This window comes from Amycolatopsis echigonensis, assembly GCF_014174495.1.
Lineage (GTDB): Bacteria > Actinomycetota > Actinomycetes > Mycobacteriales > Pseudonocardiaceae > Amycolatopsis > Amycolatopsis echigonensis.
In genome coordinates, this window is record NZ_JACJHR010000074.1 from 1 (window position 1) to 45964 (window position 45964).

Here is a 45964-nt window from a genome sequence, read left to right on the forward strand (position 1 = left end):
CCCCCCGCACCCCGATACGAAGCCCCCCTGCGGTTCGGGGGTGCTTGTCAAGGCATCTTTCCCGCCTTGACAAGCACCCCCGAACCGTCAGCACACTCGGCTTCGGGGTGCCCCACGCAACCACCCACCTGCAATGTCGCCCCCAGGCGACGAGCCGCCCACCAACCCCACCCGAGCTACAGTCACCCCGTGCCCGAGATTTCGACCGCCGAGCGAGCCGGTGTCGGTTCCGACGGCCACCCCCGCCCCACCGAAGACCACATCGCCCTCCTGGACCAAGCCATCCTGGTCCTCGACGGCGCCACCTCCCCCAGCCCCGACCTCCCACCCGGCGGCTGGTACGCCGCCCTGCTCCGCGACCAGCTCGCCAACGAACTGCGAGCCGATCCACAGGAGGACCTCGGCGCCGCACTGGCCAACGCGATCACCGCGGTAGCCAAAGCCCACGACCTGCGACCAGGGCATTCCCCCTCCAGCACGGTCTCCGTCCTCCGCTGGAACGACTCCGAAGTAGAAGCCCTGGTCCTGGCCGACAGCCCGATCGTCGCTTTTGGACAGTTCGGCACCGACGTAGTCTCCGACGACCGCCTGATCTCCCTGCGCAACAACCGTCTCCTGCAAACCGGCACAGACGTCCGCCGCAGACGCAACGCAGCGGACGGCTTTTGGGTAGCCGAAGCCGACCCGTCCGCAGCACACAGAGCAGTACGCCGCAGCTGGCCGCGCGCAGACGTCGACGCCGTCCTCATCGCCACCGACGGCGTCGCGATCGGAGTGGACGAGTACCGCCTCTTCGACTGGCCGGAAGTCCTGCGGCTGGCCAAAAACAAAGGCCCCGAAGCAGTACTGGACGCAGTCCGCGCCGCGGAAAACGGCGATCCGCACGCCGTCCGCTGGCCGCGCGCCAAACGCCACGACGATCAGGTGCTCGTCGTCGCCGACTTCGCGAGGTAGGGGCTGAATCAGGGGTTTTCCCTGATCACGAAACGCCGCTGAGCCGCCAATCTGGCTACATGGGGAACTCACGAGGCGTCCGGGGATGGCGCCTGACCGCACTCGCGGCGATCGCCTGGGGGCTGTTCACGATCACCGTGCTGCACATCATCAGCTCGCATGATCCGATCTACGACACGCTTTCGAGCTACACGATCACCGACCGCGGGGAGGGCATGCTCGGAGCGAGCGTGCTGTCGGTGGCCGTCGGATCTCTCGCGGTGCTCGGCGCGCTGATCGCCGGCGGCGTGCCGATGACGTTCAGCACCAAGGCTTTGCTCATGCTGTGGGCGCTCGGGCTGGCGGTCGCCGCGGTGTTCCCCGCCAGTTACCCGCCAAGCCCGAATCCGCTCAGCGGCGACATCCACCTGTACTCGTGCCTGATCGCGTTCGCGAGCCTGCCCGGCGCGGCGATCACGATGCTGGAACCGTTGCGCGGCACGGCGGAACGCGTGTTCGTGGTGCGCTGGCTGAAGTTCGGGCTCGCCGCGGTCGGGCTGTTCGCGTTGAGCTTCCTGTTCGTCCGCCTCGACGAAGCCGGGGTGCAGCCGTTCCACGTACTCACCGAGGTGCTGCCGGTGGGCGCGACGCAGCGGCTCACCCTGATCGCGAACGTCGCCCTGCTGCTGGTCCTGCTGCGCATCGCGGTACGGACCGAAACCGCGCGCGCCGCAGTGCTCGTTACTTCTGCGCCTCAGCCATGAATTCGGGCGCGTAACCGAACAATCCGGGAAGCCCGCCGGTGTGCACGAACACCACGGTCTCCTCGGGCGAGTACCTTCCCGCCGCCGCCCATTCCACCAGGGCGGCGGCGGCTTTTCCGGTGTAGACCGGGTCGAGCACCACGCCTTCGGTGCGGCCGAACAACCGGATCGCTTCCCAGGTCCCCGACGCCGGAATGCCGTACCCCTCGCCGATCGTCGTGTCGTTCATCCACACGTGCTCCAGCTTCGGCGGGTCGATCCCCAGCAACTGCGCGGCCCCGGCGGTGAGGTGGGCCAAGTTGTCCACGGCCTCGTTGAGCGGGTGGCTGACGCAGGCGATGTCCAGCTCCAGCGCACCGAGCACCTCCGCACCGATCGCGAGCCCGGCCGCCGTGGCCCCGCTGGCATGCGGACCGACGACGCGAGCGCGGTCCAGGCCAAGGTCGGCCAACTGGGCCGCCAGCTCGCGAGTGGCATCCACATAGCCGAGAACGCCGAGTGGGTCGGACCCACCGACGGGGACCGTCCGCACTTTCCGGCCCTCGTCCGCTGCTTCGGCGAGCAGCCGTTCGTACGTCGCGGCCGATTCCTCCCCAGACGCGCAGATGTGCACGCGCGCGCCAAAAAGCAGGTCAAGCGGAACGTTGCCGGATCGCTCGTACGCGTCGCCGGAGCGCGGCACCTCGGCGGTCAGCACCAATTCGCAACGCAGTCCCAGCTTCGCGCAGGCGGCGGCGGCCTGGCGGCCGTGGTTGGTCTGGACCGCGCCGAAGGTGATCACGGTGTCGGCTCCCTCGGCGAGCGCCGCGCCGAGGTGGAAGTCGAGTTTGCGCAGCTTGTTGCCGCCGACGCCGAGCGGGTGGACGTCGTCGCGCTTGAGCAGCAGCCGGGGGATGCCGAGAGCTTCGCCCAGCCGCGGTGCCGGGACCAGCGGTGTCGGCCCGTGGTGCAGACCGGCGCGCGGAAAGGCGTCGAAGGAGGGGAACCGGGCGAAGTCGAACGTCATCGATCCTCCGTGCGCTGGCCGGGCAGACGGCGTGCAGTTTAGGCGGATTTTCCCGCTGTGGCTTGGTCCGCGGCTTTGGCTGCCCGCTCGATTTCGGCCCGCCGGGCTTCCCAGAAGGCCGCGTCCTGGCCGCGCTTGGCCATGGCTTCCGCGTCCATTTCGACCACGCCGTCCAGTTGCTCGCGCAGGATGTCGGCGTGCCCCGCGTGCCTGCTGGTCTCAGTCAGCAGGTGGACAAGGACGTTGAACAGCAACACGTCCGGCCGCGGCCACCAAGGCACGTAGCCGGGCGAGTCGATGGCGAGAGCGGCGATCGTCGCGTCGGAGTGCGCGCACGCGCGTTGGTAGCGATTGGTGATTTCCTCGCGGGTTTCGTGCTCGGTCGCCCACAGGTCGGTCCCGCGCTGTTCGAGGTCGTCCCACCGCGGGACCGGCTCGGGAAACGGCCGGCCGAAGACCTCGCCGAAGTACCGGGCCTCAGCCACGGTCAGATGCTTGACGAGGCCGAGGAGGTTGGTCCCGGTCGAGGTCAGCGGGCGGCGAACGGCGTACTCGGACAGTCCGTCGAGCTTCCGGAGCATCGTCTGCCGGATGTCTCTCAGGTCGCTGTGCAGGTATTCCTTCGCGAAGTCGCCGTTCACGGCTACGAGCATGCCCGAACCGCTCGGTCAGGGGTGCTTTCCCGGCCGGCGCCGTGATACGTTCGTTCGAGCGAACGAGAGAACGGGGAGCCGCCGATGCCTTCCGCGACGACGGAGTTCCAGACCCTTGCCGACCAGAGCGCCGCGCTCGAATCCGGCGACGTCACGGCCGTGCGGCTGACCGAAATCGCGCTCAAGCGGGCGCATGCGAGCCAGCCGGTGCTCAACGCGTTCCGCGTGCTGCGCGACGAAGCCGCACTCGCCGAGGCCGCCGAGGCTGACCAGCGTCGCGCCGACGGTGATCGCGCGCCGTTGCTCGGGGTGCCGGTGGCGATCAAGGACGACGTCGACCTCATCGGCCTGCCCACCGCGTTCGGCTGCCCGGGCGAGTTCCCGGCGGCGACCGCGGACGCGCCCGCGGTGGCGAAGCTCAAGCAGGCCGGCGCGGTCATCATCGGCAAGACGAACACCCCTGAGCTGGGCCAATGGCCGTTCACCGAGGGAAGCGCCTTCGGCGCGACGCGCAATCCGTGGCAGCCCGCGCACACGCCGGGCGGGTCGTCCGGCGGATCGGCCGCGGCGGTGGCGGCCGGGATCGTGGCCGCCGCGCTCGGGTCGGACGGGGCGGGTTCGGTGCGCATCCCGGCGGCGTGGACCGGGCTCGTCGGGATCAAAACCCAGCGCGGCCGGATCCCGACCGGCGGCGAACTGTTCCACGGCCTCACCGTGCTCGGCCCGCTCGCCCGGACAGTCGCCGACGCGGCCACTCTGCTCGACGTCACCGCGGGCACCGGCACGTCGTTCCAGACCGCCGCGCGACGCGAACCCGGACGGCTGCGAATCGGCATTTCCACGCGCATTCCCTTCACCGCAACCAAAACGAGGCTCGACCCCGTGGTCGAAGCAGCGGTGCGGCAGACCGCCGACTCGCTCGCCGGGCTGGGGCACGAGATCGTGCCGGTCGAACCCGGGTACGGCCTCATCGGCCTCACCTTCCTGCCGCGGTCGCTCACCGGCGTGCGCGATTGGGCCCAGCGCGTGCCGGAGCCGGCCGCGCTCGACCCGCGCACTCGCAGCAACGCCCAGCAAGGCGGCCTGCTCGCCGGGCCCGCCCTGAGACTCGCCCGCGCGCTCGAACCCGCGCTGCGCCGCCGGATCGGCGGGATGTTCGGGGACATCGACGTCCTGCTCACGCCGACCACCGCCACCCCGCCGCCCGCGATCGGGTCCTTCGACGGGCTTTCCGGCTGGCAGACCGACCAGACGATGATCGCCGCGTGCCCGTACGCTTGGCCGTGGAACGTGCTGGGCTGGCCCGGGGTGAACGTGCCTGCCGGACTGACCGCGGACGGGTTGCCGCTCGGCGCCCAGCTGCTCGGCCCGTCGCATTCCGAGGAGCGGCTGATTTCCGTTGCCGCGCAACTGGAAGAGGAGCTGCGATGGCCGGACCGACGTCCCGAGCCGGGGTGGTGACCACGCGCGACGCGATCCTTCGCGCCACCTTGAAGGTGGTCGGCGAGCAGGGCGTCGGCGGGCTCACCAACCGGCGGATCGTCGCCGCGGCCGGGGTTTCGCTCGGCACGCTGACGTATCACTTCCCGAGCCAGACCGAGCTGTTGCGCGAGGCGATGCTGCTGTTCGCCGAGGAGGAAACGGCGAAGCTGGCCGGGATTGTCGAGGGGTACCGGGCGCAGGGGCTGAGCCTCGAACAAGCGGCGACCGTCGTGGAGCACGTGATCAAGCAGCTGCCGTTCGGCACGGACGAACTCGCGCCCCACGAGCTGTACCTGCAAGCCGCGCGCGACCCCGGGCTGCACGAGGCCTCCGCGAAATGCTTTGCGGCGTATGACGAATTGGCCATCACGATCCTCACCGCACTCGGCCTGCCCGATCCGCAGCGGGTGGCCGGGCCGGTAGTCGCGTTGATCGCCGGGCTGCAGTTGCGCCGGCTCGCCACCGGCACGGACGTTCCGGCCGCGGAGCCGTTGATGATGCTGTTGCACGGTGCGCGAGGCTGACGTGGCCCCGCCGATTGTCCGCGGTACCGCGGCTTGGCGTTACCTCGGCGACTTCCGCGATCTGCTGCTCGCGGGGCAGGTGCTCGTGCTGCAGGTCGCGCATCCGGTCGTGGCGGCCGGAGTGCGGGATCATTCGGACTACCGCGAGGATCCGTGGACGCGGTTGATGCGCACCGGGGCTTCGCTGTCGATCTATGTGTACGGCGGGACAAAGGGCGCGCAAGCCGAGGCCGAGCGATTGCGGAAACTGCACCGCTCATTCACCGGCAGCGCGAACGGCCGCCGCTACAGCGCGCTCGACCCTGGCGCGTACGCATGGGTGCATGCGACTTTGGTGATGGCACCCGTTGACGCGCAACGGTTTTTCGGCCGTCCGATGTCCGCTTCGGAGCTTGACGAGTACTACGCGCAAATGTGCGGCATCGGCCGGATCCTCGGCGTGCGCGAGCGAGATCTGCCGCCGACCTGGCCGGAATTCGAACGCTACTACCGGGCGATGATCGCCGGGTTCGGTCCGAACGAGACGATCAGCACGTTGTTCGAGACCATCGACACGGTGCGGAAACCCTTCTCCCGCATGTCGGACCAATGGTGGTCGAAACTCCAAAAGGGACACTCACGCGCGCAGATGTTCCTTATCCGCGCGACATTGCCGCCCGAACTTCGGGACCGCCTTGGTCTGCGATGGACCGATGAGGACGCACGCAAGTTCGGCCGCTTCTGCCGCGCGACCAGAATGCTCGGCACCGTGCTCCCGCCGTCGGCGCGCACCGTCCACATGCGAGCGATCGGCAAACTGAACGTGTGGCTGCGCGCGCACCCGTGGGCTTACCGGTTCTTCGTCCGCTCGTAATGCGCGCGCGCCTTCGCGCGGTTCCCGCAGCGGGACATCGAGCACCATTGCCGAGTCCGACGAGGCGAGGTATCGACAAACCGCAAGCCGCAGTCGTCCGCTGCACAGATTCGGATGTCCTCCACGCCAGTAGCGAGGTCGACAGCGTCAGCGGCCAGTACGGCAAACGCGGTCGCCACCGGATCTACCGGAGCGGACGTTTCCCGCTGCAGCACACCGTCCTTCAACAGCAGCCGGTCGGGTTTCGGAGCGGCGGCGAGCGCGTCGTTGACCAGCCGGACATCGGCGGCCAGCGGCTTGGCGGTCAGCAGCCGGTTCACCGCCTCGCGCAGGTCCTTCGCCGCCGCCACCTGGGCAGCGGTCACCGGCAGGCGGCCGAACCCGGCCAGCTCAAGCCACTCCGCGAGTGCGTCCGGGCCGGTGAGCAACTCGATGCCCTCCGGGAGATGCCGGGAGCGCAGCGTGTTCACCAGGTGCAGACACGGCCGTCCGGCGTCGAACACCCAATCCATATCGCTCATTCTAACCGTTGAAACCGGTGAGAACCCGCGCTACCGTCTAACCCCATGAGCCGGTTAGAAGCAGCGATGGCCCAAGTAGACGACCTGCGCATGCACTACCTCCGCGGCGGCGACGGCCCGCCGCTCTTCCTCCTGCACGGCTGGCCACAGACGTCGCACTGCTGGCACCGCGTCGCCGGGCCGCTGACCGAAACGCACACCGTGATCGCCCCAGACCTGCGCGGATATGGGCGCACTGACAAGCCCCGCACCGGTTACGACAAGCGCACGATGGCCGCCGACGTCGCCAAGCTGGCCGAGCAGCTCGGATTCGACCGGGTCGCGGTGGCAGGACACGATCGCGGCGGACGAGTGGCACACCGGTGGGCGCTCGACCGTCCGGACCAGGTCGAACGCCTGGCCGTGCTGGACATCGCGCCGACGCGCGAGATGTGGCGCCGCCTCGACCGCGACCTCGGGAAGGCGTACTGGCACTGGCTTTTCCATCTCCAGCCGGACCTGCCGGAGCTGCTGGCCGGCCAGAACATCGCCGCCTACCTCGGGTACTTCTTCGAGCGCTGGACCTTCCAGCGGCAGGGACTGCCCGCCGAGGACGTCGCCGAGTACGTGCGCGCCTTCGAAGCACCCGGCGCGCTCCGAGCCGGTTTCGACGACTACCGCGCCTCCTTCCCGGACGACGCCGACCTGGACGACGCGGATTACGCCGCCGAGAAACGCCTCACCCAGCCGGTGCTGGCGATGTGGGGCAAGTCCGGCTTGCTGGGCAGCCTGCCCACGCACGAGATCTGGCGCGACTACGCACGCGACGTGACCGGCATCGGCCTCGACGACTGCGGACACTTCCTCCCCGAGGAACAGCCCTCACAGGTCGTGGCGCATCTGCGGGAATTCCTGGCCCGTTGAGGAAATCCGCGCGAAACCCGCGCCCACGGTCTGCTCGATCGCCGCACCCACCCGGAACGTCGTGCCGTCGCCATACTTGCCCGCGACCACCTGGACACCTGCCGGCACGCCGCCGACGTTGAACGCCGGGGTGAGCGAAGCGTCCGAAAAGTGTTCCAGCGCAGCACCATTGACCACGACCTGCGCAGAAAGGCAATCCTCGCCGGCGCCGAAAGCCGTGGCACCGAGGGCCGGCACGATGAGTGCGTCGAAGCGCGTGAACACCGCGTCGAGGCGTTCACGGATCGCCGCTTCGACTGCGCGGCCAGTTTCAGTGTCCACAATGTTCTCGACGCCCTTGCGCGCGAAAGCCCGGCAGTACGAGGTGATAACGCCCGGGTTCTGCCGGTCCAATTCCAGGACCTCCGCGGCCAAACCGGTCCCGAAATGCGCCCACAGGGCCTGCTTGACCAGGTCGAGCGTCCAGTCGAGCTCGACCTCGGTCACCACCGCACCGGCGGACGCCAGTGCGTGCGCGACGGCGCGGGTGCTGGCGGCGACCTCCGAGTCCACCGGGAAGTCGCCGGGCACCGCGCAACACGCGATACGGAGCCCGCGGACCTCGCCCACGTCGATCCGAGCCGGGGGAAGCCGCGAGCGCGGGTCCCGGGGGGCCTCTCCGGCCATGACGTTCTGCAGGAGCGCGCAATCGGCGACGGTCCGGGCCATCGGGCCGTGGTGGTAGCAGGTGTCCAGTCCGGCGGGCAGGAGGACCGGGTTGCGGCCGTGCGGCGGTTTGAACCCCACGACGCCGGTGAAGGAGGCGGGCGCGCCGGGCGAACCCCCGATGTCCGATCCGGTGGCGAGGAAGGCGGTCCGGCCGCCAGCGCCGCGCCCGAACCGCCGGACGAGCCGCCCGCCGCGGTCTGCAGGTTCCACGGGTTGCGCGTGGTTCCCCCGCGTCGCGTTTGGGACAGCGGCATGCAGCAGAACTCGGACGTCGTCGTGCGAGCGTGCAGAATCCCGCCTGCCGCCCGGATCCGGCTGAGCCCGATCGCGGTTTCCCGCGCTGACCGTAGGCGGGCGCAGGAGGGTGGCGTCGGTGACCGGGTGCCCGGCCAGGGGCTGTTCTTCCTTCGCCGCGATCGGCAGTCCTTCGAGCGGCCTCGGCCGGCCGCCGGGCGCGTACTGCTTCTCCGCGAAGACCGCCGCCCGCAGCGCCTGCTCGAACAGCTGCTCGGCGAACGCGTTGACGTCCGGCTCGACCCGCTCCGCCCGTTCCACGACCGCCCGCATCAGCTCCACCGGAGACAGCTGCCGGGTCCGGAAAAGGCGCAGCGCTTCCTCGGCGGAGAGGTAGTGGAGTGGGGTCATGACGCGCTCCGCGCGGCCGGGCCGCTCAACCTGCTCGGCTGGCGACCCTTGCCAACCCGGCATTAAGCCCACAACCACCGCCACCCACGGTAACCAGGGTCCTTCGTGGTCCACCCGATCGAGTGACTGTTTGCGAATCGCCCTCCGCTGAGACCTCGCCGTGGTGGACTACTCGCTCGGCGGCAGGTCGAACTGACCAGCCTTGACCGCGACGAGGAAGGCGTCCCACTCGCCACGGTCGAAGACCAGAACCGGGCTCGCCGCGAGCTTCGTGTCGCGCACCCCGATCAGGCCGGGACGGGAGAGGTTGACTTCGACACAGTTTCCGCCATTGGGCTCGCTGGCGAACGACTTCGCCCAGGCCGCGGCCGCGAACAGCGACTCCGCCGTGTCCGGGTCGTAATCCTGGAGCGACGGATAATCCGTCATGGGTCGTCCACCTCCGAGCCTTGTGCTGGGGCGCGCGTCGTCGCGCACGTCCCCGGCTTCTTTGCGTCACTACGGAGCAAACCGCAGGGCCAAGCGGGTGATCAACTCGACCCGATCTCGACATGAAGATTATTCCAGGAGTAGGATTAATCGCAGCGATCGGGGCGTCAGTGGTGGGTGAATGGCTTGCGTCATTCCGTCCAACACCGACGGCACCGGCCCGGGCACCCGGCCCGGGCGGCGGAACAGCCGCGAGACATCGGGAGGAGTGCGGATGCGAGCCGACCCGTTCGGCCTGGCGAGCCAATCCGCCGGCCTCCCCGGAATCGATGCTGGTCCAGGTGCCGCGACGACCCTGCGGAGACGCCGCAACGAAGCGGTTTCCCCGGCGCCCGGCGTTGACCCGCCGAGCGCGAACCACCCCGATCCGGCCGACGCCGACCCGCGCCGGTTCCCGTTATCCGAACTGGGGGTGTGATCCCATGGCCGTCCGGCTCACCACGCTTTTCCGCCGTGAGGACGAACACACTCGCGGCCGAGGTGGGATCAATCACGAATTGCGCAACCGGTTCGGGTTCAGCCTGATCCAGGCCCCGCTGCGCAGCCCGATGGTGGTGGACACCGAGATCGAAGTACCGGCTCCGCGCCAAGCGGACACCGTCCACGCCACCCGCCACTGTCGCGAGACACGAGTACCGCTGCTCCACGGGCTCGGCTGACCCGCCGCCCGCTTCGTCCACGCTCCCCGGAACTCCTTGCCCCGGGGAGCGTTTTCGTGTCCGGCATCGGGTCCTGTGTAGGTCTAGACCACCATGCCGGTCTAGACCATTCCCCTCGCCCGGCCGCGACCGCAGTGCCCTCGGCTGAAAGCGGCGAAGCGTAGGCGCGAGCTAACCGCCCCAACGCCACCTCGGGTGCGTCAGATGCGCCCAAGGCCACGTTGGGGCAACAGTGATCGGGCGTCAGGGCTTGCGGCCCAGAGCGCAAATCCCGCCGCTGAACGAGGGGTCGTCCGCCATCCGGTCGCCCGCGCTCGATTCGCCTGCCTCCGGGTGCCAGGCCGACACCCACGAGATGCCCGGCTCCACCAGTTCCAGTCCGGAGAAGAACTCCGCGAACTCCGCCCGCGTGCGGAAGTGGAACGGCGTGCTCGACTGCTGGTACTGCTTGTGGATCGCGTCGCGGCGTTCGCCGTCGTCGGTCGGGACGCCGTCGTCGGTGAGGTGCGAGGACAGGAAGTACGAGCCGGACGGAAGCAGCGACAGGTATTTCCGCACGATCTCCAGCGCCGGTTCGTCACGGCCGATGAAGTACAGCACTCCGACCATGATCAGGCCGATCGGGCGCTGCGGGTCGAGTACGCCGGTGTCGAGCGCGCGCGGCCAGACGTCGGCCGGGTTGCGCAGGTCGCCCTGCAGCACCGCGTGCCGGTCGGCGACGCCCTCGCGTTCCAGCAGGATCTGCGAATGCGCGACGGCCACCGGTTCGTTGTCGACATAGACACAGCGCGCGTTCGGGTTCACCGACGTGGCGATCTCGTGCACGTTGCCGACCGTGGGCACGCCGGAGCCGATGTCGAGGAACTGGTCGATGCCCTGTTCGGCCATGTACCGCACGCCGCGGCCGAGGAACTCCCGGCCGGCCCTGGCGATGGTCTTGATCATCGGAAAGGTCTGGACCGCCCGTTCGCCGAACTCGCGGTCGATCGCCCAGTTCGCGGTGCCGCCGAGGAACCAGTCGTAAATCCGCGCCGCGTTCGGCCGATCGAGGTCGACGCCCTCCGGGGCTTCCGGATCCGGTGCCTGAGTCATCAGCTTCCCCTTCCGTGCGGGTACCAGTGTGCCCACTCGCCGCCGTCGCGCGCCGCCGACCCCGGCGACCGCCCGAAAATGCCACGACTCCGGTGTCTCCGGGCCACTAGGTTGCGGTGGATGCGCATCCTGTTCTCGTTCGTCGGCGGTCGCGGCCACTTCGACCCGATGGCTCCGGTCGCGCGAGCGCTCGCCGCGCGCGGCCACACCGTAGCGGTCGCCGGCGGCGGTTCGCACGTACCCGCGCTCGCCAAAGCCGGGTTCACGACCTTCGCAACGAGCGCGCCGCGCGAGGTCGAGGCGGCACGGCAGCCGATGCCGCCGGTCGATCCGGCGCGCGACGACTGGGAAATCCGGGAACTGTTCGCCCGCCGCGCGACCCAGGAGCGCGTGCCGGTGCTGCTGGACCTGGCCCGCGATTGGCGTCCGGACCTGATCGTCCGGGACGAAGTGGACTTCTCCGCCGCGATCGCCGCCGAGGTGCTGGGCCTGCCGTGCGCCACCGTCCTGGTGCTCGCCGCCGGAACGTTGCTGCGCAAGGAACTCATCGCCGAACCGCTCGCCGAAGCCCGCGCCGCGCACGGCCTGCCGGACGACCCGCGGCTCGAAATGCTGACCCGGGGCCAGGTGCTTTCGCCGCTCCCACCGTCCTTTCGGGACCCCAGCTCGCCGCTGCCGCCCGGCACTTTCTCGTTCCGCCAGGGAGATCCGGTGGCGCCCCGCCAGCCCGCCGGGAAACCGCACGTGTATTTCACCCTCGGCACCAACTTCAACCTGGAGTCCGGAGACCTCATCGAGCGCGCACTCGCCGGGCTTGGCCAGTTGGACGCCGACGTGACCGCGACCGTCGGCACCCAGATCGACCCCGCCGAGTTCGGACCGCAGCCGGCGCACGTCCGCGTGGAGCGGTTCGTGCCGCAGGCGGAACTGTTGCCGCGCACCGATTTGATGGTGTCGCACGCCGGGTCCGGCAGCGTGATCGGCGCGCTCTCGCACGGTCTGCCGTCGCTGCTCTTCCCGATGGGGGCCGACCAGCCCGGCAACGCCCGGCGCTGCGCCGCGCTGAACGTCGGCCGCGCACTCGATCCGGAAACGTCCACTCCGGACGAAATCTGCCAAGCCGCCGCGAAAATGCTCGCCGACGCCGCCTATCGCGAAGCAGCGCAACGCGTGCAAGCGGAGATCAACGCGCTGCCCGCCGCCGAGGAAACCGTGCCGGTGCTGGAAGCACTGGTCACGACATTTGCGCGCGGTAGTGTTCCGCCAGCTCCTTGAGGAACTGCCGCGTCTCGGCCCGCTCCAAGGCGGCGCCGCGCAGCCGGTCCCACGAGTCCACGAAGATGTTGAAGTCCTTCACGTCGTCGAGGTACAGCCCGCCCGCGGAGTGTTCGATGTAGACGAAATCGCGCGTGCGGTCCGGGAACCGCATGATCGTGAAGTCGTTGGGCACCGCGGCGAGCTTCGCGCTGAACGGCAGCACGTGCACGTAGACGCGCGGGTGCCGGTCGAGCGCGAGCAGGTGCTCGACCTGGTCCAGCATCACCGCGGGCGCGGACCCGCCGGGCGCGCGGCGCAGCGCGCCCTCGCTGATGATGAACCGGTAGTACGGCGGCTGCTGCTGGTCGAACACCGCCTTGCGGTCGAGCCGGTTGCGCACCAGCGACGTGACGTCGGTGGCTCCGGCCTCGGTGAACTGCTTGAGCATGTAGTGCTCGGACTGCAGCGGCCCCGGCACGCGCTCGCCGTGCCAGGTGAGGATCTCCGCGGCGGCCGGCTCGAGGTCGGTGAAGGTGCGGAACCAGTGCGGCACCACCGACCGGTAGCCGGACCAATGGCCGCGCTGCCCGGCCGCGGCGCGGGCCAGGTTCATCAGAGTGTCGGCCTCTTCGCCGTTGATCCCGAACGCGTTCAGCATGGTCCGCACATCTCCGAGCTTGACCCCCACCGCACCGGACTCGATCTTGTTGACCTTGCCCTGGGTGCAGCCGAGGACCTCGGCGACTTGCTGCTGCGTCATCTTCGCGGCGTTTCGAGCATGCCGGAGCTCATTGCCGAGCTGCTTGCGGCGCGAGGTGACGGTGCTCGCCATCTCCCCTTGCTCTCCTGGACCACTACTGCCGACGGGCTCTCCGCCGGACCGCGAACTACGAACCACCCAGGCCACTGCGACCCAACGGAGTTCGATGATGACACCCGGCAGCGTTTCAGGAAATGCGCGAGAACGCCAGTCACCCGGCATGTCACCCTGCCGGAGCAGTGGATTCCGGGCGCCGCGGACATCCCGGCTACTCCATTCGGACTAACAGGAGACTTCCGGGCACAGCTGAGCCACCGATGGCCCCACGCCGGCGGTCCGGGCGGCATAGTGTCGTCGTGATCGATCGATCCCCTGGCGCGGCGAGCGTCAAACAGCTGGCAGACGGCGCGTTCGGCTACGTCCAGCCCGACGGTTCCTGGTTCATCAACAACTGCGGCTTCGTCGATGCCGACGGGCACGCTGTGCTTATCGACACGTGTGCGACCGAACGACGGACGCGCGCTCTGCTCTCGGCCGTCGGCGACGCCGTCGGCCCGGTCACGACGCTCGTCAACACGCATCACCACGGCGACCACACCAACGGCAACTACCTGGTCGGCGGCGCCACCGTCGTCGGCCACCGCAAGACTCGCGATGCGCTGCTGGCCGACGGAATCCAGCGATACGAGGGCGTCTTCACCGACAGCGACTGGGGCAAGCTCGAACTCCGCGTGCCCGACCTGGTCTTCGACGACACGGTCACCCTCTACGCCGGACACACCCGGATCGACCTCGTCCACCCCGGGCACGCCGCGCACACCACCAACGACGTCCTGGTCTGGCTGCCCGACCAGCGCGTGCTCTACGCGGGCGACCTGGTGTTCAACGGCGGGAGCCCGTTCGCGCTGATGGGTTCGGTCGCGGGCTGGCGGGCGGCGCTGAACGTGATCCGCGAACTCGACCCGGCGGTCATCCTGCCCGGCCACGGCCCGGCGTGCGGGCTCGAAGCGGTGGACGCGGTCGACGACTACCTGGAGTTCGTCCAGCGCGCGGCGGAAACCGGGAAGGCGGCCGGACGCTCGCCGCTGGAGCAGGCGAAGGCGACCGACCTCGGCGGGTTCGCGAAGCTGACCGAACAGGAGCGGCTGGCCGGGAACCTGCACCGGGCGTATGCCGAACTCGACGGCGCGCAGTGGGGTGCGCCACTCGATCTGGTGGCTCCGCTGAAGGACATGCTGGCCTGGAACGGGGGCCCGATCCGCTGCTTCTCGTGAGCACCGGCGGGGTGACTAGGCTCGGAATCCGGCAGAGGTTTTCGGAAAGGTTTCGGATGAGCAAGAAGGCGAGCATCGGGGTCACCGGCCTCGCGGTCATGGGCCGCAACCTGGCGCGGAACCTGGCCCGGCACGGCCATACGGTCGCCCTGCACAACCGCTCCGAGGAGCGGACCCGCTCGCTCGTCGAGCAGTTCGGCGACGAAGGCGACTTCATCCCGGCGTACTCCGCGCAGGAGTTCGTCGACGCGCTGGAGCGGCCGCGGCAGATCGTGATCATGGTAAAGGCGGGCGGCCCGACCGACGCGGTCATCGAGGAGTTCGCGCCGCTGCTCGAGCCCGGCGACGTGATCGTGGACGCGGGCAACGCGCACTTCGCGGACACCCGCCGCCGGGAGCAGGCGCTGCGCGAACGCGGCCTGCACTTCGTCGGCACCGGCGTGTCCGGCGGCGAGGAAGGCGCGCTGCACGGGCCGAGCATCATGCCCGGCGGGTCGAAGGAGTCGTACGAGTCGCTCGGCCCGTTGTTCGAGGACATCTCGGCGAAGGTCGACGGTGAACCGTGCTGCACGCACGTCGGCGCGGACGGTGCCGGGCACTTCGTCAAGATGGTGCACAACGGCATCGAGTACGCCGACATGCAGCTGATCGCCGAGTCGTTCGACCTGCTGCGCGGTGCGGCGGGTTACTCCCCGGCCGAGATCGCCGACGTGTTCGGCACCTGGAACACCGGACGGCTCGACTCGTACTTGATCGAGATCACCGCCCAGGTGCTCAAGCACGTCGACGGCGCGTCCGGCAAGCCGTTCGTCGACGTCGTCGAGGACGCGGCGGAGCAGAAGGGCACCGGCCGCTGGACCGTGCAGATCGGGCTCGACCTCGGCGTGCCGATCAGCGGCATCGCGGAAGCCGTGTTCGCGCGGTCGCTGTCCGGCTCGACGGGGTTGCGTTCGGCGGCCCGCGGACTGGGCGGGCCGACGCGCACGCCGCTCACCGGTGCCGCGCTGGAGACCTTCGCGGACGACGTCGAGCAGGCGCTTTACGCGTCGAAGGTGGTCGCGTACGCGCAGGGCTTCAACCAGATCCAGGCCGGTGCCGCGGAGTACGGCTGGGACATCGACCTGGGCCGCGTTGCTTCGATCTGGCGCGGCGGCTGCATCATCCGGGCGAAGTTCCTGAACGACATCACGTCCGCCTACGCCGCGGAGCCGGGTCTCCCGACACTGCTCACCTCCGGCGGCTTCCGGGCGGCGGTCGAAAACGCGCAGGATTCGTGGCGTTCGGTGATCTCGACGGCAGTCCGCCTGGGCATCCCGACGCCCGGCTTCTCGACCGCCCTGGCGTACTACGACGGCCTGCGCGCGGACCGGCTGCCGGCCGCGCTGGTGCAGGGACAGCGCGACTTCTTCGGCGCGCACACCTACCGGCGGGTCGACCGTCCGGGCTCGTTCCACACCCTGTGGGCCGGGGATCTGTCGGAGGTCGAAGCCTGATTTTGGTGCCGCGGAAGGGCTCTCCCCTCGTGCCGGGGAGAGCCCTTCTCGTCATTTTTGCACCGTGCTGAGAATTTCCGCGAGGAATTCCTTGATCTTCGTTTCGGCCTTTTCCTTGTCGACCCCCAGTGCGGCAAGGACTTCGTAGCCCGCGCCCTCGCCCTGTTCCAGCAGCGCGAGGAGGATGTGCTCGGTGCCGATGTAGTTGTGCCCGAGCCGCAGGCCCTCGCGCAGGGTCAGTTCCAGGGTTTTCTTGCCCGCAGGCGCGAACGGCACCGGATCCGGCGCGTCGTCGACCGGTTCCGGCAACCGCGCCTCGGCGGCTTCCCGCACTGCCTCCAGCGTCACCCCCTGGGCGACAATCGCGCCCGCCGCTAGCGCATCCGGCTCGGAGAGCAGGCCGAGAAGCAGGTGCACGGTGTCGATTCCGGGGCTTTTGCCTTCGACGGCCGCCTTCTGAGCCGCGACGATAACGTGCCGCGCCCGGTCGGTGTAGCGGCCGAACATCCGCTGGATTCCGCCGGAGGAATCGTCGCTCTTCGGAACGAATCTCTTCTGGGCGGCTTGTTTGGACACGCCCATACTGGCCCCGATGTCGGTCCAGGAAGCCCCGCTGCGCCGTGCCTGGTCGACAAAGTGGCCGATCAGGTGGTCAGCGACGTCGCCAAGATGCTGGCCGACGTACACGGCGTCAGTGAGCTGGGCGAGGGCGTCTTTTTCGTTGTTGGCCTTGATGGCGCTGATGAGGTCGTCGAGTTTCACTGAGTCGGTCATGTCGTCAACTGTAGGTTGACGATCAGGTTCCGTCAACCTTGGGTTGACCAGGTACTCCTGTTATTCGCCGAGCATGACCTTGCCGGTACGCCGGTAACGAGCGTTCGGACTGCGCGGCGACTCGCCGATCAGCTCGACCAGCCCCTCGTCTCGGAGGATCCGCAACCACCGGGACACGGTCTTGTCCGGCATGTCCAGCAGCGCCGCCATTTCAGCCCGGGTCAACTCCGAAGCGCCGAGGGCGTCCAACACCTCGCGTCGTCGGTCCCGCCTGCCTGTCGACCGGAGACCCGCGCTGACTGAAGCGACGAGTTCGTATCGCGCCCACCGACGGCTTCCGGTCTGTCGCAACAAGCCCCGGGCCACCAGGTCGCCGAGTTCGGCAGTCGCACGCCGCGAGTCCACCCCGGTCGCACTGCGGTAGGAATGGTTGTCCAGGACGTCTCCGGCTTTGCTCATGGCCAACCCTAGACACTGACTGTCGGTGAGGCCGTACTCGCCGAGCCCCCGGATCCAGGCGACCACCTCGTCACTGATCAATGCGTGGTTGGGAAATTCGACCCGGAACAAGGAAATCTTGTCGACGAACCGTGGCGGGCTCAACGAGGCATCGCGCAACGCCCTCAGCATCGTGCGGATGCCCGAACCCCGGTTTTCGCACACAGTGCGCGCCGTTCCTGGCAATGGCACATCCTCGAGCAGTTTGAGCAACGTAGCGTTCCGCGCCGAGGAAACGCCTTCCTCCCCCAGGATGTCTTCGGTGACCGGCCCATAGAGCCCGCCGGGATTGCGGATGACGAGCCGATCCGGGTACATCTCGATCTGCACCTGAGTGCCACGAGACTCTGGCGAGTAATCGCGATGAGCCAACGCGTTGACCACAGCCTCGCGTAACGCTGGTTCCGGGTACTCCCAGCTGTCGATACGTCCAGCGCCGCGCACTGTCGCCCGGCGCGACATGTTCGCCCGGAGCACAGTCAGCGCGTCGCGGACCATCGCGGGTATCGACCCTTCCAGAACCCGGTTGTCGAGGAATCTGTCTCCGGTACGGAGGTCTGCTCCCTCTGGAGTCGGGTAGTGCACGAAGGAAATCATCAGCTGCGGGAAGAAGTGCTGCGGATATCGCCCGAGCGCCAGCAATCCGGCGACCGTTACCCGATCCTCGACAAGAACTTTGACCCTGCGCAGAACATCCTCGCGCGAAAGATCCGCGAACGCGTATGGCCGCTGCTGCCGAAGTCGCCCGACGAACGTAGCAACGAGCTCGGGATCCAGGTCGGCAAGGCTCGCTTCAGGAACGGCTTCCTCGTCGTCTCGCGGCTGCCCCCGGTTGGCCACCATGAGGTGAACCTCGTAACCGCTGAGCCGCCGATCCCCATCGCCGACCCGGACGTAGCTGCCTTGCGCCATTCCGAGCCGCTTGGCAAAACAGGGTCTGCTGCGACTGTCGAGGGCGGGGATCTCAGCGACGACGAGGTCGGCCCCTTCGAAACGATGCGTCCTGATCAATGGCCGCAGCGGCGGCTCCATCTCATCCGCGCAGACCGCGGCAAGACCGGCAGTCATTTTCGCCGGGTCGCGCACCCCGTTCGCGCTGAACCCCGCGGTCTCGTCCAGCCCGAGAACCAGCACTCCACCACGCGTATTCGCGAAGGCGGAGACAGTGTCCCGCACCGATTTAGGCAGGCGATCCTCAGCGCGCTTGGCTTCGACGTCGGCGTCGTCGCCGCCAAGTCGACGAAGATTCCCGACGATCTCCGCCAGTTCGTCGTCCAGCATCCTGCCCTCACAGACCTCTGCATGCTCACTTACATGCTCACTTTAACTTAAGTGAGCATGTAAGTGAGCATGCAGTCGCCCGCACACTCAGACGAACGGCAACCCCACGTAGTTCTCCGCCAAGCTCGTCGCCGCTGCCCTCGACGAGGCCGTGTACCGCAGTTGCGACAGTTGCAACCGCTGGGCAAAAGCGTCCGCACCCGGGTCCACGTGCAGCATCGTCGTCATGAACCACGAGAAGTGCTCCGCTCGCCACACCCGGCGCAGGCAAGTGTCCGAATAGGACTCCGCCAGCGCCGAATCTCCCCGCAGCAAAGCGACCAAGGCCCGCGAAAGCACCACCACGTCCGCGACGGCCAGGTTCATTCCCTTGGCTCCCGTCGGCGGCACGATGTGCGCCGCGTCGCCAGCCAGGAACAGGCGGCCGTGGCGCATTGGTTCTGCCACGAAGCTCCGCATCGGCGTGATGCCCTTGTCCAGGATCGGCCCCTCCCGCAGGGTGAACTCCCCGTCGACCGCCAAGCGCGTCGACAGCTCCGTCCAGATCCGGTCGTCCGACCAGGCCGCCAGGTTCTCCGCCGGATCGACCTGCAGGTACAGCCGCGTGACGTCCGGGGAACGCATGCTGTGCAAGGCAAATCCCCGCGGATGATGGGTGTAGATCAGCTCCTCGTGCGACGGTGGCGTCCGCGCGAGCACGCCCAGCCAGGCGAAGGGGTACTCCCGTTCGAAGATCGTCAGCACACCGTCCGGAATGGACGGACGCGAGACGCCGTGGAAACCGTCGCAGCCTGCCACCGCGTCGCATTCCAGGGTTTGCACCACCCCAGAAGAATCCCGATAACGCACAACCGGACGCGAACTGTCCAATGCAGACAGTGAAACGTCCGAAACCTCGAAGTGCAGCGGAAGATCCGCGGCCTCGTGCGCGTCCACGAGGTCCTTCACGATCTCCTGCTGCCCGTACACCGTGATTGCCTTGCCGGTCAGCTCGGTGAGCGCGATGCGGTGGTCGGTACCGTCGAACCGAAGCGAGAAACCTTCGTGCGGCAAGCCTTCCGCGGCCAATCGATCGCCGAGGCCGATCTCGGTGAGCAGGTCGACTGTCGGTTGTTCGCAGACCCCGGCGCGCACGCGTTGCCGTACGTACTCGCGGTCGCGTGCTTCGAGCACCACCGCCTCGACGCCCGCCTGGCGCAGCAAATACGACAGCAGCAAGCCGGCCGGGCCGGCACCGATCACGGCGACCTGCGTGCGCAAGGGAGCCTCCGATCAAGCCGCGGTGCGCGACTTCAGGTGTGCTTTCAGGTCGAACGAACTGGCTTCCAGATCCGCGTACGCCGGGCGCGGGTCAGCGGCGAACAACCGGCGCGCGGCGATGTGGTCCGGCGCGCGGTTGACCGATTCGACGGCGATCAGCACGTCGTCGCGGAAGGACAGCACCGAGAACTTCCCGGCGTCCCGGTCGCCGGTCACCACGGTCCGGTCCGCGGCGTCGAGAATGCCCGCGATCTGCAGTTTCGCGCCCGTCTGATCGGTCCAGAACCACGGCAGGCTGTCGTACCGCGCCGGTTCCCCGGTGATCGCGGCGGCCGCCGAACGAGCCTGGTCGACGGCGTTCTGCACGGACTCCAGCCGGGTCGCGGCCCCGGCCTGCACGCACGGGAAGCACGCGCAGTCGCCGATCGCGAAGATCTTCGGGTCGGCGGTGCGCAGGTGTTCGTCCACGACGACCCCGTTGCGCACCTCAAGCCCGGCAGCCTCGGCCAGCGCCGTCTCCGGCAGCACGCCGACCGCGACGACCACGAGGTCCGCTGGCAGCCGCCGTCCGTCGGAGAGTTCGACAGACTCCACGTGTCCGGTCCCGTGCAGCGCGGTAACCCCGACGCCCAGCAACAGCGTGTGTCCAGCCGCCCGGTGATGTCCGGCGAAAAACTCCGAGATCTCCGGCGACGCGACCCGCGCGAGCAGCCGGTCCTGCGCCTCCACCACGGTGACCGGACGGCCGGCGTGCGAGGCGAACTCCAGCCCGATGAACCCGCCGCCGATCACCACGACGTCACTCGCCGCGTCGAGCGAAGCCCGCAGCCGGTCGGCGTCCGCGCGGGTGCGCAGCGTCAGGACGCCTTCGAGGTCGGCACCGGGCACCGGCAGCGCACGGTTGCGCGCGCCGGTGGCCAGCACCAAATGGTCGTAACCCAGCTCGGTACCGTCCTCGAGCCGGACTTTCGCCGCATCACGCTCGATCGCGGCGACCCGGCCGCGGACCAGCTCGATGTCCTTCTCGGCGAAGTAGTCCTCCGGCCGCAGCACCAGCTGCTCGACGCCCGCACTGCCCGTCAGGTACGCCTTCGACAGCGGCGGCCGCTGATAAGGCACCCCCGGCTCGTCGCCGATCAAAACCACACGCCCGGCGAATCCTTTGTCCCGCAAGGACGCGGCGGCCTGGAAGCCGCTTTGCCCGCTGCCGACGACGAGAACGGTCTCGGTGCTCATCTCGCTCCTCCCGACATCTCGGGCTCCATCTGAGCACACCTCGGCCAAGATCGTCGAGGAGCAGCCGTCACACCCGATGCAGGAACGCGATCGCGTCCGCCGCTTCGACCGCGTCGAACGGCAGATACCCGCGACCGTCGCCGGCCCGCGCGGGCAATCTGGGGTCGATTCCAGCGGTTTCGACCAGTTCACGGTCCTGAACCGTCGCGGCGAGGTACGCCTGCAGCGTCCCGGGCGCGGGGTCCTCTACCCCATCGGACGAGCCGAAATCGGTGGCAATGAACACATACCGGTCACCAAGGCGGTGCGCGACCTGCGCGCCCGCGCTCCACCACTGCGCACCCATCATCGACGCCGCGCGCCGCTGCAAATGCTGGTTGTGCGCGGAGACGAAGGTGCCCGGCAGCGCGAGCAGGTTGTCCGCCATCATCGCGTCGCGTTGCGCCCCGAGCCGACCCAGCCGTTCCGATGACGTGTCGGCCATCAGCGAGTGGTAGCGGCAGAGCCCGACCGCGGTCCGGGCGAGCAGGTCGCCGCCTTCGGGCAATGCCGGACGAGCCCGTTCGAATTGGCTGGCGAGATCGTCGGCGACCAACCGCAGCTCCCGCGCCTCCGGACTGTCCCCTTTGGACTTCGCCCCGTCCCACATCGCCGCCTCGTCCGCCCAGGCCGCGTCGTCGCCGGCCAGCCGCTCGATGGTCGCGACGTCATGCGGCACGTCGTCAAGATGCTTGGCCAGGAAGCCGTGCAGTTCGGTGAGCACTGCGCGCGGGCTGGGCGCGCTGGCCATCTCCAGCGGGGCGTCGAAGCCATGGAAGTGGACCTGGTCTTCAGACTTGCGGCCAGCGTTGTGGTCACGCAGCCACTCGACCAGCGCACGGTTCGAGGGGAACGCTCCGAAGCCGTGGCTGAACCCGGTGGCGAGCACCTTGTCGAGGTCGCCTTCGCCGGTGGTCACGTACCGGTCGACCAGGCGTCCGGCCAGGCAGTCGCTCTCCAGCGCGATCGAGCGGTAGCCGTGCTCGAGGACGAGGTGCCGGAAGACTTCGTTGCGGAACAACGGGAAACCCTCGGTCCAGTGCGTGGGTTCACCCAAAGCGAGCAGGGTCGGCGAACGGCGGGCGAGGAAGTCGTCAAAGGTCTTCATTGCTTCGACCGTATCGTTGAACTCTCCGTTGGCACTTCCTCGCGGAGCACCTGGTTGAATGGCTGAAAACCCTCAAATCGGAGGTGACATGCGGCCGAAGGACCTCGCTCGCGAGCACGGCTTGTCGACCCAGGCCGTTCGCAACTACGAGGAGGACGGCATCCTCCCGCCCGCCGAGCGCGGACCGCAGGGCTATCGGACGTACACCGAACACCACGCGCAGGCGTTGCGCGCCTTCCTCGCCCTGCGCCCCGGCTTCGGCCACGCCCGCGCGGCAGCGATCCTCCGCGCGGTCAACGAGCATTCGGAAGACACCGCGTTCCAGCTGATCGACGAGGGCCACGCCGAGCTGTCGCGCGACCGCGGCACCCTCACCGAGGTCGAGCACGCGCTGCGCAACTTGACTCAGGAACCGGCCGTACGCCAGACCGTGCCGTCGATTGGCGCTCTCGCGCACCAGCTGGACGTGCACCCCGCCACGCTGCGCAAATGGGAGGCCGCCGGGATCCTCCAACCGGAGCGGGATCGAGCCGGGAACCGCCGCTACCCACCGGCCGCGGTACGCGACGCCCGCCTCGCCCATCAACTGCGCCGCGGCGGCTACCCACTTGCCCGCATCGCGGCGGTGCTGGACCAGGTCCGGAGTGCGGGCGGGATCGCGCCACTGGAGGAAGCCTTGCGTACCTGGCGTTTCCGGCTCAACGCCCGGGCACGCGCGATGCTGGACGGGGCTGCCCAGCTGTCGCGCTACCTCGCATGATCACTCCGGCAGCAACGGCCGCATGAACGTCCGCCGGTACCGGATCACACATCCGCTCTCGTCCCGGATCCGGTCCGCCGCGACGAACTCCGGGTCCACTCCGAACAGCGTCCGGTACCGCTCGTACGCGGCCAGGCTTTCGAAGCTGAACAACGCCCGAGCCTCGTCGCTGGCCCCTTCCGCGGGCAGGAAATACCCGTGGTGCACCCCGCCCTCGCGCCGCACCAGCCGCATCCACTCGGCGGCGAACCGTTCGAAGTCCGCGATCTTCTCCGGGTCGATCACGTAGTCGACGACGCAGGTGATCACGAACGGCCCCAGACCCGCTCCGCCGTCGAAACGATCAGCTCCAGCTTCCGCAGCTGGTCACTGGCGGTCAGGTCGTTTCCCTCCTCGGTGGAGGAAAATCCGCACTGCGGCGACAAGCACAGCTGGTCGATGTCCACGTAGCGCGACGCTTCCTCGATCCGCCGCACCAGCGCGTCCGGGTCTTCCAGCTCCGGCCGTTTGCTGGTCACGAGCCCGAGCACGACCCGCTTTCCCTTCGGCACGAACCGCAACGGCTCGAAGCCGCCGGAGCGTTCGTCGTCGTACTCCAGGAAGAAGCCGTCCACGGCCAGGTCGCCGAACAGCGCTTCGGCGACGAACTCGTAGCTCCCGGACGCCACCCACGACGAGCGGAAATTGCCGCGGCACAGGTGCGTCGTCACGGTCAGGTCGTCTGGTTTCCCGGCCAGCGCGGCGTTGATCGTCGAGATGTTGCGCAGGTGCATGGTGTCCGGGTCGCCGCCCATGCGCGCGACGAGTTCGCGCTGTTTCGGGTCGTTGAGGTACGCCAGGCTGGTGTCGTCCAGCTGCAGGTACGTGCAGCCCAGCGCACTCATCGCACGCAACTGCTCCGCGTACGCCGCGCTGAGGTCGGTGAAGAACTCGTCCAGCTCCGGGTACACGGTCTCGCTCACCGCCGCGCGGCCGCCGCGGTAATAGACCATGCTCGGCGACGGGATGGTCAGCTTCGGCGTGATGCCCGGGTCGGTGTGCGCCTTGAGGAACTCGAAATGGTCGGCGAAGATCGGCTCGTCGAGGCGCACCTTGCCGTCGACCTGCAGGCCTGGCGGGCTGAACTCCAGGTCACCGGCCAGGTTGTGGAATTTCACGTGCAGCCGCTCGTCGCTGCGCGAGACGCCGCCGAGCTGGTAGATGAAGTCCATGTGCCAGGAGGACCGGCGGAACTCGCCGTCGGTCGCCGATTCCAGGCCGGCCGCCTTCTGCATCTTCACGACGTCGCGGATCGCGTCGTCCTCGACGGCTCGCAGCTGTTCGGCGGTGATCTTCCCCACCGCGTGGTCGCGCCGTGCTTCGCGCAGCACCGCCGGCCGCAGCAGGCTCCCGACATGATCGGCACGGAACGGAGGTCGTGCAGTCATGTCTGGCATCGTCACACACAAACCGGCGGTATGTGCAGCCATAATCCGGCGGGACCACACAGAAGGAGCCGCTCATGACCAACGCCGCCCACCCGGTCGACCGGGGCCTCCCCGCCGGACGGCTGCTCCTGCTCGGACTGCAGCACATGGCGATCATGTACACCGGCTGCATCGCCGTGCCGCTGGTCATCGGCAGCGCGTTGCACCTGGACAACGCGTCGATCGCGCTGCTGGTGAACGCGGATCTGTTCGTCGCCGGACTGGCCACTTTGGTCCAGTCGGTCGGCATCGGGAAGGTGTTCGGGGTCCGGCTGCCGGTCGTCGCGGGCGCGACGTTCACCGTGGTCAACCCGATGATCCTGATCGCCGCGCAGTACGGCCTCACCGCGGTGTACGGCGCGATGATCGCCTCCGGCGTCTTCGGACTGCTGATCGCCCGGCCGTTCGCCGCGCTGATCCGGTTTTTCCCGCCGCTGGTGTCCGGGACGCTGCTGCTGGTCATCGGCATCTCGCTGCTCGGCCCCGGCACGGCGATGATCGGCGGCCACGACACCGGCGACCCGTCGTACGGCGCTCCCGCGAACCTCGGGCTGGCGTTCGGCGTGATCGCGCTGGTAGTGCTGTTCACCCGGGTGCTGCGCGGGTTCCTCGGCCAGATCGGGCCGCTGGTCGCGCTCATCGCCGGAGTCCTGATCGCGATCCCGCTCGGCCGCACGCACTTCTCCGCCGTCGGCGACGCGAGCTGGTTCGGACTGGCCTCGCCGTTCCACTTCGGAGCACCGACGTTCCCGGTCGCCGCAGTGGTGTCGATGTGCGTGGTGATGCTGGTGTCGTTCACCGAGACCACCGCCGACCTGATCGCGGTAGGCGAAATCACCGGCCGCCCAGTCACCCCGGCTGACCTGTCTCGCGGCCTGGCGACCGACGGCCTGTCAGCAATCTTCGGCGGCTTCATGAACTCCTTCCCGGACACGGCGTTCGCGCAGAACGTCGGACTGGTGCAAATGACCGGCGTACGCAGCCGCTGGGTAGTCGCGACGACCGGCGCCATGCTGGTCGTGATGGGCCTCGTGCCCAAGATCGGCGCGTTCATCGCCGCAATCCCGGAACCGGTCGTCGGCGGCGTCGCGGTAGTGATGTTCGCGATGGTCGGCGTAGTCGGTGTGCAAACCCTCAAGAAGGTCGACTTTTCCGGCAACCACAACGCTTTCATCGTTTCAGTAGCCCTCGGAGTCGGCTTGCTTCCCGCCTTCGGCCTAGACCGCTTCGGCAACTCCGTGTTCTTCCAACACTTCCCCGTCTGGCTACGAACGATCTGCGGCAGCCCCATCACCGTCGCCGCAGTACTGGCCTTCGCACTGAACCTGCTCTTCAACCACCTAGGCCGACGCCGCGAAGAAGACCTACTGCCCTAACCAACCACCAACCGCAGCAGACGCACCCAACCATCGAGGCACCCAGCCCCTCCCCCGCACCCCGATACGAAGCCCCCCTGCGGTTCGGGGGTGCTTGTCAAGGCATCTTTCCCGCCTTGACAAGCACCCCCGAACCGTCAGCACACTTGGGCTTCGGGGTGCCCCACGCCCCCCAAACGCAATGTCGCCGCCAGGCGACGAGCCGAGACCCGAACAGCCTCAACCCACATGCACCAACGGCCTCCGATGAGGATCCGGCTCCGCCCTCCGCAACACCTCCCGGGTAACCGGAGGCACATCCCCATCCCCAAAAAACAAATACCGAACCAAGAACTTGAACGGATTCCCCTCCGTCCAAGCAAAGTAGATATGCGGCTGCATCCCCGTCTCATCCCGCAAATGCAGCAACACCGCCGCAATGGCATTGGCGATAGACGGACTCTTCATCCGCAAAATCCGGTACCCGGCCCGCTTCTCCCCGTGCACCCGCAACGTCGTCTCGAAATCCGAAGCATCCGAGATCGTCACCTCGAGAAAGAACAACGCACTGTCCCGAGGAATATGGTTGTCCTCCCGGGCCTCCCGCTCCTTCTCCCGGTACTCCGCCTCGTCCCGGGCATCCGGCTCATTGGCGATGATCCGGACCGCTCCCGACCGCACCGCCTTGTCCACGATCCGCTGCGCAGCCGCGTCGAACTCGACCTTCTCGACCCGCAACTCCAACGACCGCGTAGCCCGAGAGACCAACGACGTCGCCACGATCGCCCCGATGAAGAACGCCGCGATCTTCACCCCCTCCGGCTTCTCCACGATATTCGCGATCGTCGTGTACAAGAACACTAGCGTGATCACCAGATAAGCCCAGAACACGCGCTGCTTGTGCCGTCGAGCAGACAACGTCACCGCGACCGACGCCGACGAGATCAACACCAGCACCCCAGTCGCGTACGCTCCGCCCTGCGCTTCCACGTCGGCATCGAAAATCCACGTGATCACGAACGCGATCGCCGAAACCACGATCACCAACGGCCGCGTAGCACGAGCCCAGTCCGGAGCCATCCCGTACCGCGGCAAATACCGGGGCACGATATTCAACAGCCCGGCCATCGCCGACGCCCCGGCGAACCACAGGATCGCGATAGTGCTGACGTCATACACCGTGCCGAAGCCATCACCGAGATAGCTATGCGCCAGATAAGCCAGCGCACGCCCGTTGGCCTTGCCCCCAGCCTGAAACTCCCGCTGCGGAATCAACACGGCGGTAGCGAAACTCGACGTGATCAAGAACGCGCTCATGATCAACGCCGCGGTCAGCAGCAACCGCCGCGTGTTCCGGATCCGCCCGACCGGGTCCGCCTCCGTGTCCCCGCTGGCTCCCCGGACCAGCGGCATCACCGAAACTCCGGTCTCAAACCCGGACAGCCCCAGCGCGAGCTTGGGGAACACCACCAGCGCCACCCCGACCATCAGCCACGGATTGGGATGCTCGCTGATCAACAGGTTCTGCCAGTCGACAATCAGCTGTGGCGCACCAAAAACATGAACCAACGCGGTAACGACGACCACGACGTTCAGCGCGAGGTAAACCCCGACCAGCACCACCGCGACCCCGATGGCCTCGGCGAATCCTTTGAGGAACACCGCGCCCAGCAACGCGATGAGCACCAACGTGATCCAGACCTGCCCGCCATGCAGCGCAGCCGGAACGAACGGATTCTCGATCACGTGCGCGGTCGCGTCGGCCGCCGACAACGTCATGGTGATGACGAAGTCCGTCGCGGCGAAGCCCAGCAGGGCAAGCACCAGCAGCTTGCCGCCCCACCGGGACAGCAGCTTCTCCAGCATCGCGATCGACCCCTGGCCATGCGGGCTTTCCCGCGCGACCCGGCGGTAAATGGGCAGTGCGCCAGCGAGCGTGAGCACCACGAGCACCACGGTGGCCAACGGCGACAGCACACCGGCCGCGAGCGCGGCGATGCCCGGCTGGTATCCCAGTGTGGAGAAGTAGTCGACGCCGGTGAGGCACATGACCTTCCACCACGGCTGCTCGTCCTTTTTGGTCTCGCGCTTGCCACCGGTCAGCTGCTGGGCGCGCTTGTGCTCGCCTTCGAGGAGCCAGGCGCGCAACTTCGTATTCGGCACGCGGCCGATCATGCCGGGTTCCGCCGAGGCGCGTGGACCGCGCTCAGCCGCCGCTCAGGGTTCTAGAGGCAAATAATGCTCAGGACGCACGGCGGCGCGTGGCTGCTCGACGTCGACGGCTGGCTCGAACTCGACGGAGTCGACGCGCTCGACGACGGCTCCTCCGTCGGCCGGGTCGGACCGGTGGTTTCCGGCCGCTCGCTCGACGACGGATGCGCCGGAGCGGAATCAGCCGGATGAGCCGGGCTGCTGGTCTCGCCGAACGGGTTGACGTTCGCCTGGGTCGAAGGGGCGTCCCCGACGCCCACGGTGCCCTCTTGGGTCTCCTCGCCGGTGGGCGTGGGCGGGTTGGTCTCGTCGACGCCGCCAGCGCCGCCGGTGCGGTCCGGCATCTCGATCACGCGCATCTCGGTGATCCGGGCGGCCCCGTCGTTCGCCGTGGTCCCGTACGAGACGAGCATGGCCGCCGCCCCGCAGCCGACGATCACCGCGAGCATCACCGCGACCATGCGCCACCGGGACCGGGACGGCGGCGGGATCCGTCGTTCGTGTCCTTCGCGCACCAACAGCTCGGCGACCGAAACCTCGTCGTTCACCAGCGAGACCTTTCACCAGGAGTGGCCTATTCCTACCGGATGAGCCCACCGAACGGGTGACGAAGGGCGAAACAGTTCTACCCTGGGTGCTCACTCTAGCGGGTGTGAATCACAGCGCATTCACAGCTGCTCTTGGCCAAAATCCCAGCATGCCCAGCCACTCTGGACGCATGACGCTGCGCGAACCGACCCCGGCACCCCGCCCGGCGCGCAGTGCTGCCACCACGGGAACTCCCCGGAAGCGGCGGTCTTTGACGTGGCTGCGCAGGCAGGCTCACGTCCAGCCGGGCCCCATCCCGCCGCCGGGGACCACCGACGTCCTCGAACCGGCCCCGACCGTGGCCCCGCCCCAATCCGGCGGAACCCTTTTGGAGGACGTCCTCGGATCACCGACAGCGACGGCCGTGCTGGCGGAGAACGCTCTGGTCCAGCCGGCTCCCCGGCCCTCCTTCCTGGCCGCCGTCCCCGCTGGCTGGCGGCCGAAGCGAGCCTGGCTGAGCCTCATCCCCAGCCCGCGGTCGACGCCGTTCACCTTCGGCTACCTCGTCCTGCTCCTCGGCACCTCGCTGCTCATCCGGTTCGGCAGCTCCAAGCTGACCGGCAAACTCCTCGCCGTCTCCAGCACCGACGCGCACAACATGGCGCGCCACCCCCTCACCGCCCTCCTGACCAGCGCGTTCTGGATCGCCGACGGCGGCTGGCTGCCGTACGCGGTGATCTTCGCGATCGCCGTCGCCCCGTTCGAACGGCGGTTCGGCGGCCTCCGGACGGCTCTGGTCTTCTTCAGCGGGCACGTGCTCGCCACGATCGCCACCGAACTGCCGGTCATGGCCCTGATCCACAGCGACGTCCTGCCGCATTCCGCGGGCCGCTGGCTCGACATCGGCGTCAGCTACGGCTTCCTCACCACCGCCGGCGTGCTCGTCGCGCTGCTGAGCGGGCGGGCCAGGATCGCCGGGATCGTAGCCCTCGAGCTCTTCGTCATCAGCGTCTACGTGACCGACGATCCGGCCAGTCTCGCCTCCGTCGTAACCGCCCTCGGACATGCCTGTGCGGCCCACTTCGGCCTGCTCATTTGGGGTCCGCGACTGCGCAGCGTGGCCCGCATCGCCCGATAGCACCCCCTGTCGGGGGCCAGACGAGTGATGCAAGCAGCTCCCCGTGTGGATATACACGGGCTTCACTCGGTGGTGTAATCGACGGGCCATACGCCGACAAGGGGGATCGGAAGCACCATGGAGGCTGACGCCCTGGCCGGCGAACCGGGTGGGATCGCCCGGCGCGCCCAGCTCGCGGGCCTGCGTGCGGACGCCGGCGCGGGGGTCCTGTTCTCCCTGCACGCCTCCGAACCGGCGACCCTCACCTGGCTGCCCGGCCTCGACGCGGTGCTCGGCCTCCCCGGCGCGACCGGCAAGGAGCTGTGCGACCGGCTCACCGAGCTTCTCCGCCCGCTCACCGCGAACCTCCGCCGCACCCCGCCCGGCCGCGATTTCGAACTCGAACAGCCGCAGGACGGCCCCGACGGCACCCCGCGCCGCATCCGGTTGCGCGCGCGGACCGTCGGCGAAGGGGACCACACGACCGGCCTGCTCGGCGTCGCCTCCGCGGTCGCGGAAGCCGCGCCGGAGAAGTCCGCCCTCGCGGAGCTGTCCGACCGCTACCAGCTGCTGATGGAACAGAGCCCGGACGCGATCTGCGTGTACTCGGGCGGCGTCGTCACCTACGCCAACCAGGCCGCGCTCGACCTGTTCGCGGCACGGGCGGCGCACGAGGTCGTCAGCCGCGAGTTCGCGGACTTCGTGGCCGCGGAATCCGCCCACCTGCTGGAGGATCACAGCGCAGAACCCCGTGAAGCGGTGCTGAAACGGTTGGACGGGAGCAAATTCGTGGCGGAAACCGTTTCGGTCCGCACCAGCGACTCGAATCCGCCGTCGTTCCAGGTGGTGATCCGCGACAGCACCGTCAAACACGCCGCCGCGGCCGCCGTCCGCGCGCAGGAAGCGCTGGTCACGCACGTCAGCGACGCCATCGTCACGATCACCGCCGAGGGCATCGTCACCGGCTGGAACCCGGCCGCCGAGACCGTCTACGGCTGGCCGGCCCCGGAAGCACTCGGCAGACGGGTGCACGAGGTGCTCGGCATCGACCCGGACGCGGCCTCGATCCGCGACGGCATCGCCGAGCAAACCCACCGCGGCCGGGACGGCTCGCCGCGTCGGGTCCGGGTGTCGGCGACCGAAACCGTCGACGGTTTCCTGCTGGTCTGCACTGACGAAACCGCACGTCGCCGCGTCGAACAGCACTACGCGACGGTCGTCGCCGCGCTCGACGAGGGCGTGCTGGTGATCGGCCCGACCGGGCTGATCCAGTCGGCGAACCCGTCCGCCTGCCGCATCCTCGGCGTCCCCGAGGCGGAACTGCTCGGCGTGTCGTGCACGACACTCGTGCTGTTCGACGAGGACGGCAACCGGATCCCGGACGACGAGCTGCCGTCCATGCACACGCGCCGCACCGGGATCACGCACAACGGCCTGGTCGTGCGCCTGCGCCGCCCCGACGGCCGCGACGTGTGGGTGTCGCTGACCTCGCGGTTGCTCGATCCGGACGACCCGAAGGGCGCCACGGTGGTCACGTCCTTCACCGACATCACCGAACGGCGCGCGATCAGCGCCCGGCTGGCCCACGAGGCGACCCACGACCCGCTGACCCGGCTCGCCAACCGCACCCTGGTCCTGGACCGGCTCGACCGCCGCGACGGCGCCGAGGCGGCCGCCGTGCTGTTCCTCGACCTGGACAAGTTCAAGCTGATCAACGATTCCCTCGGCCACCCGGTCGGCGACCAGGTCCTGCGCATCGCCGGCGAACGCCTGCGGCGGGCCACCGGACCCGACGACGTCGTGGGCAGGCTGGGCGGCGACGAGTTCGTGATCGTCACGTCCGCGACGACCGGCCAGGCGCAGGTCGGCGTGTTCGCCGCACACCTGCGTTCGGTGCTCGCGGAGCCGGTTTCCGTCCACGGCAGGCAACTGCACCTGGACGCGAGCATGGGCATCGTGCTCGTGGAGCCGGACGACCGCCGCAGCGCGGAGGATCTGCTGCGCGACGCGGATGTCGCGATGTACCAAGCGAAATCCCGCGGCGGGGGCCGGTTCGAGTTCTTCGACGTCGCTCTGCGCGAACGCATGCAGCGCCGGCTGCGGCTGGAACAGGACCTTCGCGACGCTGTCCACAGTGGACAGTTATGGCCCGCTTATCAGCCGGTGGTCGACCTGCGCACCGGCGAAATGGTCGGCGTCGAGGCGTTGCTGCGCTGGACCCACCCGAAACACGGCGCGATCTCGCCCGCGGAATTCATCCCCCTGGCCGAGGAAAGCGACCTGATCAACGTGCTGGGCAAGTACGTCCTGCGCGACACCACACGCGAACTGGCCGCCCTGCGCACCGGCCGGGGCCTCGACCTGAGCTTGAAGGTCAACCTCTCGGTGCGGCAGCTGGACGACCCGCACCTGGTGCCCGCGGTCCGCGACGCACTGGCCACCACCGGCCTGCCGCCCGGCTCGCTGACGCTGGAGGTCACCGAAAGCGCGCTCATGCGCGATACGTCGGCGGCGGCGGAAGTGTTGTCCGCCTTGCGTTCTCTCGGTGTTTTGCTGGCGATCGACGACTTCGGCACTGGCTATTCTTCGCTGGCCCAGCTGCGCCGCCTGACGCTGGACACGCTCAAGATCGACCGATCGTTCATCACCGGAATCGCCGACTCCCGCGACGCGGCCGCGATCGTCACGAGCATCATCGCGATGGCGCACGCGGTGGATCTGACCGTGGTGGCGGAGGGTGTCGAGACCGCGGAGGAACTGGCGTTGCTGCGGGAACTGGGCTGCGACCAGGCGCAGGGATACCACCTGGGGCGGCCGTTGGCTGCCGCGGAGTTGTTCCAGTAGGCGGCCCGCTGCCGCAGCGTTCAGTAAGTCTCGAGCAGCGCCGCCAGCTCGTCCTCGGTCAGGACGACGTCGAGATCCTCCAGCGTCTTGCCGAGATCGACCGGTTCGATCGTGCGCGCCTCGACCGTGCCGTCCGGGCGGCTTTCCTGGTATTCGCGGCCGAGCAGCCGACGGAACCGTCCGGGTTCGAGCCGCATCACCACGATCCGCCCGGTGAACGGGGACTTCGGATGCGTGGACGTGTAGTGGTGGAACACCTGGTAGTCGAGCGGCCGGCTGTGCACCAGCGGCAGCAGTTCGTGGAGGTCTTCCCAGCCGTCGCCGTCCTGTTTCTGCAGCACCCACCAGCCGTCGCGCAGGGTCATCCGGTGGAGCCACCCGGCCTGGTCCATCTCGGCGCCGTCGATCAACGGCATCGGCACCAGAACCCCGGCGCCGAACCCGACGTCCACGAGGAACTGTTGCCCCTCAACGGTGATCACCAGCGTCATATGGGTGTACGGCCCGCTCTTCCGCGGCTGCACCCGCGCGACCGTGCGCTGCACCTGGTAACCCAACTGCTCGGCGACGGCCGCGAACAGCCCGGCCTGTTCGTAGCAGTAGCCGCCCCGCCGCCGTCCGACCAGCTTCTCGCTGACGACGTCCAACTCGATCCCGCGATGCCGGCCGATCACCACGTCGACGTTCTCGAACGGGATCGCCTCGACGTGTGCCCGCGCCAACCGCCCCAGCGCCGCTACGGACGGTTCCTCCCGCCGCTGGCCTATGCGCGCAAGGTAGGCGTCGACGTCTACGGCCTCGATGTTCCATTCCCCAGTCATGCGCTCAGTCTGCAACCTCCAGCTAGCTCTAGGTCAATAGTCACCCAGCGTCACAACGGTTGTGACTGGCACCACTCTCTGGTGTGATGTAGCCCCGATGCCTACCAGTCAGTAGCACACGTCCGAGTGAGTGCTGGCCTTTCGAAGGGAGCCCGATGAAGACCCCTCGACCACTGGCGCGGGCCAGTGCGGTGACTGCACTGGCGACTGCCGCCGCACTGCTGCCCGCGACCGCCTGGGCAGCGTCCCCGACCTGGGCCCCGGCGGACACCGCCGCCGTGCACCCCGGGGTGCAGACGCACACCAACGGGGCGCAATGCACCTCGAACTTCGTGTACAGCAACGGAACCGACGTGTTCCTCGGGCAGGCCGCGCACTGCTCCGGCACCGGCGGTTCGACCGAAACGAACGGCTGCTCGGCCGGTTCGCTCCCGCTCGGCACCCCGGTCTCGATCGCCGGGGCGAGCAAGCCGGGAACGCTCGTCTACAACTCGTGGCTGACCATGCAGACCCGCCACGAAACGGACGCGAACACCTGCCAGTACAACGACCTCGCGCTGATCAAGATCGACCCCGCGGACGTGTCGAACGTCAACCCGAGCCTGCCGTTCTGGGGCGGGCCGACCGGCGTGAACACCACCGGCACGACGCAACTCGCCACCGTGCTCAGCTACGGCAACTCCGAGCTGCGCGGCGGAATCACCCAACTGTCCCCCAAACAGGGCACCAGTCTGGGCGACACCGGCGGCGGCTGGAGCCACACGGTATTCACCGTGACGCCCGGCATCCCCGGCGACTCCGGCAGCGGCTTCCTCGACCGCGACGGCAACGCACTCGGCGTGCTGAGCACGCTGAACCTGGCACCGCAACCAGGCACGAACGGCGTCGGCGACCTTTCGCGTGAGCTGGCGTACGCGACCGCGCACGGCGGACTCGGCACGGTCCAGCTTGTTCCGGGTACGACCAAGTTCCGCGGCCCGTTGATCTAGTTTGCGGACCCGGCGTGCCCGGCACGATTCAGTTCGTGCCGGGCACGTCTAGGTTCGGCACCCCGCTGACTCAGTTTTCGCGAGCGCCCACGACAAAACAGGACCGGCCCGCTGAACCAGCGCCGCGGCACATCAGGCACGACGCGACTCGCGCCGCGTAGACCGCCGCGCCTCAGCTCCGAACGAAGTCATCGCGCCCACCGCTCCCGCGGACAAAGCCGCTGCCTGGCGGTGACCCTGGCAGATCCGGCGCGGTCAGCGGATAAGAGGTGCGGCAGGGAAGCCGCAGCCATCCATGGCACGGTCGCGGGACCGGCGGCCCACTGGCGTCCTCGGCAACGAAAAAGCCCCCATCGCTGGGATGGGGGCTGCTTCCTTGACAATTCGCTGTGGCCAGGGCCGGGGTCGAACCGGCGACCTTCCGCTTTTCAGGCGGACGCTCGTACCAACTGAGCTACCTGGCCGGGAACGCCGGCAAGGAGCCGAACGATCTTGCGACCCTGACGGGACTCGAACCCGCGACCTTCGCCGTGACAGGGCGACGCGCTAACCAACTGCGCCACAGGGCCTTACTGGTACTGCGTACTCCCAACGGGATTCGAACCCGCGTTGCCGCCTTGAAAGGGCGGAGTCCTAGGCCGCTGAACGATGGGAGCCCGACCGGTTTCGGTGTACCGACCGACCGCGCTCTCAGGTGTTCCCCTGGGAGCGATTACAAGCATAGGGCACGTTCCGGGGGCCGTGCACCGGGGGTTCCTTAAGCGATCAGCAAGCCTCCGACCTGCGGCAACGTCCGAGTCGGCGACCTGACCGCACCGCTTCACGCCGATCGACCGCTTCGAAGCCAGGTGGGGCAATCGGTGTGCGCCACGCCACTCTACGCCGGAGACGCTTCCGCACGCCGTGGATCTGAACCTGCCCAGCCCGCGCTTCCCCGCCATGGAGCCACGAGTTCAGGTCAGTTCCCGGCGTCCTGCCAGAGAACTCAGCGCTGCACGGGCGCCTGGCCGTCGTCACCTGGGCTCAGCCCGAGCATCTCCAGCAACTGCGCGCAGTCCTCCACATCAAGCGCACCGGCCGCGACGGCGAGGCGGGCTCGGCGGACCTGATCGTCGGAGACCCGTTGCCCTTCCGACGACCCGCGCTGCGCCGGCACGCCGCCGGACAGTGACGTGCTTCCCCCGTCGGCACCTTCGTACCGAAGGAGGAACTGACGAACTTCGACCGATCCGCTCATAGCCCCTCCACGCGGTTCGCAACAACTGGCCGCGAGGCTAACCAGCGGCGCGCAGCACCGGCAGCCCCCCGGAGAGTGAACCTGTGAACACTCTCCGAAGCATCCCTGGTAAAGCATTCCAAGATCGCGAGGAACGATTTCTCCGGCTTCCCCTCGCCGATCCCCGGAACTCGTGCAACAATCGGTGTTGCTGACACACCCCCGGTCAGCGCCTGTGGAGATCCCCTCCGACCCCCGCGTTCCTCCCCCTGGCGCGGGGGTCTCTCCATTCCTGACCACGGCGCTGACCTGCGGATCTACTCTCCGTACCGCCGATCAACAGACAGTCGCGAAATGCGTTTGCCGGCTGCTCTGAACAGGTGATCGAATTAGGCTCGCCGAGTACCGAAATGCGTGTGTCGTGGCTCACAGTGGTTTCTTTGCCGAGACCCAACCGTTATCGTGTGCGCGTGCCTCTTCCCTCCCTCGGCCGCCTCAGCAGCCGCACGAATCTCAAAGCCGTCTCGAGCGGGCGGCATCGCAATGCCGCCAAGGCCGCCGGCGACGAAGTCGTCGAGGACAAGGAGCTCACCAGCTACCTCGCCGCGCTCGCCCCGGACTCCGACCCGGAGAGCACCGGAACCGGCAGCCGCTTCGGCGACGCGCAGGTCTACCAGCTGCGCATGAACCTCATCGCCAGCCAGCAGCTCAAGGAGATCGCGGTCGCCCGGAACCTGACCCCGCAGGCCCTGGCGCAGGAATGGATCCTGGAGCGCCTCTCGTGGGAGGGCCAGGCCGCCTCCGCCCAGGAGCGCCGCCACTCCGACGCGATGACCGACGAGTTCCACATCCCGGCGGGAACGTTCGACCAGCAGCCCCTCGTCGGACGCTGATCCCCGCCCCCTGAACGAAAACCCCCGGCTTCCCCCGACGGCCGGGGGTTTTCCCTTTTCCGGGGGGGTCGCGATCGAGGTCCCGGCGAGCGGGACGCTCCGGGATCCGCCCGACAGTTCGCCGGAGGCGCACGCGGGCAGAGTGCGGCGAGAGCGCCGCACGCCGGACACCAGCTGAGACGCGACGAGCCAGGCAGCTGTCACGCGGTGGCGACTAGGTCGCAGCGTGCAGTGCGCGGCGGTGCGATGGCACAGTGCAACGCGCCTCGCGCCGGTACGCCGAAGCAGTCGCACGCCAGGTCGCAGCAGGACACGACCCCGCCAGCACCACCCGATCGGGTCGGATGACCCGCACCCACTCACAGTCGGGCAACCAACCGATCCGGCGTCGCCCGTACGTGCCCGACCCCCCGCGTCACGCCCCGGACCCAGGCCCCAGCGACAGCCCCGAACCCGGCAACCCCAGCCACCCGCCCGGCCCGCCCAAGCTGTGGCAAACCCGCCAGCCCGACTCCACGGCCGCAAGCACCCGCGACAGCCGACCCACCACGGGGGACCCACCGCGGTAACCGTCGCTCCAAACATTCCCCACGACGGAACCCGCAATGAAAAAAGGCCCCGACGGGAAATCCCGTCGGGGCCCTTCATTCAGGCCTGAGAAAACGCGCGGGCCTGACTCAGATCGCGCGGACCTTCTGGGCCTGCGGACCCTTCTGGCCCTGGCCGACCTCGAACTCCACTCGCTGGTTCTCCTCGAGGGTGCGGAAGCCGCGTCCCTCGATCTCCGAGTAGTGCACGAAAACGTCGCCTTCGCCGCCGTCCTGCGCGATGAAGCCGAAGCCCTTCTCCGCGTTGAACCACTTCACAGTGCCTTGCGCCACCGCTGTACTCCTCGTAACAGATCCGCTTCGAATGCCACCGAAGCGGCACCCAGGCCGTCCCGGGCGGTTCCAACGAGACGAGCGAAGAGCTTTCGGGCCCCACGGCTCGCGTCAGAAGTTCCGCGAGTGTGAAGCCACGAACACGCAAAACGACGGCCTGGTCAGCAGCCTACCGGGATCTCACCAAATCTGAACCCCGTTGATCGCAAGGATCGGTTCCATCGTGCGCGCATCACCGGAACGTCGTATCGCCGCCTACGCAGCGCGGTCGGACCCCGAAGCTAGGCTGATCCAGTACACCCAGCGCACTTCGATGATGCACAGTGCGCGGTCGATCGAGCCGCTTCCGTAATGGTCACTCGGTGCAGTGTGATGCTGGTCACCCCGTATTCGGTGAACGTGAAGGGTGCTCGGGACGTCTGGGTGTTCGGGGTACCAAGGGGAGATTGGGGATCGGTGTGACAATCCGACACTTCGCACGCCGCCGAGCCGGCGTCGCGGTGCTGGGCTTGATCGCCGCGCTCACGCTCGGGGCGTGCAGCAGCGGCGGGTCGAGCGTCAACGCGGGCGGGACCGCGGGCGGTGGGCCTACTGAGGCGCCGTCCACGCCTGCGAAACCGGCGGCCGTGGCGTACACGCCGGCTTCCGGGGCGGGCGACGTGTCGCCCGGCGAACCGGCGAAGGTGACCGTCGCCAACGGCACCATCGGGGCCGTCACGCTCACCAACGCCGAAGGCAAGCAGGTGCAGGGGCAGCAGTCCCCGGACAAGAAGAGCTGGAGCAGCACCGAAGACCTCGGCTACGGCAAGACCTACACCTGGTCTGGACAGGCCGTCGGCGAGGACGGCAAGCAGGTCCCGATCAACGGCTCGTTCACGACGGTCAAACCGCGCCGGCAGATGCAGGGCAGCCTGAACGTCGGCGACGGGCAGACCTACGGCATCGCGATACCGATCGCACTCACGTTCCCGAGCGCGGTCAAGGACAAGGCTTCCGTCGAGCGCGCGCTGTCGGTGGAGACCACGCCGAAGACCGAGGGCGCGTGGGCGTGGCTCGACGGCGACACCTCGGTGCACTGGCGGCCGAAGGAGTACTTCAAGCCGAACACGAAGGTCGTCGTCTCGGCCAACATCTACGGCGTTTCGATGGGCGACGGCGTCTACGGCAAGCAGGACGTCTCCGCGAGCTTCACCATCGGCCGCTCGCAGATCGTCAAGGGCAACACCCAGGACCACACCATGCAGGTCATCCGCGACGGCCAGCAGGTCATGGACTTCCCGGTGAGCTACGGCCTCGACTCCGACCCGGGCCGCGTCACGCACAGCGGCACGCACGTGGTGATGTCGAAGCACGAGACCTACTCGATGAGCAACCCGCGCTACGGCTACACCGACGTCAACGTGCCGTGGGCGGTCCGGATCTCCAACAACGGCGAGTTCATCCACGGTCTCGCGGCGTCGATCTGGGCGCAGGGCAAGAAGAACATCTCGCACGGCTGTCTCAACCTGTCCCCGAAGAACGCGAAGACCTACTACGACAGCGTCCTTCCCGGAGACCCGGTGGAGATCTCCGGCAGCACCCAGCAGCTGAGCGCGAAGGACGGCGACTACAGCGACTGGACCTACGACTGGGCGTCGTGGACCAAGCTGTCGGCGCTCGCCGCCTGAAAACCGTGCACCGCCGAACGGCCGGGAGACCTCCAAGGCTCCCGGCCGTTCGCCTGTCCAGGGCCAAAAAATCCGATGCAACCCCGGTGAGGCCCGACCGCATGACTAGAGCAGAGAAGCGCCATCCGGCGCTCGTGGAACCAGGAGGAAACTCGTGCGTGTTCGCTTCGCTCTCGCCATCGGCTCCCTGCTGCTCGCCGGAGGAGCGGTGACCGGCGGCGCGGTCGCTTTCGCCGCGGACGCCCCGCCGTCGGTCTCGCAGCCGGCTCCGCAGACGACCGCCGCTCCGGCCGTCAGCCCCGGTGCCCCGACCGCCGCCCCCGCGCCCGCGGAGCGGCAGACGGCCGCCCCGGGCGCGCCGAAGGTGGTCGCTCCGGGCCAGCCGGCGAAGGCGGGCAAGCGCGTCCCGACCGCGGTGCCCGCGGGCCCGACCGGCGACCTGAACCTGCCCTCGGTCTGGGGCTGATCACCCGGTGCCCTCCCGCTCCAGTCCGGCGTCCGGGCCGAGCTCGCCGTGGGACGGCGAGTTCGCCCGGTACTTCGGCGAGCGCGCGCACAGCCTGCGGTCCACCGCCTACCTGCTTTGCGGGGACTGGCACCGGGCCGAAGATCTCGCCCAGGCGGCGCTGCTCAAGCTGTACCTCGCCTGGCCGCGGCTGGCCCGGCACGACGCGCTCGACGCCTACGCGCGCAAAATCGTGCTGCGCACTTTCCTCGCGGAGAACCGCCGCAGCCGCTGGAAACGGGAGCGGCTCACCGACGCGCCGCCCGACGTCCCGGCTCCTGCCGCCGAGACTGAGCACGACCAGCTGATCCAGCAGGCACTCGCCGCGTTGGCCCCGCGCCAGCGCGCGGTGCTGGTGCTGCGGTACTTCGAGGACCTGTCCGTCGAGGAGACCGCCGCGGCGCTCGGCTGCCGGACCGGCACGGTGAAAAGCCAGGCCGCGCGCGGTCTGGCCACCCTGCGGGCCCGGCTGGGTCCGCATTTCGAAGCACTGCCCGTTCCGGGAGGGAGGTGAACGAGATGGTCCCTGATGACGCCGAAGACACCGAGGCCGTGCGCGCCTTCTTCGCGCGGACGCCGGACGGCCCGCCCATGCGGGTCGACGCCGCGGACGTGATCGTGCGCGGTGCCGCCGTCCGCCGCAAGCGCAAACGCTGGGCGGTCGCGGGCAGCTCCGCCGCGACGGTCGCGGTGCTCGTGGCAGTCGGTCTCGCGGTAGGCAGCCGTGGGACCGAGCAGCCGCCGGTCATGCCCGCGGGTCCGGGACTCGCCACCGTCTCGCCCGCCCCGTCCAGCCCGCCAGGACCGGTGCAGGTCCCGTCGGGTCCGGTACTGGCCCCTACGCCAGGCCCGGAGGTGAGCCCTGGCTCGCCGGACAAGGTGCCCCCGTCGGAGCGGCAGACCGTTCCGCGCCCGGGCACCTCCCGTCCGGGGATGCCGCCGCGGGCGTATCCGACCACGAACGAACAGGCCCCCGTGTCTCCGGGCTCACCTGCGGGAAGCACGGCGTTACCCAGCACGACCTCCCGCTGAAACGCATTCGCGGCAAGAGTGGCGGAGGTCACCGGATCAAGTGGGTTTTCGACGAAATATCCCGGGCTTTCGGGGCGATGTTCTCAGTGGCGGCCGGAGCGGCCGTCGAACCCGTCGCTCAGCCGGCACACCATTGGCCGGCCCGAGAACCCGAGGAGGAAGCACCATGGTGCTCGTCGCACTGATGATCGAAACCGTAGTCGCCGTCGTGGTCGCCGGTGGCCTGGCAGCGTGGGCACGCAAGCGCTTCGCTCCGCAGGTCGAGGCGACGCAGAACAGCTGACTTCATACGAAAAACCGCCCTCTGTCCTTAGTGGACGGAGGGCGGTTTTCGCGTCGGCTCAGATAGTCACTTGCTGGCTCCGGCGAGTTTGCCGCCGGTGTCCGTGGTGTCGATCTGTTCGATCGGCACCCGTGCCGTTTCCGGGATCTTGATGATCGGGATCAGCGCGATGAGCGCCGCGATCATCAAGTAGTACGCCGGCCAGTCCGCGTTGCCGGTGCCGCCGATCAACGCCGTGACGATCACGCCGCAGGTGCCGCCGAACAGCGACGTCGAGATGTTGTAACCGATGGCGAACGAGCCGTACCGCACGCGCGTCGGGAACATCGCCGGGAACGTCGAGCCGATGACCGCCAGCATCAGCGCCAGCAGGATCGCCACGACCAGGAAACCGACGATCAGCCACAGCAGGCTGCCGCTCTGCATCAGCTTGATGCTCGGCCAGCTCAGCACGATGAACCCGATGGCCGCGGTGAGCAGCAAGGGTTTCCGGCCGATCCGGTCGGACAGCGCGCCCAGCGGGATCAACAGCGCGAACTGCACGATCTCCACCCCGATGATGATCAGGCTGGACTCGGTGTCGCCGATGTGCAGAGTGTCCGTGAAATACGTCGGCATCGTCGTGAGCAGCATGTAGTCGGCGATGTTCAGGAGCAGCACGATCCCGATCAGGTTCAGGATCATCCGCCAGTTGTGCTGGATGGTCTCCTTCAGCGGAGCCTTCTCCGACTTCTCGCCCGCCGCCTCGAGCCTGCGGAACTCCGGCGTGTCCTCGAGCTTCGACCGCAGGTAGAGCCCGATCGCACCGATCGGAAGCGCGATGAAGAACGGGATCCGCCAGCCCCACGAGTCGAACTGTGCGGTCGACAGCGACAGGTAGGTGATCAGCACGACCGCGTTGCCGAGCACGTAGCCGGCCAGCGTGCCCATCTCCAGGAACGAACCGAAGAAACCACGCCGTTTGGTGGGCGCGTATTCGGCGATGAACGTCGCCGCGCCGCCGTACTCGCCGCCGGTCGAGAAGCCCTGGACGAGGCGCAGCAGCAAGATCGCGATCGGAGCCGCGATGCCCATGCTGTAGGCACCCGAGTACGTCGGCAGCACGCCGACCAGGAAGGTGCAGCCGGACATCAGCAGAATGGTCAGGGCGAGCACCTTCTGCCTGCCCAGCTTGTCGCCCAGCGGACCGAAGAACGCTCCGCCGAACGGACGAACGATGAAGCCGACTGCCAGCAGGGCGAGCGATTTCAGCACCGCGTTGCCCTCGCCGGGGAAGAACAGTGTTCCGATACTTGTCGCGATCGCACCTGAGGTGAAAACGCCGTAGTCGTACCACTCGGTCGCATTACCCATCGCGGACGCGATCACCGCGCGCTTGACTGTTCTCTGATCGACCTCGGGTTTCCCCGTCTTTGGCTCACTCATCCCGGCGGCGACCTCCTCCTGCACACGTCCCGGCCCATCCGTTGGAGCACATTTCCCCAGTCTTGACCGGATGACACGTGCTGGCAGGATGAGTCGCGAAATTTCTACCGTGCGGAATTTTCCGACTACCCTGCGCTGAGGAAACGCGGCCGCGCCGGTCAGGGCGGGTGCCCGCGGGTCCTTCCGCCGGGTTAACGTCGTCCCATGAGTCCTGTTTCCGGTCCGTGGCCGCCCGTGCCGGTGGAGCCGCCGGAGATCCACCCGAAAGCCCCCGCGCCCGGCACCGAACTCGGCGCACACTTCGCCGAGTGCTTCGGCTGCGGCGACGAGGTAGACGACGGCCTGCACCTGCGCTCAGCCATCGGCGACGGCTACACGGTGCACTCGAAGTTCACCGTGACCGCCGCACACCAAGGCGCCCCCGGCCTAGCCCACGGCGGCCTGCTGGCCTGCGCCTTCGACGAAGCACTCGGCTCGACGGTAGGCAACCTGCTGCACCGCCCCGCGGTAACCGGCAAGCTCGAGACCGACTTCCGCCGCCCAGTACCGGTCGGGTCCACGCTGTACATCGAGGCCAGGCTGGACGGAGTCGCCGGCCGCAAGATCTACGTAAGCGCAGACGGACACCTAGACGCCACAGACGGCCCAGTAGCAGTGAACGCCCGAGCAGTATTCATCGCAGTCGGCTTCGAACACTTCAGCACCCACGGCGACCCGCAAGCGCTGGAGAAACTCGCCGAACAACACCGCCGCAACAAACGCGACTGGGACATCAACCCCTAACCCCCCCAGCCCGCTCGCCCCCCGAGGACCGTCCGTGAGGGACTCCTCCACGGAATTAAATTCCCTCAAGGAGCCCTTCACGACCCCCAACCGGCACCGGCGCACCCGCGATCGAGGCACCCACACCCTCCCCCGCACCCCGATACGAAGCCTCCCTGCGGTTCGGGGGTGCTTGTCAAGGCATCTTTCCCGCCTTGACAAGCACCCCCGAACCGTCAGCACACTTAGGCTTCGGGGTGCCCCACGCACACACCCGCCTGCAATGTCGCCGCCAGGCGACGAGCCGAGACCCACACCCACACTCAGGTAAGCGTCCGAGGCCGAATCGCATTCGCCCGATCCACCAACGCGATCCGATCACTAGAACTGTCGGTAAGCCGAGCCAAAGACCGATAACACCGCTCCAGCCCAAACCGGACGTCCCGCTCCTCCAGCTCGCACCCGAGCACCTTCGCGGTGGTAACCGGCTTCGCCTGGCCAGGCACCTTCAACCAGTCGTAAGCCGCCTCCAGCACCTCCGCGCTGAGCCGCGTATGCCGCTCCGCGTCCAAATTGAGCCGCTGCAACCGACCCGACGCATCGACCAGATCGCGCTCAGTAACCGCCTGGTGCTCGCCATTGCCCGCACCCTGCGCCCGCGTCTTGATCTTGATCGCCGCGACCTGCGCGTCCACGTAATGCGTCGAAGTCGCCGGAACCCCTTCCAGCACCTCGACCGCGCTCTCCCGCGCCCCCTGCGCCAGGTACACGCGAGCCAGCCCGAACGCAGCACTCACGTAGGTCCGGTCCGTCCGCCAAACCAGCTCGTAGAACCGCGCCGCACCGAAGTAGTCCCCGACGCCCTCGGCACTCACGCCCAACGCCAGCTTCGGCGCGATCTCCCCCGGCAGGTCGTCGTACACCGCGTCGAACGCCACGTGCGCCACCCGGGGCCGACCGCCCGCCAGCTCGATCAGCCCGCGGTACCAGTCGATCCGCCAGTCGTGCGGGAACCCGTGCCGGATCGCCAGGTACTGCGCGGCCTGCAACTGCCGCTGCGCCTCCACGAACTCGCCCAGCTCGATCCGGGCGCGGACAATCCGCAGCCGAACCTCGATCGACTCGCGCGGCGCCGTAGCCAGGGCCTCGATCGCCTCGTGCGGGTCCAGCGCGGTCGTCGTAGCGAGCACACCGGCGGCCGGGTCATCCGTGTCGACCTGCGGAATCGGCAGGCCGGCGACGACCTCGGCGGCGTCCGGCAGCGGCACGCGCTCGCCCTGCTCCGGCACCACGAGGTGGACCCCGAACGTCCGGCTCTCCGGCCCGAACACGGTCGACGCGGCCGGACGCGGCTGGCCAGTGCCGAGCGCCATGATCTCGCGCAACACGCCGGTCAGCTGGTCGGCCATGTCGTCCGCGGCGATGAAGCGGCGGTCCGGATCGGCGTGCGTGGCGCGCTTGAGGAACCGGTAGTACGACCCGAACAGCGCGAACAGCGGCACCTTGTCCGGGCCGGGCAGCGTGTTCTTGTACTCGCGGGTGTAGCCGGCGAACTCGAAGCTCAGCACCGCCAGCGTCCGGCCGACCGTGTACAGGTCCGAGGACACCGAGGCGCCCTGCGTCGCCAGCTCGGGCGCGCTGTAGCCGGTGGTGAAGAACAGCGGGCTCTCGTAGTCGTCGATCCGCCGCACCGCGCCGAGGTCGATCAGCTTGAGCTGCTCGCGGGTCTGGATGACGTTGTCCGGCTTGAGGTCGCAGTACAGCAGGCCCTGGCTGTGCAGATAGCCGAGCGCGGGCAGGATCTCCAGGCCGTACGCGATGACCTGGCCGATCGGCAGCGGCTCCGGCCGGTTGCTTTCCCGGTGGTGCTGCAGCGCGAGCTGGCGCAGCGACTGGCCGCCGACGTACTCCATCACGATGTAGCCGACGGTGTTGCCGGTCTGCGCGTCCGGATGCTGCACGAAGTTGTGGATCTTGACGATGTTCGGGTGCTCGACCTCGGCGAGGAACCGCTGCTCGTTCGCCGCGGCGGCCATCGCGGTGGAGTCGCCGGTGTCGATCAGGCCCTTCAGCACGACCCAGCGGTCGGACACGTTGTGGTCCTTGGCCAGGTAAATCCAGCCGAGACCGCCGTAGGCGAGCGCGCCGAGCACCTCGTACTGGCCGCCGACGAGCTCGTGCGGCTTCAGCTTCGCGACGAACGAGAACGGCGTGCCGCACTTCTCGCAGGTGCCCTCGGGCTCGCCCGGCTGCCCGTCCTTGCCGCGGCCGACCTTCGCGCTGCAGTTGCCGCAGAACCGCTTGTCCTCGGCCACGACCGGGTTCGCCAGCACGGCGGTCGACGGATCGCGGTACGGAACCGGCGGGACGTCGATGAGACCCGCGCCGAGCCGTCCGCGCCGGGAGCGGCGGGTGCCGCGCGAGCCGGTGCGCCGGGAGGTGCCGGGGAACGAACCGGTTCCGGTGCCCGTGCCAGTGCCTTGCGAACCCTGGGAGCCCTGCGAGCCGGTGCCGTGCCCCTCGCTGCCGCCGGACGGCAGAACGCTGTCCGTGCCGTGATCGGGCAGCGGGCCGCCGTCGGCCGGGGCCACCCGCGGGGTCGGCGGCATGATGCTCTGGGTGTGCGGCGTCGGGCTGGCCAGCACGCTGGTGGGCATCGGCGCGGCCGGGTCGACCGGAGCGACCGGCTGGTTCGACTGCGGCAGGATCACCGGCGCGAGGTCGCCCGGCGGACGTGTGGGGGCTTCCCCTCCGTCAGCCGGACGCTTGGCCTGAGCCGCGGTGCCCATCGGGATCGGGCCGGAGTTCGGGCCAGTGGCGCGGTTCTCCGGCGGGCGGGACGGCCGGTTGCCCTGTCCTTGCGGTGCCTGCTGCGGACGGTTCGGCGGGACCGGCCGCTGTCCGGTGCGCGACTGCGGCGGGTACGGCTGCCCCTGGGACGGCGGCGCGGGCTGATTCTGCTGCCCCGGTGCGGAAGCCGGGTACGGCTGGCCCTGA

General features: G+C 68.6%; 42 protein-coding genes, 3 tRNA genes and 3 pseudogenes. 22 read left to right on the forward strand and 26 right to left on the reverse strand.

Going from position 1 to position 45964, the window contains the following annotated elements; translation table 11 throughout:
• Positions 1 to 189 precede the first annotated feature (189 nt).
• Together H5411_RS35745 and H5411_RS35750 are read left to right on the forward strand one after the other, a co-directional pair.
• Positions 190 to 954 carry a protein phosphatase 2C domain-containing protein gene (locus tag H5411_RS35745; protein ID WP_183126368.1) on the forward strand — a complete coding sequence of 255 codons (765 nt, stop codon included), beginning with the start codon at positions 190 to 192 and terminating at the stop codon, positions 952 to 954.
• Between the two features lie 59 nt (positions 955 to 1013).
• On the forward strand, positions 1014 to 1697 hold the full coding sequence (locus tag H5411_RS35750) for a DUF998 domain-containing protein (protein WP_183126369.1): 684 nt from the start codon (positions 1014 to 1016) through the stop codon (positions 1695 to 1697).
• Here the strand turns inward: H5411_RS35750 and H5411_RS35755 are convergent.
• Positions 1675 to 2703: a D-cysteine desulfhydrase family protein gene (locus H5411_RS35755; RefSeq protein ID WP_183126370.1), complete on the reverse strand. Its 1029-nt coding sequence runs from the start codon at positions 2701 to 2703 to the stop codon at positions 1675 to 1677. The two genes, H5411_RS35750 and H5411_RS35755, sit on opposite strands and share 23 nt — an antisense overlap.
• Positions 2704 to 2741: 38 nt before the next feature.
• A complete protein-coding gene (locus H5411_RS35760; RefSeq protein ID WP_220817933.1) occupies positions 2742 to 3356 on the reverse strand; it encodes a DinB family protein in 615 nt (204 codons plus the stop codon).
• An 84-nt stretch (positions 3357 to 3440) separates the two neighbouring features.
• Between H5411_RS35760 and H5411_RS35765 the strand changes: the two genes are divergently transcribed.
• Genes H5411_RS35765 through H5411_RS35775 form a run of 3 tightly spaced genes read left to right on the forward strand, consistent with a single transcriptional unit; the run spans position 3441 to position 6215 of the window.
• Positions 3441 to 4817, forward strand: a complete 1377-nt coding sequence (locus H5411_RS35765; protein WP_183126371.1) for an amidase — start codon at positions 3441 to 3443, stop codon at positions 4815 to 4817.
• On the forward strand, positions 4784 to 5362 hold the full coding sequence (locus H5411_RS35770) for a TetR/AcrR family transcriptional regulator (protein ID WP_101436216.1): 579 nt from the start codon (positions 4784 to 4786) through the stop codon (positions 5360 to 5362). Before H5411_RS35765 ends, H5411_RS35770 begins: the two co-directional genes overlap by 34 nt.
• Position 5363: 1 nt before the next feature.
• Entirely contained in the window at positions 5364 to 6215 is an 852-nt protein-coding gene (locus H5411_RS35775) for an oxygenase MpaB family protein (protein WP_183126398.1), read from the forward strand.
• Here H5411_RS35775 and H5411_RS35780 read toward each other — a convergent pair.
• Complete coding sequence (locus tag H5411_RS35780; RefSeq protein ID WP_183126372.1) at positions 6191 to 6727, reverse strand: CGNR zinc finger domain-containing protein; 537 nt, start codon at positions 6725 to 6727, stop codon at positions 6191 to 6193. The two genes, H5411_RS35775 and H5411_RS35780, sit on opposite strands and share 25 nt — an antisense overlap.
• Before the next feature lie 54 nt (positions 6728 to 6781).
• Between H5411_RS35780 and H5411_RS35785 the strand changes: the two genes are divergently transcribed.
• Complete coding sequence (locus H5411_RS35785; RefSeq protein ID WP_183126373.1) at positions 6782 to 7639, forward strand: alpha/beta fold hydrolase; 858 nt, start codon at positions 6782 to 6784, stop codon at positions 7637 to 7639.
• Here H5411_RS35785 and H5411_RS35790 read toward each other — a convergent pair.
• From H5411_RS35790 to H5411_RS35795, 3 genes and pseudogenes are all read right to left on the reverse strand, one after another.
• Positions 7598 to 8673, reverse strand: a pseudogene (locus tag H5411_RS35790) (amidase family protein). The gene H5411_RS35785 and the pseudogene H5411_RS35790 sit on opposite strands and share 42 nt — an antisense overlap.
• Before the next feature lie 43 nt (positions 8674 to 8716).
• Positions 8717 to 9055: pseudogene (locus H5411_RS49425) on the reverse strand (amidase family protein); the annotation flags it as partial.
• A 105-nt stretch (positions 9056 to 9160) separates the two neighbouring features.
• Positions 9161 to 9421 carry a DUF397 domain-containing protein gene (locus H5411_RS35795; protein ID WP_183126374.1) on the reverse strand — a complete coding sequence of 87 codons (261 nt, stop codon included), beginning with the start codon at positions 9419 to 9421 and terminating at the stop codon, positions 9161 to 9163.
• A gap of 274 nt (positions 9422 to 9695) precedes the next feature.
• On the opposite strand from H5411_RS35795, the gene H5411_RS35800 reads away from it, so the two are divergent.
• Entirely contained in the window at positions 9696 to 9899 is a 204-nt protein-coding gene (locus tag H5411_RS35800) for a hypothetical protein (protein ID WP_183126375.1), read from the forward strand.
• A 4-nt stretch (positions 9900 to 9903) separates the two neighbouring features.
• Entirely contained in the window at positions 9904 to 10140 is a 237-nt protein-coding gene (locus tag H5411_RS35805) for a hypothetical protein (protein WP_101436220.1), read from the forward strand.
• A gap of 243 nt (positions 10141 to 10383) precedes the next feature.
• Here the strand turns inward: H5411_RS35805 and H5411_RS35810 are convergent, their stop codons facing one another.
• Positions 10384 to 11232 (reverse strand): SAM-dependent methyltransferase, encoded by an 849-nt coding sequence (locus H5411_RS35810; RefSeq protein WP_183126376.1) that lies wholly within the window; start codon positions 11230 to 11232, stop codon positions 10384 to 10386.
• Positions 11233 to 11352: 120 nt separating this feature from the next.
• On the opposite strand from H5411_RS35810, the gene H5411_RS35815 reads away from it, so the two are divergent.
• Positions 11353 to 12507 (forward strand): glycosyltransferase, encoded by a 1155-nt coding sequence (locus tag H5411_RS35815; protein WP_183126377.1) that lies wholly within the window; start codon positions 11353 to 11355, stop codon positions 12505 to 12507.
• On the opposite strand, the gene H5411_RS35820 is transcribed toward H5411_RS35815, so the two are convergent.
• Positions 12467 to 13321, reverse strand: a complete 855-nt coding sequence (locus H5411_RS35820; protein ID WP_183126378.1) for a helix-turn-helix domain-containing protein — start codon at positions 13319 to 13321, stop codon at positions 12467 to 12469. The two genes, H5411_RS35815 and H5411_RS35820, sit on opposite strands and share 41 nt — an antisense overlap.
• 284 nt (positions 13322 to 13605) lie before the next feature.
• Between H5411_RS35820 and H5411_RS35825 the strand changes: the two genes are divergently transcribed.
• Both H5411_RS35825 and gndA read left to right on the forward strand, forming a co-directional pair.
• Positions 13606 to 14523, forward strand: coding sequence for an MBL fold metallo-hydrolase (locus H5411_RS35825; protein WP_183126379.1), 918 nt, complete (start codon positions 13606 to 13608; stop codon positions 14521 to 14523).
• Between the two features lie 56 nt (positions 14524 to 14579).
• On the forward strand, positions 14580 to 16016 hold the full coding sequence (gndA, locus tag H5411_RS35830) for an NADP-dependent phosphogluconate dehydrogenase (protein ID WP_183126380.1): 1437 nt from the start codon (positions 14580 to 14582) through the stop codon (positions 16014 to 16016).
• A gap of 51 nt (positions 16017 to 16067) precedes the next feature.
• Here gndA and H5411_RS35835 read toward each other — a convergent pair whose 3' ends face one another.
• The 6 genes and pseudogenes from H5411_RS35835 to H5411_RS35855 all read right to left on the reverse strand — a co-directional run bounded on the left by H5411_RS35835 (position 16068) and on the right by H5411_RS35855 (position 22212).
• Positions 16068 to 16790, reverse strand: a complete 723-nt coding sequence (locus H5411_RS35835) for a Clp protease N-terminal domain-containing protein (RefSeq protein ID WP_101436225.1) — start codon at positions 16788 to 16790, stop codon at positions 16068 to 16070.
• A gap of 60 nt (positions 16791 to 16850) precedes the next feature.
• A complete protein-coding gene (locus tag H5411_RS49430; RefSeq protein WP_376772270.1) occupies positions 16851 to 17156 on the reverse strand; it encodes an ArsR family transcriptional regulator in 306 nt (101 codons plus the stop codon).
• 198 nt (positions 17157 to 17354) lie between these two features.
• Positions 17355 to 18569: pseudogene (locus H5411_RS35840) on the reverse strand (ATP-binding protein); the annotation flags it as partial.
• Positions 18570 to 18656: 87 nt separating this feature from the next.
• A complete protein-coding gene (locus H5411_RS35845) occupies positions 18657 to 19829 on the reverse strand; it encodes a 4-hydroxybenzoate 3-monooxygenase (RefSeq protein ID WP_183126381.1) in 1173 nt (390 codons plus the stop codon).
• 12 nt (positions 19830 to 19841) lie between these two features.
• A complete protein-coding gene (locus tag H5411_RS35850; RefSeq protein WP_183126382.1) occupies positions 19842 to 21065 on the reverse strand; it encodes an NAD(P)/FAD-dependent oxidoreductase in 1224 nt (407 codons plus the stop codon).
• A 67-nt stretch (positions 21066 to 21132) separates the two neighbouring features.
• Positions 21133 to 22212: an erythromycin esterase family protein gene (locus H5411_RS35855; protein ID WP_183126383.1), complete on the reverse strand. Its 1080-nt coding sequence runs from the start codon at positions 22210 to 22212 to the stop codon at positions 21133 to 21135.
• A gap of 88 nt (positions 22213 to 22300) precedes the next feature.
• Between H5411_RS35855 and H5411_RS35860 the strand changes: the two genes are divergently transcribed.
• The gene (locus H5411_RS35860; RefSeq protein ID WP_183126384.1) at positions 22301 to 22972 is read left to right on the forward strand and encodes a MerR family transcriptional regulator; all 672 of its coding nucleotides are present in this window, start codon (positions 22301 to 22303) and stop codon (positions 22970 to 22972) included.
• Here the strand turns inward: H5411_RS35860 and H5411_RS35865 are convergent, their stop codons facing one another.
• The gene (locus H5411_RS35865; protein ID WP_101436231.1) at positions 22973 to 23281 is read right to left on the reverse strand and encodes an NIPSNAP family protein; all 309 of its coding nucleotides are present in this window, start codon (positions 23279 to 23281) and stop codon (positions 22973 to 22975) included. It abuts the gene before it with no gap.
• Positions 23278 to 24399 carry a 5-methyltetrahydropteroyltriglutamate--homocysteine S-methyltransferase gene (locus H5411_RS35870; RefSeq protein ID WP_183126385.1) on the reverse strand — a complete coding sequence of 374 codons (1122 nt, stop codon included), beginning with the start codon at positions 24397 to 24399 and terminating at the stop codon, positions 23278 to 23280. Before H5411_RS35870 ends, H5411_RS35865 begins: the two co-directional genes overlap by 4 nt.
• Before the next feature lie 74 nt (positions 24400 to 24473).
• On the opposite strand from H5411_RS35870, the gene H5411_RS35875 reads away from it, so the two are divergent.
• On the forward strand, positions 24474 to 25814 hold the full coding sequence (locus H5411_RS35875) for a nucleobase:cation symporter-2 family protein (RefSeq protein WP_183126386.1): 1341 nt from the start codon (positions 24474 to 24476) through the stop codon (positions 25812 to 25814).
• Between the two features lie 219 nt (positions 25815 to 26033).
• On the opposite strand, the gene H5411_RS35880 is transcribed toward H5411_RS35875, so the two are convergent.
• A complete protein-coding gene (locus tag H5411_RS35880; protein WP_312878683.1) occupies positions 26034 to 27956 on the reverse strand; it encodes an APC family permease in 1923 nt (640 codons plus the stop codon).
• Between the two features lie 62 nt (positions 27957 to 28018).
• Positions 28019 to 28552, reverse strand: coding sequence for a hypothetical protein (locus tag H5411_RS35885; RefSeq protein WP_183126388.1), 534 nt, complete (start codon positions 28550 to 28552; stop codon positions 28019 to 28021).
• Between the two features lie 149 nt (positions 28553 to 28701).
• Between H5411_RS35885 and H5411_RS35890 the strand changes: the two genes are divergently transcribed.
• Positions 28702 to 29670 carry a rhomboid-like protein gene (locus H5411_RS35890; protein ID WP_220817936.1) on the forward strand — a complete coding sequence of 323 codons (969 nt, stop codon included), beginning with the start codon at positions 28702 to 28704 and terminating at the stop codon, positions 29668 to 29670.
• A 117-nt stretch (positions 29671 to 29787) separates the two neighbouring features.
• A complete protein-coding gene (locus tag H5411_RS35895; RefSeq protein ID WP_183126390.1) occupies positions 29788 to 32493 on the forward strand; it encodes a sensor domain-containing protein in 2706 nt (901 codons plus the stop codon).
• Positions 32494 to 32513: 20 nt separating this feature from the next.
• On the opposite strand, the gene H5411_RS35900 is transcribed toward H5411_RS35895, so the two are convergent.
• Positions 32514 to 33314 (reverse strand): arylamine N-acetyltransferase family protein, encoded by an 801-nt coding sequence (locus H5411_RS35900; RefSeq protein WP_183126391.1) that lies wholly within the window; start codon positions 33312 to 33314, stop codon positions 32514 to 32516.
• A 155-nt stretch (positions 33315 to 33469) separates the two neighbouring features.
• Here H5411_RS35900 and H5411_RS35905 point away from each other — a divergent pair, with 155 nt between their 5' ends.
• A complete protein-coding gene (locus H5411_RS35905; RefSeq protein ID WP_183126392.1) occupies positions 33470 to 34303 on the forward strand; it encodes a serine protease in 834 nt (277 codons plus the stop codon).
• Positions 34304 to 34693: 390 nt separating this feature from the next.
• Here the strand turns inward: H5411_RS35905 and H5411_RS35910 are convergent.
• From H5411_RS35910 to H5411_RS35925, 4 genes are all read right to left on the reverse strand, one after another.
• Positions 34694 to 34767 (reverse strand) — tRNA-Phe (locus H5411_RS35910).
• Positions 34768 to 34798: 31 nt separating this feature from the next.
• A tRNA-Asp gene (locus H5411_RS35915) sits at positions 34799 to 34872 on the reverse strand.
• A 14-nt stretch (positions 34873 to 34886) separates the two neighbouring features.
• Positions 34887 to 34959: transfer RNA gene (locus tag H5411_RS35920), tRNA-Glu, on the reverse strand.
• Between the two features lie 329 nt (positions 34960 to 35288).
• Entirely contained in the window at positions 35289 to 35540 is a 252-nt protein-coding gene (locus tag H5411_RS35925; RefSeq protein WP_037807458.1) for a hypothetical protein, read from the reverse strand.
• Between the two features lie 449 nt (positions 35541 to 35989).
• On the opposite strand from H5411_RS35925, the gene H5411_RS35930 reads away from it, so the two are divergent.
• Positions 35990 to 36412 carry a hypothetical protein gene (locus H5411_RS35930; protein WP_101440860.1) on the forward strand — a complete coding sequence of 141 codons (423 nt, stop codon included), beginning with the start codon at positions 35990 to 35992 and terminating at the stop codon, positions 36410 to 36412.
• 677 nt (positions 36413 to 37089) lie between these two features.
• On the opposite strand, the gene H5411_RS35935 is transcribed toward H5411_RS35930, so the two are convergent.
• A complete protein-coding gene (locus H5411_RS35935) occupies positions 37090 to 37293 on the reverse strand; it encodes a cold-shock protein (RefSeq protein WP_003097368.1) in 204 nt (67 codons plus the stop codon).
• A gap of 458 nt (positions 37294 to 37751) precedes the next feature.
• Between H5411_RS35935 and H5411_RS35940 the strand changes: the two genes are divergently transcribed.
• From H5411_RS35940 to H5411_RS35955, 4 genes are all read left to right on the forward strand, one after another.
• Positions 37752 to 38960, forward strand: coding sequence for a L,D-transpeptidase (locus H5411_RS35940; protein WP_183126393.1), 1209 nt, complete (start codon positions 37752 to 37754; stop codon positions 38958 to 38960).
• A gap of 154 nt (positions 38961 to 39114) precedes the next feature.
• A complete protein-coding gene (locus tag H5411_RS35945) occupies positions 39115 to 39426 on the forward strand; it encodes a hypothetical protein (RefSeq protein ID WP_183126394.1) in 312 nt (103 codons plus the stop codon).
• Between the two features lie 7 nt (positions 39427 to 39433).
• The gene (locus H5411_RS35950) at positions 39434 to 39979 is read left to right on the forward strand and encodes a SigE family RNA polymerase sigma factor (RefSeq protein ID WP_101436241.1); all 546 of its coding nucleotides are present in this window, start codon (positions 39434 to 39436) and stop codon (positions 39977 to 39979) included.
• Between the two features lie 5 nt (positions 39980 to 39984).
• Complete coding sequence (locus H5411_RS35955; protein ID WP_183126395.1) at positions 39985 to 40497, forward strand: hypothetical protein; 513 nt, start codon at positions 39985 to 39987, stop codon at positions 40495 to 40497.
• A gap of 349 nt (positions 40498 to 40846) precedes the next feature.
• Here H5411_RS35955 and H5411_RS35960 read toward each other — a convergent pair whose 3' ends face one another.
• Positions 40847 to 42205 (reverse strand): MFS transporter, encoded by a 1359-nt coding sequence (locus tag H5411_RS35960; RefSeq protein WP_183126396.1) that lies wholly within the window; start codon positions 42203 to 42205, stop codon positions 40847 to 40849.
• 204 nt (positions 42206 to 42409) lie between these two features.
• Here H5411_RS35960 and H5411_RS35965 point away from each other — a divergent pair, with 204 nt between their 5' ends.
• Positions 42410 to 42988, forward strand: coding sequence for a PaaI family thioesterase (locus H5411_RS35965; protein ID WP_167441922.1), 579 nt, complete (start codon positions 42410 to 42412; stop codon positions 42986 to 42988).
• Positions 42989 to 43290: 302 nt separating this feature from the next.
• Here the strand turns inward: H5411_RS35965 and H5411_RS35970 are convergent, their stop codons facing one another.
• Positions 43291 to 45756, reverse strand: coding sequence for a tetratricopeptide repeat protein (locus H5411_RS35970; protein ID WP_101436243.1), 2466 nt, complete (start codon positions 45754 to 45756; stop codon positions 43291 to 43293).
• Positions 45757 to 45964: the final 208 nt, after the last annotated feature.

Excerpts from the sequence above, each read along its gene's own strand:
- H5411_RS35750 (WP_183126369.1), top strand. The coding sequence starts at position 1,014 with ATGGGGAACTCACGAGGCGTCCGGGGATGGCGCCTGACCGCACTCGCG.
- H5411_RS35755 (WP_183126370.1), bottom strand. The coding sequence starts at position 2,703 with ATGACGTTCGACTTCGCCCGGTTCCCCTCCTTCGACGCCTTTCCGCGC.
- H5411_RS35760 (WP_220817933.1), bottom strand. The coding sequence starts at position 3,356 with ATGCTCGTAGCCGTGAACGGCGACTTCGCGAAGGAATACCTGCACAGC.
- H5411_RS35765 (WP_183126371.1), top strand. The coding sequence starts at position 3,441 with ATGCCTTCCGCGACGACGGAGTTCCAGACCCTTGCCGACCAGAGCGCC.
- H5411_RS35770 (WP_101436216.1), top strand. The coding sequence starts at position 4,784 with ATGGCCGGACCGACGTCCCGAGCCGGGGTGGTGACCACGCGCGACGCG.
- H5411_RS35780 (WP_183126372.1), bottom strand. The coding sequence starts at position 6,727 with ATGGATTGGGTGTTCGACGCCGGACGGCCGTGTCTGCACCTGGTGAAC.
- H5411_RS35785 (WP_183126373.1), top strand. The coding sequence starts at position 6,782 with ATGAGCCGGTTAGAAGCAGCGATGGCCCAAGTAGACGACCTGCGCATG.
- H5411_RS35795 (WP_183126374.1), bottom strand. The coding sequence starts at position 9,421 with ATGACGGATTATCCGTCGCTCCAGGATTACGACCCGGACACGGCGGAG.
- H5411_RS35800 (WP_183126375.1), top strand. The coding sequence starts at position 9,696 with ATGCGAGCCGACCCGTTCGGCCTGGCGAGCCAATCCGCCGGCCTCCCC.
- H5411_RS35805 (WP_101436220.1), top strand. The coding sequence starts at position 9,904 with ATGGCCGTCCGGCTCACCACGCTTTTCCGCCGTGAGGACGAACACACT.
- H5411_RS35810 (WP_183126376.1), bottom strand. The coding sequence starts at position 11,232 with ATGACTCAGGCACCGGATCCGGAAGCCCCGGAGGGCGTCGACCTCGAT.
- H5411_RS35815 (WP_183126377.1), top strand. The coding sequence starts at position 11,353 with ATGCGCATCCTGTTCTCGTTCGTCGGCGGTCGCGGCCACTTCGACCCG.
- H5411_RS35820 (WP_183126378.1), bottom strand. The coding sequence starts at position 13,321 with ATGGCGAGCACCGTCACCTCGCGCCGCAAGCAGCTCGGCAATGAGCTC.
- gndA (WP_183126380.1), top strand. The coding sequence starts at position 14,580 with ATGAGCAAGAAGGCGAGCATCGGGGTCACCGGCCTCGCGGTCATGGGC.
- H5411_RS35835 (WP_101436225.1), bottom strand. The coding sequence starts at position 16,790 with ATGACCGACTCAGTGAAACTCGACGACCTCATCAGCGCCATCAAGGCC.
- H5411_RS35850 (WP_183126382.1), bottom strand. The coding sequence starts at position 21,065 with ATGAGCACCGAGACCGTTCTCGTCGTCGGCAGCGGGCAAAGCGGCTTC.
- H5411_RS35855 (WP_183126383.1), bottom strand. The coding sequence starts at position 22,212 with ATGAAGACCTTTGACGACTTCCTCGCCCGCCGTTCGCCGACCCTGCTC.
- H5411_RS35860 (WP_183126384.1), top strand. The coding sequence starts at position 22,301 with ATGCGGCCGAAGGACCTCGCTCGCGAGCACGGCTTGTCGACCCAGGCC.
- H5411_RS35870 (WP_183126385.1), bottom strand. The coding sequence starts at position 24,399 with ATGACTGCACGACCTCCGTTCCGTGCCGATCATGTCGGGAGCCTGCTG.
- H5411_RS35875 (WP_183126386.1), top strand. The coding sequence starts at position 24,474 with ATGACCAACGCCGCCCACCCGGTCGACCGGGGCCTCCCCGCCGGACGG.
- H5411_RS35890 (WP_220817936.1), top strand. The coding sequence starts at position 28,702 with ATGCCCAGCCACTCTGGACGCATGACGCTGCGCGAACCGACCCCGGCA.
- H5411_RS35895 (WP_183126390.1), top strand. The coding sequence starts at position 29,788 with ATGGAGGCTGACGCCCTGGCCGGCGAACCGGGTGGGATCGCCCGGCGC.
- H5411_RS35900 (WP_183126391.1), bottom strand. The coding sequence starts at position 33,314 with ATGACTGGGGAATGGAACATCGAGGCCGTAGACGTCGACGCCTACCTT.
- H5411_RS35905 (WP_183126392.1), top strand. The coding sequence starts at position 33,470 with ATGAAGACCCCTCGACCACTGGCGCGGGCCAGTGCGGTGACTGCACTG.
- H5411_RS35925 (WP_037807458.1), bottom strand. The coding sequence starts at position 35,540 with ATGAGCGGATCGGTCGAAGTTCGTCAGTTCCTCCTTCGGTACGAAGGT.
- H5411_RS35955 (WP_183126395.1), top strand. The coding sequence starts at position 39,985 with ATGGTCCCTGATGACGCCGAAGACACCGAGGCCGTGCGCGCCTTCTTC.
- H5411_RS35960 (WP_183126396.1), bottom strand. The coding sequence starts at position 42,205 with ATGAGTGAGCCAAAGACGGGGAAACCCGAGGTCGATCAGAGAACAGTC.
- H5411_RS35965 (WP_167441922.1), top strand. The coding sequence starts at position 42,410 with ATGAGTCCTGTTTCCGGTCCGTGGCCGCCCGTGCCGGTGGAGCCGCCG.
- H5411_RS35970 (WP_101436243.1), bottom strand. The coding sequence starts at position 45,756 with ATGGGCACCGCGGCTCAGGCCAAGCGTCCGGCTGACGGAGGGGAAGCC.